Below are 57,671 nucleotides of genomic sequence, written 5' to 3' on the forward strand. Positions count from 1 at the left end.
GCCCTCCCCACAAGGGGGAGGGCTTAACCCAGCCTCACCGCCAGCGTTCACAGGTGAAATGGGCGGCTGCCGCGATTTTTCTCCCCCCTTGTGGGGGAGATGGCCGGCAGGCCAGAGGGGGACTTCGCCATCCGCAAAAGGCTCACGGCAACAAGAGATATCAAGACCACCAAACCCAACGAAAGGAGACCCCGAAATGACGATCCAGGCACCCATCAAGACCCATGTAAAAGAACGGGCGGAGGAGCAGGCAAGCGCCATGACCGCCGATCAGCAGGCAGCGATCCGCTCGCTTGCCAATGACCTGCACCGGCTGAACCATGCCGTCATGAAAGCAGTCGAGGCCGGCGTTTCGGTCGAGCTGATCCGTTCGGCGCGGCATCACGGCGGCGACGGCCACTGGGGCGACCTTATGGTTCCCGTCGTCATGACCAACAGGCTTCAGTAGCGGCGGGTGCAAGATTGCCGGGTCGGACCGCACCGTCCCGCAATTTGTCGCAAATTCAGCAGTCAGAGTTTCACACTTGTGCTGGAATTGCCTCAAACACCGGCCGGACAAGAGCCGGGCCGATGGAGCCATTAGGGAGCCTCTTGGGAGCCCTTCGGCCACCATACCTTTTCATCTCCCTGCCAACAGAAAGGGCGGCCTCAAGCCGCCCTTTCTTACATCTGGTTGCCGATCTTCAAGAGACGCCGTTCAGGCGGCCTTGCTGTAGCGATAAGAAGACTGCGTGCCCGTGGCGGCCGCATCGATGCGGAACTGCTGCAGCAGGTCGAACAGGGCTTCGGTCTCTGCCGCCAGGCGCTGGCTTGCCTCACTGGTTTCGGCCACCATTGCGCCGTTCTGCTGGGTCATCTGATCCATCTGGTTGACGGACTGATTGATGTTGGACAGCGCTGCCGACTGGTCGCGGCTGGCGGTGGCGATGGTTTCGACATGCTGGCTGATGACGACGATCTCGCTGCTGATCGTGGCGAGTACTTCGCCGGCCTGCTGGACGAGCGAGACACCGGAACCGACCTCGTTGGTCGCCTGATTGACCAAGCCTTTGATTTCCTTGGCCGCATCGGCTGAGCGCTGCGCCAGTTCACGCACTTCCTGCGCGACAACCGCAAACCCCTTGCCGGCTTCACCCGCGCGGGCCGCCTCGATACCGGCATTCAGAGCGAGAAGGTTGGTCTGGAAGGCGATGTCGTCAATCACCTCGATGATCAGTTCGATCTTCTGCGACGCGTCTTCGATACGCCCCATGGCCTCGACAGCATTCTTGACGACGGTGCCGGAATTGTCGGCATTCTTCTTCGTGTGACCAACGGCCTCGTTCGCCTCGCGGGCACGATCGGCGGAAGAGCGCACGGTTGCCGTGATTTCCTCGACAGCAGCCGCGGTCTCCTCCAGCGAAGCCGCCTGGCTTTCGGTGCGGCGAGACAGATCAGCGGACGAATGGCTGAGATCGGCGCTGCTCTTCTGGATTGCCATCGTGCTCTGACGAATGTGGGACAGCGTGTCGCGCAGCTTGAGGATCGAACCGTTGAAATCGGTGCGCAGCGGTTCCAGCTTGCCGGAGAAAGGCTGGTCAATAGTGACCGAGAGATCCCCCTGCGACAGGCGCGACAGGGCCGTGCCGAGTGCTGCGACAGCCTGATCAATCTGGCTGTCGACCATGCGCTTGTCACTGTCGTTGCGTTCGCGTTCGGCTTCGGCCTCTGCCCGTTCCATGGCACTCTGATGCTCGATGCGCAGTTTTTCGAGCGCGTTGTCGCGGAAGACCTGCAGGGCGCGGGCAATGTTGCCGAACTCGTCAGAGCGTGCGGTGTAAGGGATCTCGGACTTGTTGTCGCCATCGGCAATCGCCCGGACGGAGCCGGTCAGGACGCCGAGCGGGCTGACGAGTCTGCGAATGACGAAATAGCTGGCAACGGCAATGAAGAGAAGCGCAAGCAGCGAGGAGACCATCAAGGCCGTGCCGGCAGAGGCGATATGGGCGAAATAGACCTCCATCGGGATGCCGATGAAGAGTACGCCGCTGACAGCGCCGGAGGCGTTCACAACGGGATAATAGGCGGTCATGAAATCGCGGCCGAAAAGAACGGCCGGGCCATAATAGGCCTCGCCTTTGGCCAGAGCCTTCTGTGCCGGGTGATCGGCGACGAGCTTGGTGCCGACGGCACGTTCGCCCTTCTCGTTCTTCACGTTAGTGGAGATGCGGACATAATCGCCGCCCTGCTTCTCGAACACCGTCGCTACGCCACCGATGGAGCCGGCGGTACGATCGACAAGATCATGGCCCTGAAGTGCCCCCTCGCCGGCAGTAACCTTGGCGAGCTTTCCGTCAGAAAGTGCTGTTTTTGCACTCACCACAGCCGTCTCATAGATTAACGCCATCGTCCGGATGGACTTGTGCGTATCCTCCACAGCCGTTTCCATGATGTCCTTGCGAAACGTGTTGTAGGCAAGGCCGGAAACGGCGGAGACTGCAACCACGATAAGAAAGAGACAAAGAAATACAATTTTAGTGACGACCGAAGAAGGTACGATCTTTTTCATGGGGAGCCTTTGTGGGTGTAAATTTCCCACACACACTCGCCGACATAGGTGAAATTTTTGCTAAACTTGACAAACGTCAAGAATTTGGAGGCGGCCGCGCAAAGCAAACCAGCCCAAAGCCACTGAAAAACCGATTAAATTAGCGTACCGCTTAAAACAGTACCGGTACGGCCAAAAGTGCAGCCGTGGTTCCAGCGGCAATCATCAGCATGCTGAAACGAAAGAGTTTTGCGCGGTCATCCGCCTTGGCAATTGCAATGGCGCGGGTACGGCGAGCATTCGGCATGGATTGGAACTCCGAGACGATAATCAAACCTATAGTGGCAGCCTTTTTCGATCTTGAACATCAAAATAAGCTGGGATTATGGCAGGATCAGTTCGTTACATTAAGAAGTGCTGAACGATAACACCACAACCGGAGCCATGCGGGCGTGAATGCCAGGATCAAAGCGCTTCTCCGCAGACATGGCCCGACGACCACGCCCATTGAAAATTGTAGCCGCCGAGCCAACCAGTGACGTCGACGCATTCGCCGATGAAGTATAGGCCGGGAACAGACTTTGCCTGCATCGTCTTGGAATCGAGTTCCGAAGTATCGATGCCACCGAGCGTGACTTCGGCCGTGCGATAACCTTCGGAGCCTGCCGGACGGATTCGCCAGTCCTGGATCGAAGCGGCGACAGCGTCGAAAACCTTGTCTGAACAGTCCGCAAGCTTCGTTGCCGCGGGATGTTTCTCGGCGAAGAACTGCGCAAGCCGCTTGGGCAGGATATCGGAAAGCGCCGTCTGCACCAACTGCTTGCCGTTGGCCTTGCGGGCAGCCTTCAGGTCGTCGGCGATCCGGCGATCCGGTTCGATCACGAGCGTGATCTCGTCACCTTCACGCCAATAGGACGAGATCTGCAGGATCGCGGGACCGCTCAAGCCGCGATGGGTGAAAAGCAGAGCCTCGCGGAAGCTGGTCTTGCCATGGCGGATTTCGGCGGGTGCGGCGATGCCCGAAAGCGGCGCGAGCTTTTCCAGAAGCCCCGGATCGAGCGTCAGCGGCACGAGGCCAGGGCGGGTTTCGACGAGCTTCAGATCGAACTGCCTGGCGATGTCATAAGCGAGACCGGTCGCGCCCATTTTCGGGATCGACTTGCCGCCGGTGGCAACGACGACGGAGCCGGCTTCGATCGTCTCGCCGGTGGAGGTGACGATGCGAAAACCGTCAGCGCTCCCTTCCACCGAGGTGACGCCGGTCTGGAGTTCGAGCTTGGCCCTTACCGCTTCCATCTCTGACAGCAACATGCGGATGATGTCCTTGGCGCTTTCATCGCAGAAGAGCTGACCCAGTGTCTTTTCGTGGAAGGCGATGCCGTGGCGGTTCACCAGATCGATAAAATCCTGCGCCGAATACCGGGCGAGTGCTGATTTGACGAAATGCGGGTTGGAAGAGAGATAATTCTTCGGGCCGGCATGAATATTGGTGAAGTTGCAGCGACCGCCACCGGAAATGCGGATCTTCTCGCCCGGAGCCTTGGCGTGGTCGAGAACCAGAACGGAACGCCCACGCGCACCGGCGCGGATCGCGCACATCATGCCGGCGGCACCGGCGCCGAGGATCACCACATCGAATTTACGGGCCAATCATCACTCCATTGGTTGCCGCTTTCGCTGTTCGACATAGTTCACCCAAAGTCAACGCCTCCCCCTCGCCAATTGCCGATCGGTGGCTATGATGGGAACATTCGATCAACCTCACCCGGTGTGTCATGCCAACCAAAAAAGCCAATCCCGCTGCAGTTGAAGTCGGTACGGTCGCCAAGGCCGCCGTCGCCCAACCAACGTTGACCTCGCTTCGCGGCGTGGCAGACTGGCAGGAGGCCGCGGCATGGCTGCGCGCGCGAGGGATCGAAGATATCGAATGCATCACGCCCGACCTTGCCGGCGTGCCGCGCGGCAAGATGATGCCGTCGTCGAAATTCACCTCCAACACATCGCTGGCGCTGCCATCGGCGCTCTACAGGCACACGATTTCCGGCGAATATCCGGAAGAGACCGAGAGCTTCCGCTACGAGCCGCGCGACAGCGATCTCAAGCTGATGCCGGATCTTTCGACGCTCTCGGTCGTGCCGTGGGAAACCGATCCGACAGCGCAGGTGATCTGCGACATCGTCAACACGGAAGGCAACGCTGTCGCCTATACGCCGCGCAACGTGCTGAAGAACGTTGTGCGACTCTACACAGAGCGTGGCTGGAAGCCGGTCGTGGCTCCGGAAATCGAATTTTATCTGGTCGCCAAGAACGACGACCCGGATTATCCGCTGCATCCGCCGAAGGGCCGTTCCGGCCGCGCGATTCTCGGTGGACAGGGTTATTCGATTGCCGGCATCAACGAGTTTGACGAGTTGATCGACGATATCTACCACTTCTCCGAAAAGCAGGGACTGGAGATCGATACGCTGATCCACGAAGAAGGACCGGCGCAGCTCGAAATCAACCTGCGTCACGGCGATCCGGTGGAACTGGCCGACCAGGTATTCATGTTCAAGCGGACGATCCGCGAAGCGGCGATGAAACACGGCATCTACGCGACCTTCATGGCCAAGCCGATGCAGGGCCAGGCGGGGTCGGCCATGCACATCCACCAATCCGTCGTCGATATCGATACGGGCAAGAACATCTTCTCGCAGAAGGACGGCAAACCTTCGAAGGAATTCTTCCAGTTCATCGGCGGGATGCAGACCTATATTCCGAAGGCGCTGGTGATGATGGCGCCTTACGTGAACTCCTACCGCCGCCTGACGCCGGACATGGCGGCGCCGGTCAATACCGCCTGGGGTTACGACAACCGCACGACGGCTTTCCGCGTGCCGGTTTCCGATCCGGTGGCAAGGCGCGTCGAAAACCGGCTGCCGAGTTCGGATGCCAATCCGTATCTGGCACTCGCTGCGTCGCTCGGTTGCGGTTTGCTCGGCATCATGAACAAGATCGATCCGACACCGCCGACGGACGAATCCGCCAACGAAGGCGCGATCGACCTGCCGCGCGATCTCCTGAAAGCTGTCTCGCTGCTGGAAGAGGAGCCGGCGCTGGCGGAGGTGTTCAGCAAGGAGTTCATCGGTATCTATGCAGGCGTCAAACGCGGGGAATTCGAGACCTTCATGCAGGTGATCAGCCCGTGGGAGCGCGAGTTCCTGCTTCTCAACGTTTAAGGTGAGCAGCATGGATACATGGCAGAGCCCGATCGCGCCGGGTCTTTCCTGGTATCAGGCGAGCGTCGAGGAACGCCCCACCTATCCCACACTCGACGGCTCGCAGGCGGTGGATGTAACGATCATCGGCGGCGGCTATACCGGATTGCAGGCAGCCTGTAATCTGGCGGCTTCCGGCGTCTCCGTGGCGCTGATCGAAGGCGGGCACTTCGGCGATGGCGGCTCCGGCCGCAATGGCGGGCAGCTCGGCACCGGGCAGCGCTGGTGGCCGGAAGAGGCCGAGAAGGAACTGGGCTACGAACGCTCCAAGCTTTTGTTCGAAATGGCAGAAAACGCCAAGCGGCATCTCCACGATTTTGCGACACTGCATGGCATAGACATGGATTACATGCCGGGCCAGCTCAACGTGTCACACAAACCGGGATATGAGCGCGATTACCGCGCCAATGCGGAGATCGCCGCTGAACGCTATGACTATCCGTACATGACATTCATGGACAAGGCGGAGACGGAAGAGCGGGTCGGCACCAAGGATTATTATTGCGGCGTGCGTGATATCGGCACCGGCCATATCCACCCACTGAAATTCCTGATCGGTCTGGCGAAAGTGGCCAAGGCCGCAGGCGCCGGCATTTACGAGAATACCAGAGCGACGGCGATCCGCCGCGAGGGTACCAAGATCAGGGTCGAGACGCCGAAAGGCACGCTGACATCCGACCGGGTGCTGATCGCCACCAATGCCTATATCGGCGATCTCGAACCGGTCACCTCAGCGCATGTGATGCCGATCGGCTCGTTCATCGCGGCAACCGAGCCGCTCGATGCTTTCCCGCATGTCATTCCGGGCATGGAGGCTGTCTGCGACAGCCGCTTCGTGGTGCGCTATTTCCGCAAGTCGAAGGATAACCGGCTGCTGTTCGGCGGCCGTGAGGTCTATAGTTCGAAAAACCCGAGCGATACGGCGGAAGCGATACGGCAGCAGATCGTCACCACCTATCCGGCCTTGAAGGACGTGCGGATAACCCATGCCTGGGGCGGCAATGTGGGGATCACTCTGCCGCGAAGGCCTTTCGTTCGCCAGGTCATGCCAGGCGTTACCTCCATCGGTGGATATTCCGGCCATGGCGTGATGCTGTCAAATTATTGTGGCAAGCTTTATGCTGAAATGGTCGCTGGAGGCAAAAGCGAGCTCGACGTGCTGGCCGATCTTAACATACCTGCCTTTCCGGGAGGACATGCAATGCGTAAACCACTGCTTTTCCTTGCATTAACCTGGTTTGCGCTAAGAGACCGTATTTGAGGCCGACATTCGGGCTAGCCTTTTTAAATCGATTAGCATAAGACACACCCCAACCACACATGACGAAAGTTGAGCGATGAGCAGCCAGATCATTCCAGTGGAACCATTCGATTGCATCGTCTTCGGCGCGACCGGCGACCTTGCTGAGCGCAAGCTTCTTCCGGCTCTGTATCACCGGCAGATCGAAGGTCAGTTCACGGAGCCGACGCGGATCATCGGCGCGTCCCGTAGCGCGCTTTCCAATGAAGAATACCGCAAGTTCGCCGAGGATGCGCTCAAGGAGCATCTGAAGAAGGGCGAATATGACGAAGCCCAGGTCAAGGCCTTCTGCGAGCGCATCTTCTACATTTCCGTCGATGCCAAGTCCGATCAGGGCTGGGACAAGCTGAAGAAGATTCTCGACGAAGGCACCGGCAAGGAGCGCATTCGCGCTTTCTATCTGGCCGTTGCGCCGGCGATTTTCGGCGCGATTTCGGAAAAGATTCGCGACCACAAGCTGATCACCAAGTCGACGCGCATCGTCGTCGAGAAGCCGATCGGCCGCGACCTCGCCTCGGCGCTGGAACTGAACGACACGATCGGCAAGGTGTTCAAGGAAGAACAGATCTACCGTATCGACCACTATCTGGGCAAAGAGACGGTCCAGAACCTGATGGCGCTGCGTTTTGCCAATGCGCTCTATGAGCCGCTGTGGAACGCCAACTATATCGACCATGTGCAGATCACTGTCGCCGAAGCTGTCGGCCTCGAAGGTCGCGCCGGTTATTATGACACGGCCGGCGCACTGCGCGACATGGTGCAGAACCATATCATGCAGCTGCTTTGCCTTGTTGCGATGGAAACCCCGTCTTCGATGAATTCGGAAGCGGTGCGTGACGAGAAGCTCAAGGTGCTGCGGGCGCTGAAGCCGATCACCGCCGACAATTGCGAAGTGATGACGGTGCGCGGCCAGTACCGCGCCGGTGCCTCCGCGGGCGGCCCGGTCAAGGGTTATCTCGAAGAGCTGGAAGGTGGCGTTTCCAACACCGAAACCTTCGTCGCCATCAAGGCCGAGATCGGCAACTGGCGCTGGGCCGGCGTTCCCTTCTACATCCGCACGGGCAAGCGCCTTGCGAGCCGCGTTTCGGAAATCGTGATTTCCTTCAAGCCTGTGCCGCACAACATTTTCGACACGGCAGCGGGCCGGATTTCGGCCAACCAGCTGATCATCCGCCTGCAGCCGGACGAAGGCGTCAAGCAGTCGCTGATGATCAAGGACCCAGGTCCGGGCGGCATGCGCCTGCGCAATGTCTCGCTCGACATGAGCTTTGCGGAAGCCTTCAACGCCCGCAGCCCGGACGCCTACGAGCGCCTGCTGATGGACACGATCCGTGCCAACCAGACGCTGTTCATGCGTCGCGACGAAGTGGAAGCGGCATGGGAATGGGTCGATCCTATCCTCAAGGGCTGGGAAGAAACCGGACAGGTGGCGCAGGGTTACACGGCCGGCACCTGGGGTCCGAGCCAGGCGATTGCACTGATCGAGCGTGACGGCCGCACCTGGCACGAAGGCTGAAGACCATGGCATCGACTTTTCATGAGTTTGCCAATGGAGCCGATCTCGCCGAAGCGCTAGCCGACAAGGTTGCCAAGCAGCTTTCCGCAGCGATCTCGAAAAAGGGAGCGGCGTCCATCGCCGTTTCCGGCGGGTCGACGCCGAAACGCTTCTTCGAGGCGCTTTCGGGCAAGGATCTCGACTGGACGAAGGTTTCGGTGACGCTGGTCGACGAACGTTTCGTGCCGGCCGACAGCCCACGCTCCAATCATCTTCTGGTCGCAACGCATCTGCTCAAGGACAAGGCTGCGGCCACGACCTTCATCCCGCTCTATCACGAAGCGGCAACGATCGATACAGCCGCGGAAATTGCCACCGGAAAGACGGCTTCGATCTGCAATCCGTTCGATGTCGCGATCCTCGGCATGGGCGGCGACGGACATACTGCATCGTTCTTTCCACGTGGCAATCATCTTGCCAAAGCGCTCAATCTTTCGACGCCACGCGGCGTGATGACCATGGCGGCGGAAGGTGCCGGCGAAGAGCGGCTGACCTTCACTTTCTCAAGTCTCTCCGACGCACCGCTGCTGGTGCTGCATATCGAGGGCCAGGAGAAGAAGGACGTGCTGGCGAAGGCTGAAGCCGGATCGGACGAGAAGAACATGCCGATCCGCGCCGTACTCACCAGAGCGGTTTCACCGCTCGAGATCTACTGGGCGCCCTGAGGCACCTATCGTCCGCCTGGCGCTCGTCAGGCGGCAACACATTGACGAGACATGCAATCCCGGTGGCTTTGGCCTCTCCCAAGCCGGGATTGCCCGAAGGAGGTTTTGACATGGCGGCGCATTCCAGCATTCAGGCGATCACGGCAAGGATCATCGAGCGATCCAAACCGCATCGCGAGGCCTATCTCGACCGATTGCAACGAGCGGTCGCCAAGGGGCCGCACCGGGCGGTTCTTTCCTGCGGGAACCTGGCACATGGATTTGCCGTCTGTTCCCCCGCCGAGAAGGACGCGCTGTCCGGAGACGTCGTTCCGAACCTCGGCATCATCACCGCCTATAACGACATGCTTTCGGCGCATCAGCCCTATGAGACATTTCCGCCGATCATCCGCGAAGCTGCCCGTGAAGCGGGCGGCATTGCACAGGTGGCAGGTGCGGTTCCGGCGATGTGCGACGGCGTCACGCAGGGCCAGCCGGGCATGGAACTGTCGCTGTTCTCGCGCGATACGATCGCCATGGCGGCCGGTATCGGCCTTTCCCACAACATGTTCGACGCTTCCGTCTATCTCGGCATCTGCGACAAGATCGTGCCGGGCCTGGTGATTGCCGCGCTTTCCTTTGGGCACCTGCCGGCCGTGTTCATTCCGGCCGGTCCGATGACCTCGGGCCTGCCCAACGACGAGAAGTCGCGCATTCGCCAGCTCTATGCGGAAGGCAAGGTCGGTCGCACCGAGCTTCTGGAAGCCGAATCCAAGTCCTATCATGGTCCCGGCACCTGCACCTTCTATGGCACGGCCAATTCCAACCAGATGCTGATGGAGATCATGGGCTTCCATATGCCCGGCGCCTCCTTCGTCAATCCCGGCACGCCGCTGCGCGAAGCCCTGACCCGCGAAGCTGCGAAACGGGCACTCGCCATCACCGCCATGGGCAATGAATTTACACCGGCCGGCGAGATGATCGACGAGCGCTCGATCGTCAACGGCGTCGTCGGCTTGCATGCGACGGGCGGATCGACCAATCACACGATGCATTTGGTCGCAATGGCGCGGGCTGCAGGCATTCACCTGACCTGGCAGGATATTTCCGAGCTTTCGGATACCGTACCGCTTCTCGCGCGCGTCTATCCGAATGGGCTTGCCGACGTGAACCATTTCCACGCTGCCGGCGGCATGGGTTTCCTGATCAAGCAGCTTCTTCGCGGCGGTTATGTGCATGACGACGTGCGCACCGTCTTCGGTCACGGGCTGGAAGCCTATACGGTCGAAGCCAAGCTCGGCGCAGACGGACAGGTGACGCGTGAAAGCGTGCCGGAGGTCAGCGGTGACCCGAAGGTCCTGACAACCGTCGACCAGCCGTTCCAGAAGACCGGTGGCCTGAAGATGCTTTCCGGCAATATCGGCCATGGCGTCATCAAGATTTCGGCCGTCAAGCCGGAGCGCCATGTGATCGAGGCACCGGCCGTGATCTTCCACGACCAGCAGGGCCTGCAGGATGCGTTCAAGCGCGGCGAGCTGAACCGTGACTTCATTGCCGTCGTCCGCTTCCAGGGACCGAAGGCGAACGGCATGCCGGAACTTCACCGCCTGACGCCCCCGCTCGGCGTGTTGCAGGACCGCGGCTTCAAGGTCGCCCTCGTCACCGACGGCCGCATGTCGGGCGCATCCGGCAAGGTGCCGGCAGCAATCCACATGACGCCGGAAGCTTCTGACGGCGGCGCGATCGCGAAAATCCGCGAAGGCGACATGATCCGTCTCGACGCGGTTGCCGGAACGCTGGAAGTGCTGGTGGACGCAGCGGAATTCGATGCACGCACGCCGGCCGAAGCCGATCTTTCCGAAAACGAATTCGGTATGGGCCGCGAGCTGTTCTCCGCCTTCCGCCGCAATGTCGGCAGGGCTGATCAGGGCGCAAGCGTTTTTGCCTGAGGCACAGGCTGCGGATCAAACAGCAAAAAGGCGGCCCGGTGGCCGCCTTTTTTGTGTCTATCGATCTATCTTACCAGGTGCGGATATCCATCTTGTGGTCCCGGTGCCTTGGATGGGTGGAGAAGACGAAGATGCGGTTGAGTTCCTTATCGCTCAGCAGGCGCAGGAAGCGGACTTCGATCGTGTTGTTCATGTTGACGCGCATCAGGACACAGCCGACCTTGTTGATGCGGGCATCGGGGATATCGAGATAGAACTGTTCGGGAAGATTATACTGCGTCAGCAGGCCAAGGACCGCGCCGCTCTGGGAAATCTGCACCACATCGCAACGGCGCTGCGCCATGTTGAGTACGGCCTTTTCGGTATATTCGATGCGGCCCGCATTCATCGTGTCTTCCATCTTGAACCGCTGTTCGCGGTCATACATGAATGACTCTTCCTTGTTCAGATAATGATTTTTGTTAATTGGCGCCGCACCCACGACTTTACTCCTATACTTACAGGCGGAGACTAGGTCGTGAAGTTTAACAACGGGTTGGCGAGTCCCGTTTCAGCACAGGACAAATGGACGCTTCACGAAATGTGGTGAACTCACCCTTACCGACGAGGGCATTGCGCCTCTCTTCGAAACGCGAAAACGAGCAAGCTAATTCCGCCAGCGCAAATCGGGACGCAGAAACGGCCTTCTCGTTTCACAGGGCCTTCATCAGACCCGATATGTCCTGCCTTCTGCATTAAAAAGATGCAGCTTTTGAGGAGCAGCCTTGAGGCGAACGATATCGCCCTTCGAGACATCGGACTTGCCGGGCAATTTGACGATGACCGGCTCTTCGCCGGCTCCGCCTTCGAGATAAAGCAGGGTCACCTCGCCCAGCGCTTCCACCAGCAAAACGCGGCCCTCAAAGAGGTAGTCGTCATTTATGCAAATCTCCAGATCTTCTGGACGAACGCCGAGACTTGCCTTCGCGCCCCTGTCGGTAGCGGGTACCGTGATCGGTACGCTCGTTGACTGGGCACCCTTGAGAGTGACCAAGGTTTCGGCGCCGGGTTCGCCGATCGTCACCGGCAGGATGTTCATTGCCGGCGAGCCTATGAAACGCGCAACGAAAAGATTGGCCGGGCGCTCGTAAAGCTCCAGCGGCGGCCCGACCTGCTCGATCTTTCCAGCGGACAGAACGACGATGCGATCCGCCAGCGTCATGGCCTCGACCTGATCGTGGGTGACGTAGATCATCGTCGTGTCGGAAAGCTTGTCCTTGAGCTTGGCGATCTCGATGCGGGTCGCGACACGCAGCGCCGCATCGAGGTTCGACAGGGGCTCGTCGAACAGGAAGACCTTAGGATTGCGGCAGATGGCGCGACCGATCGCGACACGCTGGCGCTGGCCACCGGAGAGCGCTTTGGGCAGACGTTCGAGATAGGGCGTGAGCTGCAGGATATCGGCCGCCGCGCGAACGCGGCGATCGATCTCGGTTTTGCTTTCGCGGGCGATCCGCATGCCAAAAGCCATGTTGTCGTAAACAGTCATATGCGGATAGAGCGCATAGGACTGGAAGACCATGGCGATGCCGCGGCGCGAGGGAGGGACTTCATTGACAACCTCGCCATCGATGGACATCTCACCGGAAGTCACGGTTTCGAGCCCGGCGATCATCCGAAGCAGAGTCGATTTTCCGCAGCCGGACGGACCGACGAAGACGATGAATTCGCCCTGTTCTATCGTGAGGTCGATGCCATGCAGCACCTTGACCTGACCATAGGACTTGCGGATTTCCTTGAGCGTTACGCCGGTCATGACCGTCCTCCCCTGTTCCCTATCTCACACGTGCCGTGCGAAGAACGCGCCCCACGCCGGCAGCTCGATCTGGCGGCCTTCAAATGGAGTCTCAAACCCATGCCCTTCCAGCACTTCCCAATTCCCGTCCGGCAATGCTGTCGATGAGGAATTAGGGCTCATGTTGAACATGCACAGGATGGTCTCGTTGCCATATTGCCTTTCATAGGCAAGCAGCGGTTCCTCGGTGGCCAGGAACGAGATCTCGCCCTTCGACAAAGCCGGATTTGTCTTTCTAAAGGCGAGGAAGCGACGATACTGTTCCAGCACCGAAGCCGGGTCGCCATATTGGGCGCTGACAGCCTTCAACTGATGCTCGACCGGGATGGGCAGCCATGTGCGTTCCGCAGTCGAAAAACCCGCCTGCAGCGCCTGCGCATCCCACGGCATAGGTGTGCGGCAGCCGTCGCGGCCCTTGAATTCTGGCCAGAACTGGATGCCGTAAGGATCCTGCAGATCGGCATAAGCGATATCTGCTTCCGTCAGGCCCAGTTCCTCTCCCTGATAGATGCAGACCGAGCCGCGCTGGGACAGAAGGATGGCGGAGAGCATCTTGGCGTAGCCGTCGCGATCAAGGACCTCCTGGCCCCAGCGGCTGACATGACGCACCACATCGTGGTTTGAAAAGGCCCAGCAGACCCAGCCTTCCGGCGCTGCGGCCGCAAACGCATGCTGGGTTTCCTCCACGCGTGCTGGCGTCAACACATCTGGCGCCAGGAATTCGAAGGCGTAGCACATATGCATCTTGTCGCCGCCGGACGTGTATTCGCCGACGATCTCCAGCCCGCGCTGGCTATCGCCGACCTCGCCGACGGCGGCGATGGCGGGGAACTCGTTCAACACGGCACGGAAACGCTTGAGGAAGTCGATGTTTTCCGGGCGGCTCTTGTCGTAGAGATGCTCCTGGAAGTTATAGGGATTGACCGCAGGCGCGGTGGAGGCGTTACGGCGCGAAGGGTCGAGCGCCGGATTGTCGCGCAGCTCCTTGTCGTGGAAATAGAAGTTGATCGTGTCGAGACGAAAACCATCGACACCACGCTTCAGCCAGAAGCGGGTCAGATCGAGCAGCGCATCCTGCACCTCGGCATTATGCAGGTTCAGGTCCGGCTGGGAGGTAAGGAAATTGTGCATGTAATATTGCATGCGCGTCGGATCCCAGTGCCAAGCGGATCCGCCGAAAATCGACAGCCAGTTATTGGGCGGTGAACCATCCGGCTTGGCATCCGACCAGACATACCAGTCGGCCTTGGGGTTGAAGCGAGAAGACCGGCTTTCGATGAACCAGGGATGCTGGTCGGACGAATGGGACATCACGAGGTCGATCATCACCTTGATACCGAGGCGATGGGCTTCGGCGATCAGGCCGTCGAAATCTGACAGCGTGCCGAACATCGGATCGACATCGATGTAATTCGAGACATCGTAACCGAAATCCTTCATCGGCGACGGAAAGAAGGGCGAGATCCATACGGCGTCGGCACCAAGCGCTGCGATATGCGGAAGGCGGGCGGTAATGCCCTTGAGGTCACCGATGCCGTCACCGTTGGAATCCTGAAAGGAGCGCGGGTAAATCTGATAGATCACGGCACCGCGCCACCAATCCCGGTCCGGGGCATTGCTGGGCGTCGCTGCGGCTTCTGCGGAAATGCTCATTCAATATCCTTGTTGGTTCTGGTGATCGTCCGCGGCCTCAGCCGCCCTTGACGGAGCCTGCCAGCAGGCCGCGAACGAGATAACGCTGCAGTGCAAAAAAGACGATAATCGGGACGATAATGGTGATGAAGGCGGAAGCGGTGAGGATTTCCCACTTTCCACCCATGGAACCGAGCAGCGCATTGAGTGCGCCTGTCAGCACCAGCTGGTCCTTGCCGGTGCCGAGGAAAACCATGGCAACGAGAAGGTCGTTCCAGGTCCAGAGGAACTGGAAGATGGAGAAAGAAGCCAGTGCCGGGAAAGACAAAGGCAGCACGATGCGGACGAAGATCTCGAAGTCGCTGGCGCCATCGACACGGGCGGATTCGATCACTTCCTTCGGCAGACCGGCGATGTAATTGCGCAGGAGATAGATGGCGAGCGGCATGCCGAAGGCGGCATGCGCCAACCAGATGCCAACATAGCTGCGCGACGCAATGCCGAAGAAGGCACCGATCTCGTTATACATCTTCAGCAGCGGGATAAGCGACATCTGCAGCGGCACGACGATCAGGCCGACAACGACGGCGATGATGATCGCGCGGCCGGGGAACTGCATCCATGACAGCGCGTAGGCCGCAAAAGCCGATATCAGGATGGGGATGATCGTTGCCGGGATGGCGACGGTCAACGAATTGATGAAGGCCTGACCGATGCCTTGAGAGGTCAGAACCGTGCGGTAATTATCGAGCGTGAAGGACGGCGGCTGCGCGACGGAAAGATAGACACGCTTGCCGCGCTTGTCCGTGAAGGGCGCGTTCTTGGAATAGACATAAGTGCCGTCCTCATTGACGGTCAGCGTCTCGCCGTCGCCAAGATCAGCAGCTTCACCGGCTGTAAATTCCGTCGGAGCGGCGACTTTGGTGCCGAAGGCGCGGACGCTGCCTTTCGGGCCGGTATCGGCGCCATCGAAGACCGAACCGGAAATCACGTAGTTGGGGCCGTCCTGTCTTGCGGTCGAAGGCTCGCCGAGTCGGGCCGCACTGGTTTCGGCTGCTCCGCTGAAGGCCGTCCACCAGCCGGATGAGGCGATCTGGCCCGGCTCTCGCAAGGACGTCACGAGAATGCCGATCGTCGGGATGAGCCAGAGGATGCAGATGACCAGAACGGAGAAGTGAACGATCAGGCGAGGCAAGCCGATACGGCGGAGATTTATCGCTGCGTTCATGTCAGTGCCCTCCCCGGTCTTCGCTGGCCTGGCGGATGTTCCAGATCATGATCGGTGTGACAGCCGCCATGATGACGAGCGCGATGACGGCGCTTCGACCGCTGTCACCACCGCCGCGGAACATCCAGTCGAACATCAGGTTCGCCAGCACCATCGTGTTCCACTGGCCGTTGGTCATGGTCAACACGATGTCGAAAACCTTCAGGACGAGGATGGTGATCGTCGTCCAGACGACCGCGATGGTGCCCCAGATCTGCGGCACCATGATCTTCCAGAAAATCTGCCAGCCATTGGCGCCGTCGATGACCGCTGCTTCGATCGTCTCTTCGGGGATGCCACGGAGTGCGGCTGACAGGATGACCATGGCGAAACCGGTCTGGATCCAGATCAGGATCGCCATGAGGAAAAAGTTGTTCCAGATCGGTATGGCGATCCAGACCTGCGGATCGCCGCCAAAGAACTGCACGATGGCGTTGAGGAGGCCGATCTGGGTGCCGTCTGCGCCGCGATATTCGTAGATGAATTTCCAGATCACGGAAGCACCGACGAAGGAGATCGCCATCGGCATGAAGATCAGGCTTTTTGCGATATTGCCCCACCATATGCGGTCGGTGAGCACCGCGATGACCAGGCCAAAGAAGGTGCAGGCGGCAGGCACGACGGCAAGCCAGAGGATGTTGTTGAAGATCGACTGGCGGAACTGTGCGTCGGTCGCCGCCCACCAGTAATTGGCCAGCCCGACAAAATTGCCGCCTGACCTGTCATAGAAAGACAGGATGAAGGTCGCGATGACGGGATAGACGAGGTAGACGATCATCAAGAGCAGCGCGGGACCGAGGAACAGCCAGGGCCGGATCGCCGCGTGGGTCTTCAGATTGGCCGAGATCCTCTGCACGTCACCCGAGCGCACCGGCAGGATGATCTGCAGCAGCTTGTCGGATAGCCAGTAATAGAGCGCACAGGCAAACACGCCGGCGATTACCGCGCCGAAGGCCGATACGATCTGCGATGCCATGCTGCCCCTCCCAATCTGTGGCTTAAGCGCAGACATTCGTCTGCTTGGCCCCTCACCCTAGAACGTGCCCTGCGCAAAGGCCGAGATTATCGAGACGTTGCGCCTTGCTTCCTTCTCCCCGCATGCGGGGAGAAGGTGCCGGCAGGCGGATGAGGGGCCGCCGACATAATCGAGAGAAGAAGTTTCTACTTCAACCCGTCCCAGGCTTTCTGGATTTCACCTGCGGCCGTCTTTGCATCCTTGCCGCCGACATAGTCGATCATGCCGGTCCAGAAGGCGCCTGCGCCGATCTTGCCGGGCATCTGGTCGGAGGCGTCGAAGCGGAAGGTGGTTGCCTTTGTCAGTAACTCGCCCTGTTTCTTGAGGACTTCGTTGGCATAAGCATCGAGATTGACGCCCTTATATGGCGTCAGGAACGAGGCCTGCGCCATCCACACTTCATGGGCGATCGGCGTTTTCAGGAATTCGATAAAGGCCTTGGCGGCAGGACTAGCCTTGGTGACGGCGAAGAATGTGCCGGCGCCCAAAACCGGCGTGCCAAGTTCAGGCTTGGAGGCATAGGTCGGCATGTAGAAGAAATCGGCATCGACACCGAGTTCCTTGTCCGGCGGGAAGAAGGACGGGACGAAGGATGCCTGGTGATGCAGGTAGCATTTCGGCGGAATGTCGAAGAGGCCGTTGGGGCTGTCGCGGAAGTCGGTCGAGGCAACCGCTGCCACGCCGCCGGCGACATATTTCTCGTTCTTGGCGAACTTGCCGAATTCCTCGATCGCGCCTACCACAGCCGGATCGTCGAACTTCACTTCGTTCGATACCCACTTGTCATAGGTTTCCGGCGTCTGGGTGCGCAGCATCATGTCCTCGACCCAGTCTGTCGCCGGCCAGCCAGTCGCACCGCCGGAACCGAGACCGATGCACCATGGCACCCCGCCATCCTCGACGATCTGGTCGGTCAACGCGATCAGATCCTCCATGGTCTTGGGGATTTCATACCCGGCTTCCTCAAAATTTTCCGGTACGTACCAGACCATGGACTTGAGGTCGGCCTTGAAGGGGAAGCCGAAGTAACCTTCCTTGCCATCCTTGCCCTTGTAGGTGCCGTAGCGAACCCAGTCTTCGCCGGAGCCGTAATTGGTCTTGACCCAGTCGGCGTTTTCCTGGCCAAGCGAGGTGAGAAAACCCTTGGTGGAAAGATCGGCCAGAAGGCCCGGCTGCGGGATGATGGCGATGTTGGGCGGTGACCCTGCCTGGGTATCGATGACGATCTGCTGCTCGTAGTTTTCGGAGGAGGAGTATTTACCGTTGATGCCGGTGGCAGCGTTGAAATAGGCAAGCACGCTGTTGAACAGCACCTCGTCCTCGCCGCGCCACGGACCGAAAAGGGTCAGGCTCTGGCCCTTGAGGTCGGCATGCGCCGCCTTGAAATCCTCATAGCTCTTCCAGTTGAACTTGGCATCCTGACCCGGCGGAAACTTCAGTTCCTGCGCATGTGCCATGCCTGCGATCAAGGCCACCACAGCGGTGCCGATCCAAACAGAAGTCCTCATCAAATCCTCCTCCCTCTCAAAATCGTTTAAGTCGACCTGAAAGATTGCCACATGCGACGACGTGGCAACCGGAGTGATGATTTAACGCTCCCGCTGAGGAATCAAGGGGCTATCGCGCAACCACGGCGCGACAAATGTGCAAATTTTAGAACTTCGGCACGGGTAGGCTGCAGGCGCGGTGTGCGGCGATGACCGTGTTGGCCATCAGCATGGCAATCGTCATCGGCCCGACGCCGCCCGGAACGGGCGTAATCGAGGCAGCAACCTCCGAGGCTTCGGCAAAAGCGACGTCGCCGACGAGCTTGGTCTTGCCCTCACCCTTTTCGGGAGCCGGCACGCGGTTGATGCCGACATCGATAACGGTTGCGCCCGGCTTGACCCAGTCGCGCTTGACCATTTCGGCCCGCCCGACGGCTGCGACAAGAATATCGGCATTGCGGCAGACGGAAGCGAGATCCCTGGTGCGCGAATGCGCCATGGTGACGGTGGCATTGGCCGCGAGAAGAAGCAGGCCCATCGGCTTGCCGAACAGGTTGGAACGGCCGATGACGACGGCATTGAGACCCGAAAGGTCTTCACCATGGACGCGCTTGACGAGCAGCATCGAGCCGGCCGGAGTGCAGGAGATGAGGCCGGTATCGAGGTCGCCCGTGGCAATCTTGCCGGCATTGGCGATGTTCAGGCCATCGACGTCCTTTTCCGGCAGGATGGACTGGATGATGGCATCGCTGTCGAAATGTTTCGGCAGCGGCAGCTGGACGAGAATGCCGTGAACTGCCGGATCGGCGTTGAGCGTGTCGACCAGCGCCTGCAGTTCTTCCTGCGTCGTCTCTTCCGGCAGCGTGTGCTGGATGGAGTTGAAGCCGCATTGCTTGGCCATCTTGCCCTTGGAATTGACATAGGCGTGGCTTGCCGGATCTTCGCCGACGATGACGACCGCGAGGCCCGGCTTGATACCGGTTTTGCCTTCCAGCGATACGGATGCTTCGGTTACGGCGGAAATCACGGAAGCGGCTGCTTCCTTGCCATCGATCACAAATGCCACGGTGAACTCCTCGCTTCTCAGCGTCAAATTAGGGGATCGGCGGAGGGCCGATTGCCCGTGCACGCCCTATGCTGTCCAGATCAGGCAAATGCAAGGAGTTTATGCCGGGTGACACTGGATCAGCCCGTCGCCTTCAGCTGACGGGCAGCGTGTTCGGCCACCAGTTCGCGAAGCTCGGCGAGTTCGCGCTGCAACGTGAGCAACTCTTCCTGATCATAGTCAACGGCGTCATCCCAACGCTGCCAGCTCTCCTCGCCGCGACGTGTCCGGGACTCATCGACCAGGGCTGCAACATGCGGCGGCAAATCCGTCTCTTGCAAAGTCATCCGGTTTTCGATGAGCAAGGAACGCACCCGATCGCCAAAAGCGGTATCGTTTGCAGCCAGCCGTTCCTCGACCGGATCGTCATCGGGAAGGCGCTCATTATGGCCATTTTCATAAAGCAATGCGCTTTCATCAATGGCGTGCGCCGCGGCAGGCTCCGCCTGCAGATCGTGCTCGAGCAAGTCCAGTTGAACGGGCATATCTTCGAATTCGGTCGCAAGCTGCGACTGACGCCGATAACGCAGCGCCGATAACAGGAGACCGGCAAGAAGCCCGAGGAGCGCCCCAAGACCTGAAAGCCTGATCAGGTCGGGACCGAGACGCTCCGCTGAAGCGGGCGATGCAGCGCGCAGAACAGGCGGGAGCGAAACGGCCACGGGCCTGGATGAATTGGATGCCGCTTCGATCTTATCGAGGTTATGGCGGGCCTCTTCGGCTGAAGCATGAAGCGATGAAAGCTGTGCGGCCGTGTCGTTCAACGGCCTGTCCGCATCGAGAGCCGCCTTGCGATCCTTAAGCTCGGCAAGGGCCTTCGTCGTTGTAGCAAGATCATCCTTGAGCGAGGCCACAACCTGGCGCAATGCGCTGCCGATATCCCGTTTGGCACCGTCGAGAGCGCCTTGAGCCGCCACCAGCCGTGGATGAAGCGGACCAAGATTGACCGCGAGCTGCTGGACGGCAAGCTCCGCCTGCACATAACGCTGCCGTTCGTATTCAAGGCCCGTAAATTCCAGGCTGTCGGGAAGCGGCTTGGCAAGCACATCGGCGAGCTTCATCGACGACGCCATCTGCTGCTTTTCAGCCACTTCCGCAAGATGCCGTTCGGTATCGGAGATATCGGTCTCAAGCTTGCGATGCTCGTCCTGCAACGACTGCAGTTTTGCGCGCGTGCCTTCATCCAGCTTGCCGACAAAACCTGTGAGCGCGGATTCGGCCCTGGCGGCCGCCTTGCGCATCGCATCCACCTGCGGACTTGGCGTTTCACCAATATTAGCAACAAGCGAGCGCCGGAGTTCGCTTGCCAGCTGATTGGCGATAACAGCGGCTGTATGGGGATCATCTGCCTTGGCACCGAGCACTATTCTGGCGCCGGCAGCGTCGTAAGAAACGGACATTGCATCGCGTAATTTCTGGCGGGCGACTTCCTCCACCTGCGAAACCGTCGTCACCTCACCCGAAACAACTTCGGAGACAACACGGGCTATGCTGGGGCGGTTTTCCTCTACGCTTGCAAGGTTGAGGGCGCGAATGACATTGTCCAGCACCGTCTTGGAACCCAGCTCTTCGATGGCGGAATGGATCGCTTCGCCGCGCTGGGTGGTGACTGCTACCTGCGTCTCGGCTTTAAATTGGACGCCTTGGAGCTGCATGGCGACGAAAGGTATGGTGATGCCGAAAGCCGCTGTCATTGCCAGCGCCGGACTAAATGTCAGGAAAGCTGAATGGAGCCGGCGAAAGATCGACGGCGTCCCATCGGGCGCTTGCCTGTCCTTTGCATCGGCATACATTGCTCACCACCTCTGCGCGCAGCGGAGCCGCCATTGCCCGCATTGATTAAGGCAGTCTAAATTTTCGTGGCAAACAAAAGGTTAACCGTCAGGCGAAAGACGGCTTGGAAACTGAAGATTGAAGGCCAGAGGAAACGGGAGGCGTTTTAGAGAACCGGCGAAGCCCCCTGCCCGCCAACACGACGAGCCCGATATCGGCGCCACGCAAACCACCCACAATATGCTCATATACATGCGGGTCTGTCGCATCGACGATCACCAGATCCAACCGGCCCGACAGGTTCGCGTCAGACGGGATGGCGACGAAATCGTGCCACGGGGTATGACGGGCAAAATGTGTGCAAAGCAGCTCCGTGCGGCTCTTGTCATCGCCGATGAGGCCGACACGGCATGGTTCTGCAAAATAGGTAAGCAGAGCAGGAATAAAGCTGTCGGGAGAAAACCTGGCGTCGAACGCCGGTCTACGATGGAAAAACTTCATCAGAATGTGCTGAAAGGCCCCACCGACCGGCAGAAACATATGTCGCTTCAATATCTTGCCGCGAGAAAACCCTAACAGCGCGCCCAGGAGCTGTGCATCGTCGAGGAAGGCGATAGTTTTGGGATGCCCCTTTGCCAGAGCAAGCTCTTCCGCATGGGCGAGAGCCGCATTCCAATCCAGGGCCGATACCGGCAGACCGCAAAATGTGCGGGATACAGGACCAGTTGAAGAATTCATGCTTTTGCTCATTACCGACTCGATCAGACAGCGTCACCTGTCCGATCGTGTAACAGCGTGTCCTCAAGCGACATTTAAGTAAAAGGCTAAAATGCAACCGTTGCGTGATTATGCGGCATCACCCAGGTATCAGGTTAGCGCAGCGGCCAGACTTCTGTGAATCCGATGGGGACACATATTTGCGCAGCCTTGCCGATGGTTGATGCAACGCGATAAGACCTCAGGGGTCGGCATGATGCCGGCGCATGTCCAGGCAAGGCCGGCGACGATATTGCCTACATCATAAATTGCAGAACTTTATGGATGCCAAGGTCGACAAGATGAGCTTATCTCCCAACGCCCCGCTCGCCGAAATTCTGGAACTTGCGCGCACCCAGCGGCTCGCCTTCACCGATCTCTTCACCGTTGCGGAAAGTCGAAGTGCTGCCGGGCAGAAGGCAGAGGCGGCGGAAATATACAAGGCCTGGATCGCCTTCAACGATGGCAATCCATTCCTGCATCTCGTCTATTTCAATTATTCGGTCACGCTCAGGCAATTGAACGACCTTGCCGGGACGATCAACGCATTGCGCGCCTGCCTGAAGCTCGATCCAGCTTTTGGTGCTGCCCATATCAATCTCGGTCGCGCGCTTGAAGACGGTGGTCTTGCCGTTCAGGCCATCCAGCAGTGGCAGGCTTATACCGCGCTCACCGCCGAAAGTACCGCCGACCGGGTCAGCCACCGGCTGATGACGCTGCAGCATATCGGCCGCGTGATGGAAAATGCCGGTCTTCTGGAGGAAGCCGAAACTGCACTGTGGCAGGCGATCGAACTGCGCCCCGACAAGCCGGAGGCCGGACAGCACTGGAGCGCGCTTCGGCAGCGCCAATGCAAATGGCCGGTGCTGACACCATCGACCCATGCCACGCAGCGGCAGATGATTGATGCCATGTCGCCACTGACGCTTGCCTGCTATTCGGACGATCCGATGTTCCAGCTTGCCAAGGCCTACCGCTACAACAGGTCGCTGGTCGGGCGCGTCGAGACGAAGGAGTTGCAGCGCCGCATCCCGAAGCAGAAGACCGGAACGGGTGAGCGGTTGCGGATCGGTTACGTTTCCTCCGACCTGCGCGACCATGCCGTCGGCTTCGCGCTCCGGGAAGTGCTCGAACTGCACGACAAGGAAAGCGTCGAGATCTACGCCTATTATTGCGGCGATCCGGTGCTGCGGGACGAAACCCAGACGCGGATGAAGGCGGTTGTTGATTGCTGGCGTGATATCGCGACGATGAGCGATGCAGAGGCTGCCAAGCTGATCGGCGACGACGAGATCGACATCCTCGTCGACGTCAACGGTTACACCAAACATGCGCGGACAAAGATATTCGCCTATCGTCCGGCACCGGTGATCGTCAATTTCTGCGGTTATCCAGGCTCGATGGGCAGCCCGTTCCATCAATATATGATCGCCGACGAGCATATCGTTCCGGCGGATAACGAGATCTATTATTCCGAAAAGGTCTTCCGCATCGCCTGCAACCAGCCGATCGACCGGAAGCGTGCCATCGCGGACAAACCGACACGCGCGGATGCCGGGCTGCCGAAGGACAAGTTCGTCTTCGCCTGCTTCAACGGCATGCAGAAGATCACCGAAACCACGTTCGGCCACTGGATGCAAATCCTGCGAGAAGCTCCAGACAGCGTGCTCTGGCTTTTGACCGGCGGCGACAAGGTGGACCAGCGGCTGCGTGAAAGTGCGGAGAAGGCCGGGATCAACAGCGACCGGATCATATTTGCACCGAAGGCGCCGAATGCGCAGCATCTGGCGCGTATCGCTGCTGCCGACCTGTTCCTCGATACGTTCCCTTATGGCGCCCACTCCACCGGGGCCGATGCCCTGACGATGGGTCTGCCGGTGCTGACTTTCCCGGGCCGCAGCTTTGCCGCCCGTTTCTGCCACAGTATCGTCCATGCCGCGGGCGTGCCGGAACTGCTGTGCAGCGATCCGGAAGATTATGTGGCGAAGGCAATCGGCTATGCGAAGAACCCGGCCAGCCTGAAGGCAATCCGGGACCAGCTTGCGGCACGACGCGAAAGCAGCGTGCTTCGCGACATTCCCGGCCTCGCCCGCAGACTGGAAGAGATCTTCTGGGAAATGCAGGGGGAGTGCGAACGCGGCGAGACGCCGGTGCCGGACCTGCGCAACATGGAAATCTATTACGAGATCGGCGCGGATCTCGTTCAGGCCCATGTCGAATACTGTGACGATAGCGACTATCGGCGACATTATCGCGAAAGGCTTGCCGATTGGGACGACCAGTCGCCGATAGAGGCTGACAACCGTCTCTGGGCCAGAGCAGACCGATAGAAAGAAACAAACCACCGCTCTCAATGAGCGGTGGTTTTTGTTTAGATCGATGCTCCCGGCAGCGTACTTATGCCGCCAGATAAAGCGAGATGATCGCGGAGACCTGAGCAGGGCTCAGCGCTGCCATATGGGTCTCGATCAGCGTGTCACGCTGTGCGCTCGACATGGCCACGATGCTTTCCGTCGACAGGCCGGGGAGAGCGGCGCTGTTGAAGGCGGCAATATCCTCGGTCGAGAACGTGGCCAATCCATCATTGGACAGGGCGGCGAGCTGCGACGAGGTCAGGGAGTTGACCTGGGTCGGGGTCAGGGCTTCTGCCTGCGCCGTGGTGAGCGACGAAATGACCGACGAGGTCAGACCGGAGATCGCCCCGGTGTTCAGCGCGGCAATCTCGCCCGTCGTGAAGACAGCGATATCGTCAGTACCCAGCGCTGCTGCCTGCAGCGCGTTGAGCGCGCCGATTTGGGCTGTAGTCAGCTCTGCGACCTGGGCGGTGGAGAGAGCGACGATCTGATTGTAGTTCAGACCACCGACCTGGCTGGCAGAGAGTGCGCCGATCTGCTCCGTCGTCAACGATGCGATGATCGCGGTGGACAGGCCCTTGATTGCGGCGGTGCCAATGGCTGCGAGATCCGCAGTCGAGAATGCGGCCATGTCCTCGGTGGTGAGGCCGGAAAGGCCTGCCGAGCTGAAGGCCGCAATCTGCGCCGTCGACAGCGAGTCGAGATGTTCTGCCGTCAATGCATCGACCTGGGCGCTGGTCAGACCGGAGATACCGGCGGTCCCGAGCGCCGCGAGCTCCTGCGTTGAAAGAGCCGCGATGAAGCTCGTCGATAGGCCGGCAATCGCTGTGGACGAGATTGCGGCAAGCTTTTCGGTCGAGAAGGATTCCAGATCCTCCGCGGTCAGTCCCGATATGGCTGTCGATGTCAGCGCCGCGATCTGCGTCGTCGACAGCGCGGAAATCTGGTCCAGTGTCAATGCACTGGCCTGTCCGCTCGTCAGACCTGCGATGCCGGATGTGCTGAGTGCCGCGATCTGCGCCGTTGTCAGAGCCGCGATTTCGACAGTTGTCAGCACGGCCACCTGGCTCGACGAGAGAACGCCGATCTGAGCCGTTGATAGGGTCTCGAGCTGGTTCAGGCTCAGTGCGGCGATCTGGCCGGTTGTGAGACCAGCGATAGCTGCCGTTCCGAGGGCCGCGATCTGCTCCGTCGTCAGCGCGGCAACGGTGCTGGTCGACAGACCCGAGATGGCCATAGAACTGATGGCTGCAATCTCGTCGGTCGTGAAGGTCGCAAGATCGTCAAGGCCGAGTGCGGATATCTGCCTGGAGTTGAGCGCTGCGATCTGAGTCGTCGTCAACGCTTCCGCCTGAACCGTCGTAAGCGCGGTAATCTGGCTGCTGGTGAGACCGGCAATGCCCGCAGCGCTCAGATGCGCGATCTGTTCAGTCGAGAGCGCAGCAAGAACAGTGGTCGTCAATCCCGCCACGCCGCTGGAACTCAGGGCAGCAATATCGGCAGTCGAGAAGACTTCAAGGTCGTCGGTGCCGAAAGCCGCCACCTGGGCCGAATTAAGTGCGCCGATCTGCGTCGACGTCAGGGCTTCGACCTGGCTGGTGGTAAGCGCCGCGATCTGGGCAGCCGTCAGCCCCGCAATACCGGCCGTGCCAAACGCTGCAATCTGATCGGTCGAGAGGCCTGCGATTGCATCGGTACCGAGGACCGCGATCTGCTTGGAACCGAGGGCACCGAACTGGGCCGTTGTCAGGGCATCGATCTGCGCGGTGCTCAACGCCGCGACCTGGCTGGTGGTAAGCTGACCGATTGCGGCAGAGCTCAGCGACGCGATCTGCTCGGTCGAGAGTGCTGCAAGCACAGCGGTGGACAGGCCGGCAATGGCGCTTGAGCCGAGAACCGCAAGTTCCTTTGTCGAGAAGACTGCCAGATCGTCGGTGCCGAGGGCCGCGACCTGCGCCGAGGTCAGAACCGCAACTTGCGTGCTCGTCAGTGCCTCGACCTGGCTGGTCGACATCGCATTCACCTGGGCCGAGGTCAGGCCGGCCAGTCCAGCCGTTGCCATGGCGGCGATCTGACCGGTGGAGAGCACCGATATGCCTGCCGCACCGAGCGCGCCGATCTGCCTCGATGACAGATGGCCGATCTGAGCGGTTGTGAGGGCCTCCAACTGTTTGCTGCCGAGAGCTGCCACCTGGGCGGTGGAAAGCGCTGCAATATTCGAAAAGCTGAGCGCCTCGATCCTGTCAGTCGATAGGGATGCAAGGACGTCTGTCGAGAGGCCGGCAATCGCGCTCGCGCTTAGCGAAGCAATCTCCCGGGTCGTGAAAAGGGCCAGGTCGTCACTGCCAAGCGCGGCGATCTGGTTGGAATTCAGGACAGCAATCTGTGAACTCGTCAGCGCTTCGGCCTGCGCGGTCGAAAGCGTGGCGATCTGCGCAGTCGAAAGGCCGGCAATGACTGCCGTGCTGAGAGCCGCAATCTCCTCCGTCGAGAGGGAGGCGATATAGCTCGTCCCCAGCGCTTCAAGCTGTTTCGAATTCAGTGCACTGACCTGACTGCTCGTCATCGCCGCAAGCTGCGTTGTCGAAAATGCAGCCATCTGGCTCGTCGACAGACTGGTAATTGCAGCCGTGCTGAAGGCGGCAACGAGATCATTGGAGAGAGATGCAAGTGTCGCGGAGGACAATCCGGCAACGGCGCTGGAACTCAGGGCAGCGATTTCCCTGGTCGCAAACAATGCAAGATCATCGGCGCCAAGTGCCGCGACCTGTTTGGAGGTCATTGAGGCCACTTGCGTGGCGGTCAGCGCTTCTGTCTGGGCAGTCGTCAGCGCCTCTATCTGACCCGAGGAAAGCCCCGAAATACCTGCGGTGCTCAAGGCCGCGATCTGGCCGGTCGTCAAAGCTGCAAGGTCGTCGCTCGACAGCGCTGCCGCTTGGTAAGAGTTCAAAGCTCCCATCTGGCGCGTCGTCAGCGCGCCGATCTGGTCGGTACTCAGTGTCGCAATCTGTCTGGTGGTGAGACCAGCGATCGCCGAGGTGCCGAGGCCGGCAATCATTTCGTTCGACAGCGATGCCAGCGTATCGGTAGACAGGCCTCCTATCGCAGCGGAGCTGATTGCCGAGAGGGCCGAGCTGGAGAGTGCCTCGAGATCGTCCGCACCAAGAGCCGCTATCTGTTGTGACGTCAGAGCGCCGACCTGCTTGCTCGATAGGGCGGCGATCTGCCCCGTGCTGAGCGCTGCAACCTGCTTCGTCGTCAGCGACGCGATCGCGCTGGTGGTCAAGGATGCAATCTGGCCCGTAGAAAGCGTTGCGATGACAGCCGTCGTCAGGCTGGAAATCGCATCCGTATGAATGGCTGAAACATCAGACGTGGAGAAACTCTTGATGTTTTCCGTTCCGATAACCGCGACCTGGGCGGAACTCAATGCCGCAACCTGAACGCTGGTCAAGGCTCCCGCCTGCGCAGTTGAAAGCGCTGCAACCTGTTTCGTCGTCAGGCCGGAAATACCCGCCGTGCTGAAAGACGAGACCTGGGCAGTGGACATGGCTGCGATGTCATCCGTGCCAAGGGCGGCCGCCTGGGTGGCGCTCAGCGACGCAATCTGTTTCGTCGTCAGTGACGAGACCTGGCTCGAGAGCAGAGCCGAGATTTGCCCGGTAGTCAAACCGGTAATGCCGCTGGCACTGAGCGCCGCGATCTGGGCGGTAGACAAGGAAGCCAAGGCCGATGTCGACAACCCCGAAATGGCGGCTGAGCTGATTGCGGCCATCTCTTTCGTCGAGAAGGTCGCGATATCGGCCGGATCAAGAACCTCGATCTGGTCGATGCTCAATACAGCAATCTGAGTGGCGGTCAGGGCATCGACCTGCGCCGTCGACAAGGCTGCGACCTGTCTTGTCGACAAACCAGTAATGCCAGCCGTGCTCAGTGCCGCGACCTGCGCCGTGGAAAGTGAGGCAATATCATCCGTGCCGAAAGCCGCGATCTGCATCGAACTCAGCGTCGACATCTGGAGAGTCGACAGAGCCGAGATTTGTGCGGCCGTCAGGGCTGCGATGTGATCTTCGCTCAAGCCTTTCATGCCGGCCGTGCTCAGCGCCGAAATCTGCGCGGAGCTGAAATGCCCGATTGCGGTCGCACTCAACGCCGCCACCTGTGCCGAGGTCAGGGCGGCGACCTGCTTGGTCGACAGGGCGTCGATCTGGGCCGAGCTGAGCGCTTCGATCTGGTCGCTCGTCAGATTGGCGATCGCCGTTACACCGAGCGCACCGAGCTGATCGCTCGTCAATGAAGCAAGCGCGCTACTGCTCAGGCCCGCTATCGCCTTCGCACCGATCGCCGCGATATCGGCTTTCGAGAAGGTCGCGAGGTCTGCAGTGCTCAATGCTGCGAGCTGTGATGACTTCAGAACGCCTATCTGCAGCGTCGACAACGCATCCACTTGCGCCGTCGACAGAGCAGCGATCTGGTCTGTCGTAAGGCTGGCGATACCCGCGGTGCTGAGAGCGGCGACCTGTGCCGTGGAAAGGGCCGCGATCACGTCCGTGGACAAGGCGGCGACGGCACCTGAGTTAAGCACGGAAAGCCGGGCTGCAGAGAAGGCCGCGATAGCCTCCGACGAAAGTGCGCCGACCTGGAGCGAAGTCAGAGCCGCGACTTGGGCCGTGGAAAGAGCTGCAAGCTGAAGCGACGTCAGAGAAGCGATCTGATCGGTCGAGAGAGCGGCAAACGCAGCCGTGTTCAACGATGCGATCTGACCGCTGGAAAGCGATACCAGCGTTTCGGTCGGCAATGCCCCGATCTGCTTTGAAGTCAGCGCTTTGACCTGTGTGGTGGTCAAAGCCGATGCCTGACCGCTGGACAGGACTGCGACCTGGGCTGTCGACATGGCGGCGACTGCCGATGTGCTCAGCGCGGCGATCTGGGCCGTGGACAAGGCTGCGACCGTATCGGTCGAAAGACCTGCCATAGCCGCAGAGGTAATTGCCGCGAAGGACTTGGCAGACAAACCAAGCAGGCTTTCCGTGTCGATCGCCCCGAGCTGCGAGGAGGACAAGGCTCCCACTTGAGCGGTGGTCAATGCCGCAAGCTGAATGCCGCTCAAGGCGGCCATCTGCTCGGTCGTCATTTTGGCGACGGCAACGGTCGTGAGGGCGGCAATCTGTGCAGTCGACAACGCCTGCAAGGTCGCGGTACTCAACCCTGGAATTGTACCCGTGGTGAGCGCGGCTATCTCCGCAGTCGAGAAGGTGGCCAGATCCTCGGGATCCAGCGCGGCAACCTGGGCGGAAGTAAGCGCCTTAACCTGTGCCGTGGTGAGGGCTTCGGCCTGGCTTGAACTCAAGGCGGCGACTTGGGCGACAGTCAGACGAGACACCGCAGCGGCGGACAAGGCTGCAATCTGTGCAGTGGACAAAGCCGCCACGCCTTCCGATCCAATCGCGGCGATCTGCGAGGTCCTGAGCGCGCCAATCTGGTCAGTGCTCATCGCCTTAATCTGTGCCAGCGACAGGCTGTCGAGCTGTTCGGTCGTCAGTCCACCGACAGAGCTTGCGGTCAGTGCAGCGATCTGAGCGGTGGAGAGCGACGCGATAACGTCTGCCTTCAAACCGGAAATTGCAGCGCTCGAGATCGCTGCCATGTCACCGGTCGAGAATGTTGCAAGCTGCTGCGGCGTCAGCATCGCCAGCTGAGCAGACGTCAGTACTTTTACCTGCGCGGAAGTAAGTGCTTCGGCCTGCGCTACCGAAAGAACTTCCATCTGATCAGACGAAAGCTTTCCTACCGCGGCCGCGCTCAAGGCCGCTACCTGTGCGGTCGACAAGGATGCCATGACGCTGGTGCTGAGACCCGAAATGCTGCGGCTGGTAAGAGCTGCAATATTGGCGGTCGAGAAGGCCGCAAAGTCTGCCGAATTCAACACGGCAAGCTGGGCCGATGTCAGCACGGCAACCTGCAGGTTCGTCAGGGCCGCGATCTGGGCGGTGTTCAATGCGTCAAACTGATCCGTAGACAAAGCGGCCACGGCGCTGGTGCTTAGCGATGCGACCTGAGCGGGCGCCAGCGATGCCATGACTGCGGTCGAGAGGCCGGCCACAGCCTTGTTGCTGAGTGCCGCCATTTCATCGGTAGAGAAGGTTGCAATATCATCCGCACCGAGAGCCGACACCTGATCCGATGACAGGACCCTGATCTGGGTCGAAGTCAGTGCCTGAACCTGGCTGGTGGATAGTGCCGCAACCTGATCCGCCGTCAAACCGAGAATGGACTTCGTGCCTAAGGCCGCAATCTGCGCTGTCGTCAGGCCTGCCATGTCACCCGTCGAAAAGGCAACGATCTGCGTTGCCTTGAACGCCGACATCTGCGCCGTCGTCAATGCTGCAATCTGTGTCGCCGACAGCGCATTGATCTGGTCAGTGCTCAGACTGGAAACGCTTCCGGTGCTGAGGGAGGCGATCTGCATCGTTGTGAGAGCACCGACCATCGCTGTGCTAAGCGCCGCAACCTGCAGCACTTTCAACGCGCCAATCTGAGCTGACGTCAAGGCCGCGACCTGAGCCGTAGACAGTGCCGAGATCTGCGTCGATGTCAGGCTTGCAATGAGCGCCGTGTTGGCGGCGGCGAGCTGCGCCGATGAGAGGGCCGAGATCTGGGCCGACGACAGGCCGGGAGCCGCGCCGTTGCTGAGTGCTGCGACGCTTTCGGTCGACAGCGCGGCGATATCGTTGGTTCCAAGAACCGCGACCTGCTGGGACTTGAGAGCCCCGACCTGTGCAGTCGTCAAAGCCGCAACCTGTCCTGTAGACAAGGCCACGATCTGGTCGGTCGTCAGTCTGGAGATCGAGCCGGTGGAAAGCGCAGCAACCTGCGCCGTTGACAACGACGCCATGACTTTGGTTGTAAGGCCTCCGATCGCGGCCGGATTGATGGCTGCCATGTCGGCCGTCGAGAAGGTCGCGAGATCGGCCGGCGTCAAGGCCGCAAGCTGTGCCGACGTCAATGAACCGACTTGCGACGACGTCAGTGCTTCGGCCTGATCCGTAGACAGCGCCAGCAGCTGCGCCGTGGTGAGCGCTGCAACCTGTCCTGTGCTCAAGCTTTCGATAGCGACCTTGCTGAGCACCGCAAGCTGATCCATCGTCAGGCCAACGATCGCGTTTGTCGCGATGGCGCTCAACTGACGGGAATCCATCGTTTCGATGTCTTCCGTATCCATCGCCGAAATCTGTTCAGAAGATAGGGCCTTGATCTGGGCCGTGGACAGCGACGCCACGTCCTCCGTCGTCCACGCCGCAACTGCCGCCGTCGAAAGCGACCTGATCTGGGTAACGCTGAGCGAGGAAATGGTCGTAGTCATGTGTGGAGCCTTGACGCTGGATCAAATGCCTAAAACAAACCCGGGAATGGCTTCCGCGGTATGGCGAACAATGCGAGGAAACAAATTCTCGCCGCCCCCTCCTCCCTGGAATGGCGAGCTGCAACCAGCTTTTCATGCTGGTCATATCAGAAGCTGTAGGGGGGCCGACTTGTGCGAAGCTGAAGTATTGCTACAGCCACAGAGAAATATGATTGAGTATCCACTTTTCAGCCCAACGTGCCGGCACGATGCAGCCACAGCAAACCCGGTCCGAATTGCGAACCTCACGGGCGCGATGCAGCGCCACAGACAAGACGTTAAGATGACCGTCGAAAAAAGGAAGACAGATAAGGTGCAAGCCTGCAGGCTTCAAAAACCGCTTTGTACGCGTGAGAAAACCAGATCCGCAAACAAGGCAATCTGTGCGCCCATAAAAGACGCCGAAAGGCCGATAACGACCATGACGGCAACGATCTTGGGCACGAAGGTGAGCGTCATTTCCTGCACCTGAGTCAAGGCCTGGATCAGGGCGATGGTCACGCCTACAATCATGCCTGCAAGAACAGCCGGTCCTGCAGCGACCAGGATCGTCCAGATGGCGTTGCGCATAATGTCGAGCGCATCGGCCTCATTCATGACATTCTACCCTTCATAGGCGCCTGGACGGCCGCACGGTCGTCGCAAATCGACCGTCCCAGCTCTAAGGGATTCGTGCGCTTAGTTTAAGCGGAAGTTTCGGTTGTCGTCGTGGTTTTCGCGGTGGAGATCGTTATGCCCTCTCCAATGCTGATTTCCTTGCCATCCGTCGTCTTGGCCGTGAGACCATCGGACGTCACTTCGACCGAAGCGACAACGCCTGTGGTCTTGCCATCTGCGCTGGTGATCGTCTTGCCGATATAGTTCGACGCGTTCGACAGGTTGGACTGGCTGATCAGGCTCTCCAGATTGGAGTTCGTCTTGATCGTCTGCTCAACCTGCGAGAATGTCGCGAGCTGGGAAACCTGCTCGGTCGCATCCATGGGATCGGTCGGATCCTGGTTCTGCATCTGCGTGATCAGCAGCTTGAGAAAGCTGTTGTAATCCAGCGATGCCGCGGCCGAAGCCGTGGCCGAGGCAGATGTCGAGGTGGACGCCGTCGATGTCGTCGACGTTGCGGAAGTAACGGTCACCATAGCGCAATTTCCTTTCGCAGTTCCATAACGGCTGCGGGCGTGATCTCGTTCTTGTTGAGAATGGCTTCCTCGACAGGATAAAGGGCACGGATGGCCTTCAGTGCGTCAAAGGGACGACCCGAGGATACCATGGTGTCGATCCGCTTCAATTCAGCACGAACTTCCTCGTTCTGGAAGCAGGCCACCAGCATGGTAATCGACTTGCGGAAGAGCGCCATGGAGTGCTCTTTGCCTTCCGGGTTGATCAGCATCATCTGGGCGATGAAGTAAAGCTGCCGAAGTGGCGTCGTGGTCTGCTCGGGCTGAAGAACATGGTTTTCCAGCAAGAACGTCACGTCGTTGAGGAATTCGATCGAAACCTTCCGGTCCACCCGCAGGACGGCACCGTTGACGAAGATCTTTTCCCCGGATTTCAGCGAAAGGCGTAGCGTACTTTTCATTTAAGTCCATCCCGAATGATGATGGTTATGTCGATGATACCCTGGTAGTTGGTAGACGTTCGTCGGCGAATGTTTTCCAACTCCTTCAGTATCCATATTGCGATCGATATTAGATTGGCTCTGACTTCCACACTAAGCTGATTGTCGGCGCTCCGCAGATCCTCGATCAACCTGATCCATACCCGTCTCGTGTAGTAGACAGCTTCGATCGAATCCTTGTCGTATTTGGCGCTCTGCTTGGCCACTTCCAAAAGTTCGATCGATCTTGTCAGGATCTGGCGTTCTCGTTCGCGGGCGACAGTGAGATCATCCTCCATGATCTCCGCGTATGAAAACTGAAACATTCAATTACCCTTCATGGTAGAGCGGGCATCGGACATACATGCCGATGACTAGAGATAATCAGCGAGGCTCATGCCCAGGATTCGAGATGTGATCGAGTAAGAGGTTTCAACCTGGTTCAGCAGTGTCGACAACCGCACAGAGGCCTCCTCCGTATCCACACCCACCAAGCCCGTCAGCTGCGTATCGATGATCTTGATCTGGTTGCTCATATAAGTGTTCGCTTTGTCGATACGCTCTTGCGACAAACCAAGTGCTGACTGCTGAGCAGTCACGCCGGAGATTGCGGTGCCGGCATATTGCGTTGCCTTCTGGCTAACCACGGACAAGGCTCCGCTTCCGAGGCCGGCGTTCGATAGCTGCGACGCTACCACAGAAGCGAGGACAAGGTTCTTGAAACCTTCGGAATTGGCGCTGGTTGATGTCGCTACGGTTTCCGAAGAACTTATGCGCGTCGTCATTACGGTGTCAGACGCGTTGGTCCAGGACGCCCAGTTGAAAGATGTCTCATAATCGGACAGAAACTGGGTCATCTGGCCGGCGGTCACATCACCGGCCGAGGCGATGCCGTTTGCCGTTCTGAAGTTGGTGAACGCCGTATTGAAGTCATCCGTCACGTTGGCGATGAAATCATCGTCGAAAGTCTGCACATCCGTCGATATGCCGGAAAAGAGGTATTCGCCGTTAACTGCAGTGTTCGCGTAGCTGACGAAATTCTCCAGCACCGACATTGCGCTGTCGGCGGAAACCTTGAGGCTGTTTACATCGGAATTGCCACTGAGCGCCGTCAAGGCATCCAGCAGTGTCTGCCCTGCATCCGAGATGTTGGTCAGCGCAAGCTGCGACCCTTCCATTCTCGTCTCGGCGAAGGAGTTCGCATCGATGACCGACTGGAGGCGGCTGCTTTCACGCGAATAATCCAGGCTTGTCGAGGTACGGGTTCCAAGTTCCAGCCCGACATCGGAATAGGTACCGGTAACCGCCTCATCCTGCAGCTTTGTAATCTCCGTCATCGCAGTGGAGACGGTCGATTGCATAGACTGACTAATGGCGAGAGATGAGATAGACGTTGTTTTCATGACTAGCTAGCCGCCTGCATTAGTGAGCTGAGCATTTCGTCAATCGTCGAAAGCAGCTTCGTGGCCGCCTTGTAGGACTGCTCGATGTCCAACAGGAGAATAAGCTCCTCGTCGAGGTTGACGCCTGTGGCATTGGCATAGGCTTCCTTCGCCCGCATCTGCATGGCAGAGGTGCTTTCTGCAGCCGAGCTGGCGTTGCTTCGATATTCCTGAACCCAGCCGACGGAATCGGTCGAATAAGCCAGAAGCGTGGCACGGGTTGTGGTTCCGGCATCGCCGTCGAAATCGACGGTCTCTTCGAATCCTGCGAGATAGCCGTAAAGGAGCTTCGAAAAGCCTGCGGCATTCTCGGTATTCTGCTTTACGCCGGAAATATTGCCGTCCCTCAACTTAGTCGGATCGGCTTGCGCGTCACTATCGACCGTGATCAGCCCCGCCAGACCGGAGACGATATCCGGGTTATTGAAATCGATAGTCGATCCGTCCTTGGTGGTGAAGAGGCCGGCGATTTCATCACCTGCACCGTCCAACTCGGCAAAGACCGACATCGTAACGCGGGCAATCTCGTCCAACTGATCCTGATAGGTCGGGTAGACTTCGTCGCGCAACTGCAGCAGCGCCTGAAGCGAGCCGCTGGCGCTGGTGCTACTGCCCTTGCCCGGAGCAAGCGAGACACCATCGATATAGACGGCGTTGCCTGGCGGTCCGTCCGCAGACAAAACCGCACTGGCATCGAAGGTTACCTCGCGTGGCACCGTCTCGAACAGGGTGATGCCGCCGCTGGTATAAAGCACCATGTCGTTGCCATCACGGACGGTGCTCGTGACGCCGACGATCTCGGATATCTGCTTTACAAGGCCTTCGCGGGTGTCGAGTGCATCGTTGGCATCCTCGCCCCTCGAGATCTTTTCCTTGACCTTGTCGTTGACCTTCTCGAAATCCTTCAAGAGTTGGTTCAACTTATCAACGGTCGTCGAAATCTCCGAATCCGCCTGGACGCGAAGCCCCTGAACGGCTGATGTCTGCTGATTAAGGGAGTTGGCAAGATCGCCAGCCGCCGCTACTGCGGCCGCTGCCAATGTTACGTCGCTCGGTGACGTAGCATAAGTATCAAGCGACTCGACAAGAGCCGCCAGATATTGCGAAGGCGTCGCCGAAGATTCGCTTCCGCCCATCGCCGCATCGAGCGATACGAGACCCTTCAACAAAGCCTGCTGACCTGCATCGTCTGCAATTGCCGACAATGTCTGCTTCAGAAGGGCCGCGTCCTCGGTACGCTCCAGCTTGACCGTAGTCGCACCGGAATAGGGGTTCGTCGTCGTGACCGCAGTACGACGATTGTAATCCTCAGTGTTCGTATTGGACGTGTTGGTCGACACCGTGGCCGTCTGGGTCGCGGTGTTGCTCAGGATCGATTTCGTCGTATTGATTGCGGATGCGATGGACATTCAGCTGGCTCCTACGCCTTAACGGGCGAGATTGATGAGAACATCCATCAGGTCAGAGCCGGTCTGGAATACCTTGGAATTCGCCGTGTAGCTACGCTGCGATTCGATCATTTCCGTCAGTTCGCTTGCGAGGTCGACGTTGGATGTTTCCAGGGCACCGGAAACGATTTCGCCGAAGCCGGTGGTGCCGGCAAAGCCGATGGTGACGACACCTGAGTCTGCGGTCGGCTTATATACGTTGCCCGAGAAGAGCTTGAGATTGTCCGGGCTCTGAACCGTCGCCATCGCAATCTGGTAGAGGGCTTTCGGATCGCTCTTGGCGTAGGTCGCGTAAACCGTGCCATCCGAATCGATCTCGATACCGGTCATAGACTCGGCCGGGCTACCGTTGGCGCTACCCTTGGAGATTACCGATGCGCTGGAAAGCTGGTTCATGCCGGAAAGGTCGAAGTCAATGCCGCCAACGGTGATCGACAGCGGCGAGGTCGCGCCGTCAACGCTGACGAGACCCTTCGAATCAAACACCAGATCGGCGGTCACGGCCGTGCCGGAATACGGGAAGCTGCCGCTGCCGGTCGTGCTCTTATCGGCAGCATTGTAAACTGCGACTTCCCAAGAGTTATCGGCCGTCTTGGTGAAGTAGAAATCGTAGGTTACAGCTGCGCCGTACTCGTCATAGGTCGTTACCGAGGTCTTCAGCATGCTGTCCATGTCGACATCGGTGGTAGCACCGTTATCACTTGCCCAGCTGCCCGCAGCGACAGGATCCGCCGACTTGTTGAGGTTGCCGGTGAGCGAGCCGTTGGTCGTTGCGACAGCCGTGATGCTCGAGTTGGAAGCCTTAACCGGCACCAGCCCGTCATAGGAATTGACGACGGTGGTCGGCGTGCCTCCATCGGCGTCGTAACCGAGAAGCATGTAGCCGGCGTCGTTCACGAGATAGCCGTTTTCATCGGGAGTAAACGAACCCGCACGCGTCAGGAAGATGTTTCCAGCGGTATCCTGGACGATGAAGAAACCTTCACCCTGGATCGCGAGATCAGATCCGGACGTGGTGTATTCCAAGGCACCCTGTTCCGAAACGGAGTAGGAAACTTTCGTCTCCACGCCGCCGGAGTTGTAGTTGCCGGAAGTGGATGGAAGAACCAGTGACGAAAACGAGGTCGAAGCGCCCTTGTAGGCTGTCGTGCTCGAGTTCGCGATATTGTCACCGACCGTCCCCAGGCGGTTAGCCTGAGCATTCATGCCCGAAACGGCGGTCTTCATGGTTCCAAAAATGCTCATTTCGAATCCTCGCTGTGATAGTTGCTCCACATTAGGTGCCGGTCCTTGCGTGAAGCTGTCTGAAAAGGATGGATGGAAAATTTGAAAAACATTTTTCGACGGCGGGATGCCCAACGGGTCGATGGAAAACCGGCAGTCGAAACAATCGGAAAAGGCCGAACAATCATTGCCGGCCGGAAAACAAAAAAGGGGCGATCCTGATCGCCCCTTACATTTTTCAATTCCAGTCGATGCAATACCCGAGGAAGCGCTTTGAATCGATCGGGTCGATTCCGAGCTTCTTGCGGAGCTTCTTGCGCAATTTGCTGATATGGCTCTCGACGACGTTTTCCTCGACGTCCTCGTCGAAGATGCCGTAGATGGCCGAGAAGATCTGCGCCTTGGAAACACGTCGGCCGCGATTGGCGACCAGATATTCGAGAATGCGGCGCTCGCGGCGCGGCAGCGGAAAGACTTCCCCACCAATCTCAGGATCGCGACCGTCGGAATAGACGCGGATCGAACCGATATCGGTGTAGTTGGCGATGGCGGTCAGGCGGCGACGGATGGCAGCGGCGCGCGCCAGGATCTCGCGCGGATGAACCGGCTTGCGGACGACGTCGTCGACGCCGGCATCGAACAGCGCCAGCGTCGCATCGAGCGACGGCTGATCGGAAACGGCGATGACCGGTGCGGTGGAACGATCGCGGATGGCGCGCGGCAGATCGCAGGCGTTCTTGGTCTGGCCGATGAGGAAGGCTTCGATGGCGCGGATATCGGCATCGGCTGCGGAGTTGACCCACTCGCCGAACTCGACGGGATCGAAGCCTGCCGAGGGGATGCCCTCGCGGCCGAACAGGGATGTGTAACCTTCCGTTACGAGCTCTCGCTCATCAACCACGACGATCATTCACCCATCTCCGAATCAGCAGCGTTCATGTGCTGAGGCATGAGTACGAATCGTGAGAGTCAGCCACAATTATAGGAACTTGTGGGGACTAATTAATAATTGATTAACCACACCTCTCCGATTTGCACTAGATGTAGTGGCTCAAACCAAAACAGGCACAATTTTTTCGGTGGATATCGTACTAGAATGATTGATGCTAACGAGACTCCGTTTGACACGCCTCATTATCGCCGGACTCGTGATGGAAAAAAACCGCGATCAAAAATCTACTTTTAGTTGCGGATATGTTTGTTACTCATCCACCCCGACACGGTAAAGAGGCACCATTTCTACGGCTCGATATTGAACGCGGGGAGTGGTAAGCCGTCCGCGAATGCGCGGATACAGGATCGGGCGGTATCAAGCGCCTCACGGATCGTCACATCCATATCGAGATAACGGTATGTGCCGAGGCGGCCGACAAAGGTGACGCCTTGCTCGAAGCGAGCACGCGCCACGTATTGCGCCAGCAGCGCCTGCTCGCCACTCAGCCTTATCGGATAATATGGCTCATCATCCGGACCGCATGCCCGCGAATACTCCCGGTAACATACGCTCCGTTCGTGGCTTTCCCAGGGAGAGAAGTGCTTATGCTCGGTAACCCGTGTGTAACGGACATCGGCATCTGCGTAATTCATCACCGCGCAACCCTGATAATCACCGTCGTATTGAAACTCCTCGAAATCAAGGGTGCGGTATCCAAGCCGGCCGAGCTCGTAGTCGAAGTAACCGTCGAGCGGCCCGGAATAAAACACGTGTGAGAAATCGCCGGCATCGCTGCGGACGAAATTCCGCTCCAGTTCTATGGAGATGTTGTCGTGCGACAAGATACGCGCGACCATCTCGGTATAACCGTGCTCCGGCATGCCCTGATAGAGATGCGAAAAGTAGTTGTCGTCGTAGCTGAACCGCACCGGCAGTCGTTTGAGGATGCTGGCAGGCAGATCCGCAGGCGAGCATCCCCACTGCTTGCGCGTGTATCCTTCAAAAAACGCTTCGTAGAGTTCGCGTCCGACGAATTTGAGTGCCTGATCCTCGAATGTCACCGGTTCACCGATCGACGGGTCAGACTGTGACTGAATGAAGTCGCGCGCCTCATCCGGCCTGAAGGTCCTGTCAAAGAACTGGTTGATCGTGTGCAGGTTGACGGGCAGCGAATAGACCTGCCCTGCGCTCGTCGTCTTCACCCTGTTCACATAGGGCATGAACGTCATGTGCCGGTTGACGTAACGCCACACCTCATCATCATTGGTGTGGAAGATATGCGGCCCGTAGACATGGACCATCACGCCGGACGCTTCGTCCCGCGCAGTGTGACAATTGCCAGCGATGTGGGAACGCCGATCGATGATGTGGACGACGTGACCGGCCTCTGCCAGCTCGCGGCCGATGACGGCACCGGACAGACCGGCGCCGACGATCAGAACTGGTTTCGGCACTGTGCCCCCCTAAATTCCCGAACCCGCCCGAGCATGTCTCTCGAAGTGATCCCGGAATTTGCGGGAAAGACATGCCTGGAAACAAGAAACCAAAGTGCGGTGCGCTCTAGTGCGATTGCGCCGGCGCAGCCGCACTGCCGGCTGTGCCGGCAGGAGCAGGCTCTGGCGCAATGATTTTCTTGGAAGCCATCTTCTGGTTCGACTTCCCGGCAAGGTCCGCCTTGGAGAGGTAATCGAGCTGTTCGAAAATCACCGCGGTCACCAATGCATCCCCGGCTCGCGCGTTGAGGTCGTCCTTGATCTTGGCTCTCAGGCCCTCGACATTCAGGTCACCCACCTTCGGCAGGTCGATCATCTTGTTACCCACCAGGACGGTGTAGAGCTCATCCGTGATGTAGGGCGCGATCGGGATATGCGTGTTAGCAGCCTTCTCCTGATCGATCATCACCGAGACCTTGGTGAGGAAGTAACCGGTCACAGCTCCTTCCGTCACCACGGGTATGCTCAGGGTTTCACCTGCCACATAAGCCGGGGGAATGACGGGTTTGGCAACTTCTACGCCGGATTTCGCCGACAAGGTCACAGCCGCATATACCCCGCCAAGCGAGATTATGCATACCCAGACGCCGATCAGGACAATCTTGATCATCTATCGGCCCGAACGAGGAACTGTTCCTGGGAATAGGTGCCGTCGTCGTCTGCACTGCGAACGGCATTCTTCAGAAGTTCGGCAACGGCGCGTACAGCACGCATATGAGCTTCCACGCGGCGTTCGTTCAACTTCAGTTTGGCCTTGAGCGCATGCAGCTGCTCCAGATGGGCCGCCGTGATGTCATTTCGCTCGCTGTTGCGGAAAAGCATGGTCAATTCGTAAAGGCAGCGGCTCTTGTGTGCATTCGAGAGCTTGAAATCGAACTCGGGATCGGTGCCGATCCGCTGGTTTTCGTTTTCGATGATCACGTCAAGACGACCGAGAACCGCCTTGATGCGGTACTCGCTGTTCAGCACTTCCATGGAATCGTTCTCCCTCGGCATTTCAATCAAGCCGCGTCGTTATCAGTTTTTTTGATGGCGCCCGGCGACAGCAGCGTACGGCGTTCGAAATCCGTAATCATGCTGACAGCCTTGGCCTTGTCGTTTCCGTCTGTCGTGTTGTTGGGCACTTCAAGACGCTGCTTGTTCAGCGCCTGCGCGAAGACCTGTTCCGCGATGCCAATGCCGCCTCGCTTGGAAACCGAATCCGCCATCTGTTCGGCCATCATGCTCTTCCAGAACTCGCCGGCAGAGCCCTTGCCGTAAACGGCTTCGCTTTCGGAAGGCATCATGTCCTTGAGGAAGGTCGTCAGGACGCTCGATTCGAACTTCCGGTAAACTTCAGGAATCTGCTCCTTGCCGGTAGCGTGCTGAATATTGCCGATGCCCGCCTTGGATGCATCGCTTGCACCGGCGCCCAGCACAGATGCAAAACCGGCATTGCTGGCCGTCAGCACGGATGCCTGATGTTCAGCACTTACAGAACGCAGCTTTTCGCGCGCTGCCAACATGCTGTTCGGATCGGCTGCCTTGACTACGTCGAGGACAAGATCGCTGGAAGGAGATATGGCCACGTCGTTTCCCTCTTGCTTGCGCGCCGACCGAAAATCGACTTCGATTTCCGGGCTTGCGATGCGCAGACCTCAGTGTCACAGCGTCTTGCCTGAACCGATGAATGGCGCACGACGCTGTAAAATCGAGGGGAATGTTGCCACCTTAACCTTGCTGGAAGCTGGTGTCCTTCAATGTGATCATCATCTCAAGCAAGTTGATGACGGCATCGTCCTCGCGAGCACGCTGCTCCTGCTCCAGGGCCTCCTTGCGGCGCTCATCAAGCCGGTCTCCCTTGCTGCGCTCCTTTGCCAGGCGCGCTTCCTGAGAGCGGCGGGCCGCCATAAGCTGCTTTTCTTCCGTTGCCAGCCGTGAGAAACGGCCCAGATAATGGCGCGAAAGACCGCGATGGATCGGGTCGAGCGAGGTCATGACATTCGCTGTCAATTCCATTGCTGTGTTCACTTCCTCGCGCTGGCGAACGATAACCGAAAGCTCGTTTTCGATCATCTTCTCCATATGCCGCTGGACGCTGACGAGACGCTTGAGCTTCTTGGATCTGTCCATATCCGCCATTATCCGCTCCTATAGATTGCCGAAGATGACGAAGAAGCCATCGGCAAACTGATCGAGAATTGCCGCTATGCCGAAATAAATCAGCAGGATACCGCCTGCCAGCGCGAAAGGCGTGGAAATGAAATAGAGAGGGATTTGCGGTGCCAGCTTGTTGATGAGGCCAACGACCACGTTGAACAGCAGACCATAGAGGATGAAGGGGCTCGCCAGCCTCAGCATGATCATGAAAGACGCGGAGAGCGTGTCCGTCAGGCTGACCAGCGAGCGTTGCGAACCGATCAACGAGCCCACCGGAATGCTCTGATAGGATTCGGCCAGCTCCTTGATCATGTAATGGTGGAAATCCAAAACAAAAAGGATGAGAAGCGCGCCCGTTGCCAGAAGACTGGTCAGCGAGTTGTCGGAACTGTCTTCGAATATGTCTCCTGAAGGCGTGGCATTGAACGAAATGGCCATGCCGATTATCGCACCCGCAAACTGGATGCCGAGAACATAGATCCGCGCGACGAGGCCGAAGATGACGCCCGTCATCGTCTCGGAGAAGATCGTCACGATGAAGACTTCGGGGGCGGCCGAGGCGGGCGGATAGAGGATATCCCAGAACAAAGGCAAAAGCGCCAGCGATAACGCCAGCGCCAGAAAAAGCCTGATCTGCATCGGCAGACGCGCCGACGAGAACCCTGGCATAACCATCACGCATCCACCTATTCGGCAGAATGCCAGGAAAAGCGCCATTATGGCGCCCTGGGGATCGGGGATCATGAAATCGAACCGAGTATCTTGATTTCCGTGCCTTTTGCCAACTCGACATGGGAGAGCACCGGAAGCGTCGAGAACAGGCGTTCGGTGATCATGCGGACATAGGAGCGCGTTTCGGGCAGGGTCACAAGTACAAAAGGCAGTCCCTCGTCCATGAATTCACGGATAACCTTGCTTGCCTCGTTGCTGAACTCTTCCAGATGGCGCGGATCGATATCGAATTCGATCACTTCACCCTTGGCGTCGCGCTTGAGCGCCTGCTGGAAGATCAAGTCCCACTTGGTACCGATGCGGACGACACGCAGCACGCCGTTGTCGGAAAGATCGCCGCAAATCTGCTGCGCCATGCGGACACGCACATGCTCGACGATCTGCTCGGCCTTCTTCAGATGCGGTGCGAGTTCGGCCACCGCTTCGAGAATGAGATGCAGGTTGCGGATCGAAACGCGCTCGGCCAGCAACAGTTTCAAGATGGCCTGCAGGCCGGAATAGGACATGTGAGACGAGCAGATTTCGTCGGCAAGCTTCTTGTATTCCGGGTCCAGCCGGTCGATCAGAATCTTCACGTCCTTGAACGAGAGGAGCGACGGAAGATTGTTGCGGATCACCTCGCTCACGTGCGTCAGCAGCGCAGAGATGTTGTCGATCGGGTGGAAGCCCTCGCGCTTCAGATCTTCGACGAAATGCTCCAGAACGGAGACCGCCGGCATGCCGAAGGCGGGTTCGCGAACCTCGTCGCCAGGAACCGACGGCTTGTGGCGCTTGCCGGTAATGACGAGCACTTCACCGACACGCAGTGTGCTTGCGGCGACCGTCGTGCCATGGATGCGGATCTGGTAGGACTTGTCGGGGATGGCGATATCGTCGCTGACCTTGATCTCGGGTACGACGAAACCGTACTGTACGGCAAACTTCTTGCGCATCTTGCTGACGCGGAAGGCAAGTTCCTGATGGGCTCCCAGCAGGCGCGGCGAAACGAGCTTGCCGAGCGCCAGCTCGATCTCGGTGGTCTTGAGGACGTTCTTGACCGTGTCCTTTTCGACCTCCTGCTTCTGGACGGCCTTCTTTTCCTCCTCCTCGCGCAGGAGCTTGTTCTGCGCCTCGATCTGGCGGGGAACGAGCCATGCGCCAGCGGCCAGAAGACCACCAAGGGCGGTGAACGGCAGGAGGGGCAGGCCCGGAATGAGCGCGAGAACGAACATCAAGCCCGCAGCGACCGACATGGCCTTGGGATAGCTGCTCAACTGGCCGATAACGGCCGTATCGGTGGAGCCCTTGGTGCCGCCGCGCGTTACGATGAGGCCGGCTGCGAGCGAGACAATGAGAGCCGGAATCTGGGTTACGATACCGTCACCGACAGAAAGCTTGACGAAGACATCGGCTGCTTCGCCGATTTCCATACCGTGACGGAAATAGCCGATGATGATGCCGCCGAAAATGTTGATCGCGGTGATCAACAGGCCTGCGACCGCATCGCCGCGAACGAATTTCGAGGCACCGTCCATCGCGCCGTAGAAGGAGCTTTCCTCTTCGAGTTCACTACGGCGGCGCTGGGCTTCCTTCTCGTCGATCGTGCCGGCGGACAGGTCCGCATCGATCGACATCTGCTTGCCGGGAATGGCATCGAGGGTGAAGCGGGCTCCGACTTCCGCGATACGGGTGGCACCCTTGGTGATAACGATGAAGTTGACGACGATCAGGATCAGAAAGACGATCAGACCGATAACGAAGTCGCCGGACATGACCAGACTGGAGAAGCCGGCGATGACACCGCCAGCCGCATCATGTCCCTCATGTCCATGGGAGAGGATGACGCGCGTTGTCGCAATGTTGAGCGCCAGACGAATCATGGTGGCGATCAGAAGGATCGTCGGGAAGGACGAAAAATCCAGAGGGCGCTGAATCCAGAGCGAAACCATCAGGATGAGGACGGCGAAGGCGATGGAGAAGGCCAGCCCCACGTCGATCATGAAGACCGGGATCGGCAGGAAGAGAATGCAAAGGATCGTGACTATGCCGACGGCAAAACCGATGTCACGGCCCTTCGGCGCGACCTTCGGCAACGGCAGGATACTCTGAGGGGTGGCCATTTCTGCTCCGTCTCGTCATGAGATGCGGAAACCGCCTGAGGCGCTTTCGCTTCCAAAGTCCTTGAATTCGGACAGCCGTCGCAACATCGGACAGCCAGCCGGTTTGGGTAAAATCTAGAAAGCGAAGCTTGCGTGAGAGTGACGGCGCGTTAAGCCATTCCCGGAATTGATGGCCGGACGGGGATGACACAAGAGCATTTTTCAGCTACGTTCATCACGAATTAAGTCCCGAGGGCAAGGATGCCCGGTGGACGTGTGCGCGATGGAAGCGCAAGTCTGGGCCATGATATCGGCCATTGCAGCAAGCAAAAGGCTTCCATCCGCATGGTTTCAAGCGCATTCTCCACATATACGAGCTATCTTGTCCTCAACAGGGACATCAATTCCTCGTTGTCGCGCGTTGCAAGCCAGGGTGATGTTGCAAGCAACACGGACTATTACGAAGAAAATATCGGCAAAGTCACCACAGCCGAGGAATTCGTCAACGATTACAGGTTGTTTTCCTATGCAATGAAGGCCTACGGCCTCGAGGAGATGACCTATGCCAAGGCCTTCATGAAGAAGGTGCTGGAAAGCGATCCGAACGACGATTCCAGCTTCGCCAATTCACTCACCGACACCCGATACGCGGATTTCGCCAAGGCCTACAATTTCTCGGGCGATTTGGCGAAGGCACAGACATCGGCCCAGACCGAGAACCTCGTTACGGCCTACCAGGATTCCTTTACCCAGGAAGAAACGGACATCAAGTCCGAGGTGTCCTATTTCCAGAGCAAGATCGGTAGCATCGATCATGTCAACGACATTATCGGCAATGACAGGCTGCGCACCTACGTGCTGGAATCATTCGGGCTCGACGCGAAATACACCTCCAAGAACTATCTATCGCAGGTCCTGACAAGCGATCTGAACGATCCCGATAGCGTTGCCAATCAGGCGAGCAACGATGCCTGGCGCGAACTGGCTGCGGCTTTCAATTTCAGCTCCGATGGCACAGTCGCTGCAGGCGAGACCGCGCAGAGCGCTGAACAGACATCGGATCTGCGGCTCGACTACATTTACAACAAGTCGACCTATCCCTCCGACCTGCTCCTGGACGCAAACCAGTCCTACTGGGAAAAACACGTTGCCGAGGCCGGAAGCGCCTCCGAAATCACTTCGGACGCGCGGCTTCTGGAGTATGTCAAAACTGCTTTCGGACTGCGCGACACGATGATGGCATCGAGCGTTGCCAGTATGATGTACAGCCGGACATTCGCCGAGACGATCGGCAATACTGAGCTACTGGATTATTTCAGTTTCCAGACCGACGGAACGGTTGCGGCCGGTGGTTCGGCCCAGACCAGCGAACAGGCGACCAATCTCGAGGCCAAGTACAAGACCGCGTTCCAGGCCAGCCAGGCCGATGCGGTGGAAAATGCTGTCTCCAATTTCGAGACCCGCATCGCCGACGTCAAAAGCATTGATGACTTCTTCAAGTCGAATGCAGATGACGACGATGCGAACAACGACGACGTTACCGAAATATGGGATGTCGCGTTGCGCGCCTTCGGCATCGACCCAAGTGAGGTCAAAATGACGGCCCTGCGCAAGATCCTTTCCAGCAATCTCGAAGACAAGGACAGCTACGCCAATCAGCTGGATGACGAGCGGTATGTGGCCCTCGTCAAAGCGTTCAATTTCGATACGAAGGGCGACGTCGACACCCCACTTCTGGCACAGTCGGAAAACGTAACTCAGGACTTTACCGCGGATTACCTCAGCCTCAAGACACGCTTCCTGAAGGGCGATGAGAGGGAAAAAGCGGGCGAAACCGCCACTGACGAGATCGAGTATTTCGAAAAGAAGATGGAATCGATTTCGACTGTCGATGAACTTCTATCGGACAGCAGGCTCGTCAACTTCCTGCTCGAGAGCCAGGAAATTGATCCGAAGAGCGTCACAAAAGACGAGCTGCAGCAGATGTTCGCTTCGGATCTCGACGATCCGAAGAGCTACGTCAACCAGTTGGACAACAAGAGCTTCGCCAAGATCGTCGCTTCCTTCAATTTCGACACCGAAGGTAACCTGACATCCGATACGCTTGGCACGGTCCAGCAGAGGGGCGACGTTTTCCAGACTGTCAGTAACTACTATCGGCAGACACTGGAAGAAGAGCAGGGCGATTCCAACGAGGGCGTTCGACTTGCTCTCTATTTCGAGCGCAAGGCCTCGTCGATCACCAGTGCCTACGACATCCTTGGGGATTCAGCGCTGCTCAACTTTTTCAAGACAGCCTACAATCTGTCGACCTATTTCTCCAGCCAGGAGCTTGAGAAGCAGGCAGCGACCGTCGAGAAATTCGTCGAGCTCGATAAATTGTCCGATCCGGATTACGTGCAGAAGGTCATTCAACGCTTCACCGCACTTTACGACAGCCAGAACGGCGCAACGGACTCGGCTGCCCTTTCCATTCTTCAGGGCAGCTCCTCCTCGATCAGCGCTGACACGCTGCTGGCCGTGGCCCAGCTTTCGGCACGCTAACGAAGAGCTTCATCCATCTTTTCTGTCATCTCAAATAGAAACACCGCCCAAAGCGATCGGGCGGTGTTTTTGCGTTGAACAGGACAGCACCATGCTGTGCCGTCATCAATTCCAGTCGATGCAATACCCGAGGAAGCGCTTTGAATCGATCGGGTCGGTTCCGAGCTTCTTGCGGAGCTTCTTGCGCAATTTGCTAATATGGCTCTCGACGACGTTTTCCTCGACGTCCTCGTCGAAGATGCCGTAGATGGCCGAGAAGATCTGCGCCTTGGAAACACGTCGGCCGCGATTGGCGACCAGATATTCGAGAATGCGGCGCTCGCGGCGCGGCAGCGGGAAGACTTCACCACCAATCTCAGGATCGCGACCGTCGGAATAGACGCGGATCGAACCGATATCGGTGTAGTTGGCGATGGCGGTCAGGCGGCGACGGATGGCAGCGGCGCGCGCCAGAATCTCGCGCGGATGAACCGGCTTGCGGACGACGTCGTCGACGCCGGCATCAAACAGCGCCAGCGTCGCATCGAGCGACGGCTGATCGGAAACGGCGATGACCGGTGCGGTGGAGCGATCGCGGATGGCGCGTGGCAGATCGCAGGCGTTCTTGGTCTGGCCGATGAGGAAGGCTTCGATGGCGCGGATATCGGCATCGGCTGCGGAGTTGACCCACTCGCCGAACTCGACGGGATCGAAGCCTGCCGAGGGGATGCCCTCGCGGCCGAACAGGGATGTGTAACCTTCCGTTACGAGCTCTCGCTCATCAACCACGACGATCATTCACCCATCTCCGAATCAGCAGCGTTCATGTGCTGAGGCATGAGTACGAATCGTGAGAGTCAGCCACAATTATAGGAACTTGTGGGGACTAATTAATAATTGATTAACCACACCTCTCCGATTTGCACTAGATATAGTGGTAAAAACCAAAACAGCCACAATTTTTTCGGTGGATTTTGACAGATTCATAACAGGATTCGGCATGCCCCTGTTTGACACGCCTCATTGCTGCCAGATCAAAGGCGCGATGTAAATTGGAAAGGCAATCTACTTCCAGTTGCCGCCAGCGCAAAAATTCGTCGCTCCTGCGGTCCACTGCCCATATCCCGAAGCGACCAGATTTGCGATCACGCGACATACGTATCGCTGCTGCGCCGGGTCATTGTTCGGCCCGGCATGGTAACGGGCAACAGCCATCGTCCAGGTCTCGTGCCGATCATACAGCTGCCGCAGAAAACGTGCGGCATAGGCAACGTTCTGAGCCGGATCGAACATATCCTGCAAGGAGGCAAATTCCGCGCCGTGATACATGAGGTTGATCTGCATGCAGCCGATGTCGATCAGCTTTGCCCCCTGCCCCCGAGATGCAGCAACCTGAGTAAAGGCTTCCTGCAGCGAACCGGGAAAGAATGCCTTGCCTTCGACATTCAAGGCAAAGGGACTGAGCGAGCCTTTTCGCCCTGTCTCGGTGAGGCCGACAGAATAGAGTATGCCTTCCGGAATGCCATATTGTGCAGCAGCGCGCTGTATCTGCCGTTCGCAAGCGAGGCTGGCGCCGACCGCCGCTTCCCCCCTATCAGAGATAAACGGTGTCGGGACGAGCACCAGCGCCGCCAGAACCCGCGCCTTGAGCCGAACCTTCATCCTTACCTCCGGAAGAGCTGATACGCGTACCGATGTCCGACGTATCCGTCAGACCGCCACTCGTATTGCCGCCCTGGCGGCCGTTCTGCTGCTGTTGCTGCTGCGCCTGTCCCATATCGGAAGACTGCCGGCTGTTGGCGAATGTATCGCTGCCCTTGTCGGACGAAGTCGAACTACTTCCACTCGCAATGCTGACCGTGATCTGGTCGACGCTGTAACCTTGTGACTTCAGGTTATCGAGCATCGTGGAACTGTCGTGCATGAGCTGCCGATAGGCCTTGCTGCTTTCGACGGTGAGATGAATGTTCAGCTCTTCGCCGACCATGCGCATCGTTGCCGTCACATGCCCGAGGTCATTGGGGTTGAGCTCGATCTTGAGCGTATTCACCACCTTGCCCGTGCTGGCATAAAGCGCCTCGTTGGACAGCTTTGCGCTCGGGTTCATGGCAGCCGACCAATCCGGATCCTGACCAAATGCGGTTGCCAGTGAGACCGCGTTGGAGCTCGGTGCCATGCCGATGTATCGACGGTTCTCGGTGACCTGGACAGCGGGCGTCTCCATGTCGACCGAAAGCTCGCTGTCATGCTCCAGCGCATCGTGAACCGCCGGGGCAACATCGGCGGCAGTCGCAGCTGGACGCTGGCTAGTTTTTGTATCCGTCGCCACGGTGTTCGTGGCCGTTCCTGCCGCTGCGTCCTTCAAGGACAGAGCAGCATTGCCGGCCTGTGCTGTTACCGTGTCTACGTCGATTTCAGCGGATTCCGTCTGTACCGGCAGCTGATCGCCGGCAATGTCCGACTGCACAGTCTGGGCAGACGCCGTTTCCGGAAGCGACTGGAGCAATGCCAGCGCGTCGTCCGCAGCATCCGGGTCTGCGGCATCGGTGTCCGTATTGTCTGTCTTGGCCTGATCGGCGGCGGTGTTGCGAACCGGGCTGCTCGAACCCTTCGTATTGGCCGGCATTGCCGCCTGCAGGTCGGCCAAAAGGTCTGCCGCCGTATCGAGATCGGCAACGTCGACAGGCACTTGCGGCTCCGCGTCCTGCCCCTCGACCGGCATTTCAACGACGGCCTCCGGAGTGATCGCATCCGAGGCCTGAACAACGGCCTTTGAAAGCATCGTTTCGACGGTCATCGCGAACGGACGAGCGCTTGCAGTCGCCTTCGGCTCGGCGGCGACGTCCGTATCAGGCTGGTCCTGTCCGGCTTGTGTCTCGGTTGCCGCGCCATCGTCATTCGCCGCGGCGGCTTTTTCGCGCTGGCCCTGGCCGTCGCCATAGGAGTTGAGCGTCTTGGCGAAACCGTCGTCCTTGGAAGTCCGCGTACCCTTGTTGGACGCAGAGGAAGCTGCGGTTGAAACATCCGCGCTCGCCGGCAAGGCATTGTTCACTACATTCATCATCGACCCCCAATCTCCTTCGCAAGGAGCGAATCTATCTCACCCAGCTTGTTTCGGCCTTGCGTGACGAAGTCGTCAACGGCCGCATTTGTCGCGGTCGCGGCATTCGGCACGACTGAGCCTGCAGTCGTCGGATCAGGCTTGGCATCGGCAGTCCGGGTGTTGCCATCGGGCGTAGGGGTGTCTTCGCCGCTGCCGCTGATATCCACAGGCCTGACAATCTCCTCGCCGACGCGTTGCGCAGCATCGAGAAGTGCTCGGTCGCGATCCGAAAGACCTTCGCGGGGAATCGATGAAAGCTGGTCGACAACCTGCGAAACATTTGAAGACGGAACCTTGGCAATATGCTCGTAAAGGCCGGGGAGTAGCGTACGTCCCTTGCCGCTAAGCACATCGTTCAATTTGCGTGCCTCTTCAGCCGTATAGCTCGCCAGATCATATTTACCCTTCAGCGTCGCCAGTCGTGATATGCGCAGGTAAAGCTCCTGGGCGCGGTCCGGATCCATGAGGTCGGCCACTTCCGAAACCCGGTCGTGTCCAAGCCCCGGCGCGCTGGTTACCGCGAGGTCGACGAAGAGGTCAGCGAACTGGCTGGCATAAGGCGAATGAAGAAAACGCCGCGCATACCGCACGGAATAGCCGAAAGCCCGATCGACATCCTTCAGACTTGCGCTTGCGACGATGGAGCGGCGCAGCGCCGCCTCTTCCAGGATCGTGCCCGGTGCATCGATGCGGGTGCGATCGTAAAAGATCAGTGCGGCGGTCGGATCAGTCGGATAATTGACGTTGCCGGCGACAAGATTGAGATAGGGACCGATCGGTGAGCCCTTATATTCCTGGGAGAGAGAGGCAATCGAGCTTGCAACCTGCCCGCCGCGGCCGTCGAGATATTTCTGCAGGACGTTGACGACACGCGCGTCGAGATATCCCTGAGTGTCGCGGGATGCCAGGAAGTTCAAGGTGGCGGGATTACCGCCACTCATCACGTAAACGAAGACTGCGTCTGCATTGCGCGTATCCGCAAGCGTTCCGTTGTCCGCAGATCGCAGCCTCTTGTCGAGAGAATCGAGCAGGTAGCGCTGGAGATCGGAGGCGGAGTGATCTCCGAGTACCAGCGAATCCTGGACGAACTGGAGGGACCTCAAGATCTTATAGGCATCGAGCGACTGGTCCTGGGCGCGCGTCTCGGCGGCTCCTGCAGCCAGCGCGGCCGCAAGAAGCGTGGAGCGAACAATCCAGTATCTGCGAGCGAACATCAGCGCTTACCTTCAACCATCGGCAATCAGGATTTCTATGCGGCGATTGGCTCCGTCCTCGGGATTGTCGGTAACCTGCGGTCGGCGATCGGCGAAACCGGAAAGCTGCTTTACGCGGGTATCTTCAAGGCCGCCACGCAGAAGCATGAAATAGGCGGCATGGGCGCGGTCCATCGAAAGCGTCCAGTTGTCGGCGTTGCCACCTCGATAAGGCCGGCTGTCAGTGTGGCCGCGGATGACGATCGAGCCAGCCTTCGCCTTCAAGACTGCGGCAACCTTCTCCATCGCCAGGACAGTCTCCCTGCGAGGAACGGCCGATCCGAGATCGAACATCGGCGTTGCGGCCTGGTCTGAAATGGTAACGAGCATACCGCCCTCGGACGGAGTGACGACGATGCCCTCGGCAAGTTTGCCCGGAACGCCGGTCAAAGCCTTGACGAGTTCTTCCCGCAACTCCTCGGCCTTCTCGGTTTGCTTCTCCGTCGGCTTGGACGTTGTCTGAGGCCTGTCAGGCTCGGGAGAGCCATCATAAGGCTCCTCTTCCTTCGGCTGACCACTGCCGTCGACAGCGCCTTTGGGTGATTGCAGCGCGGCAATCTGTTGCTGGGCCGCATCGGTGCTGGTCGACGCTTGCGCGTCAGATGGCGACTGTCTCTGGGTGTCAGTGCGTGGATGCGCCTGTGCGGCGGCTGTCTCGACCGGCTTGGCATCGGGAACCGGTGGCAGCTTGCTGTCCTGCGACACGGCAACGGCACCGTTCTGGCCGTTCTGTGGAGCGGAAACCTGCTTACTCCAGAAGTCGGGATCGAACGGATCGCGATAGGCCTCGCCGCCGGAAGCGCCGGTCGAAGGGCCGGAATTTGCAGCGCCACCCTCGCCCTTCACGCTGACATTGGCCTGCTGGCCAACTTCCTGAGCGATCTCAGCCAGCACCGCGTAAGGATTTTCGAAAAATGCCTCTTCGGAAAAGCTGGTGTTCTCGCCGGAAGAAGCCGTCAGATCCTCGCCGGAAGCTGCGGCGGAACCGTCCTGTGTCTTATCGGCTGCAACGTCCGACTTCTGACCGTTCTGTTCGCCTTGTGCGTCCTTTGCCGGTTCTTTGACGCCGTCAGAGCTGGGCTGCTCATCCGTCAGCTTGATCGGATTGAAGTAGCTTGCAATCGAGGCCTTCGTTTCTTCGTTGGAGGCGTTGACGAGCCACATGACCAAGAAGAATGCCATCATTGCCGTCATGAAGTCCGCATAGGCGATCTTCCAGGCGCCGCCATGGGCTCCGTCATGATCACCCTTGTGGCGTTTGACGACAATAATTTCGTTCTTGCCGTGATGATGACTTTCACTCATCTATCTGCTCTTCCATCGCTTCGACAAAAGTCTTCAGACGCGTCACGAGAATCGAGTCACCGACTTCCAGCGTCATGTCGATTTCCGACGATTCTTCGTATTCGACTTCAGTCACGAGCGGATCGAGCCGCTTGCGCATCATTTCGATAAATGTTTCTGAACCTCTCACCGAGAGTTTCACCGTCCTGCCCTGCCCGATCTCTTCAGCGACATCGGCTGCGAATTTTGCGCCAGCAGCGCGAGCGACCTCTTCCTGGACAAAGGGTTGCAGGACACGCGCCACCGAAGTGTCTACGGCATCCGAGACTGATGCCTTCATCTCCTTGAGGAAGGCTTCAACGCGTTCGGCAACGACAGCGTCGTATTTCGCCGTCAGCGCCTCGATTTCCTCGCGATGCCTTGCGGTGATCTGCGCCACCTGCTCCTCATGGCGTTCCGTCATTTCGACCACGGCAGCCTCATGGCCTTCGGCGCGCGCCTTGCTTTTTTCCTCTTCGATATCGACGGCAGGCTCTGACGCCACGTCCGGGAGATCGAAGTTGTTCTCGGGAAAATCGAAATCGGAAACGAACTCCGATGGCTGCGGCTGCGGTTGCGGAGCGCCAAAATCCTTCAGGTAACGAGCAAGCGGCATACTCATGGAGATATCCCTACCTAGCCGACATGCGGAGAATGAAAAGGCTTACCTCAAAACTGAACAAGTGGACCATTCCTTCGTGCGTTTGGCAGGCTCGCTTCGAGGCGATCGGCGCGATGCATCCGGGAATGAACGCATTATCACCTGAAACCAGCTACGATGCCAAACTTGTGCGAAGATGAAGACCCGCCAACGGCGCTAGCTAAAAAGAACGCGTGTGCTCTGCTGATGACCATTGAGCAGGGAGAGGAGCTGTGACGACAGCGACTGCTGGGTTTGGTAAGCCGCCAGCTTGGTGGATTCTTCTTCCATATCCGCATCGACCAGGCGGCCAACGCCCTTGTCGAGAATATCCTGGAGAGACTTCACGAAGCCGGTCTGCTGATCGACACGGGCGGAGACGGTGCCCAGCGAACTTGCCAGCTGATTGAGCCTGTCGGTCAAATGGCCAACGACGGCAATCATATCGTCCAGCTCGGCCGAGGTCGTGGCGTCGGAAACGGCAATCGACGTGCCGGTCGTCGCAATGGTCGAATCCACGTCAAGCAGGTAGTAGTTGCGGGAGGTCGCGGTTCCGTCGGAATTCAATGTATTGGCGTCGATCGCGCCGGTCAGAAGGCCGCGATTGGCATCGGCCGAATCGATCAGCGTCGTATCCGCGGTATCGACGGAAACATAGCTGAGCGATACCGCCCCCGAAACGCTACGCTGGAAAGACGTCGGAATGGTTTTCGATGCGCCGAGAATTTCATCCGAATTGTAGAGCCAGTTGTCGCCGGAGAACGTCGCTGCCTGGAGGACAGAGTTCAGATTTTCCTTGAGCGAGCTAATTCGGCCGTTGAGTGCATCTCTATCCGTACCCTCCTCGTAGGCGGTCACCAGCTGACTGGTGATCTCGTCCATGATGTTAATGGAGGAGGTCACGGCCTCATAGGCCGTATCGAGCTTAGACGCACCGAGGTTGAGCGCATCTCCGATACTACCGAGAACACTCTGGTCAGAGGTCATGTTGGTTGCGGCCGACCAGTAACCGGCATTGTCTGCCGCAGATTCAACCGCCAGGCCGGATGCTGTGCGCTTCTGGGTTTCTTCGAGATTGTCGCTCGCGAAAAGAAGGGTCTGTAGCGCGCTCTGCACGTAACCGACGGTCATGATCTTCGACATGTTCTAACCACCTATGTTCGGAATCAGGACATGCCGTTTGTGATCCGGCCGCGACGCATCGACTTCATGCTGCTTGCCATGTGGCAAGCGCGTCACGTTTATGGCTCTTTGGCCAATACACGAAGGTTAATGAAAACCTACGATTCGGACAAGACGCAAACAACCTTGCGCCAGCATATCGTCTCTGATTCCAGCTACCGTCATTCGGCATAAGCCGTTGATTTTTCTTAATACGTATCGGGCCGCGTCGTGGAAACGCGGCCCGTTTTTTGTCATCGAAATCAAGTGATCCCGAACCTTTAGCCCTGGAAGAGCGAAAGAATGTTCTGCGAAGAAGAGTTGGCGATCGACAGCGACTGGATCGCAAGCTGCTGCTGCGTCTGAAGCGCCGAAAGCTTGGCTGATTCCTCCTCCATGTCCGCGTCGACCAGTCGGCTTACACCGGTTTCAATTGCGTCCGACAGAGTCGCTGCGTATTCATCCTGCAGATCGATGCGGGTGATCAAAGCACCAAGGGCGGCACCCGAATCCGTCAGGCTGGAAAGTGCGGCTTCGACCTGGTCGAGGAAGGCCTGAATGTCGCCGGTCGTGGATGCCGAGGTCAGAGCGATGCTCATGACGCTACCGAGGATCCCGTCTTCGCCGACGCCGTTATTGATGGTGCCGAACATTGCGTAAGAGGCGACCTGGAACTCAGCGGTCGTAACCTTGACCGTGCCGTCCTCATTGCGGATGAAGCCATCCACGACCACCGTGTTGGAGGCGTTGTCGGCTGCAACCATCCAGTTTTCACCGGAGAACGAAGCTGCCTGCGCAATCGCGCTCAACTGTTCCTGCAGCTTTTCCACTTCGAGCTGGATCTGGTCCTTGTCGGTGGACTCTTCCGTTGCGGTAACCAGCTTGGCCTTGATTTCGTCGACAACGTCGATGGCGCTTTCCATCGCAGCGTAAGCGGTATCGACCTTGGCGGCACCAACGCCAAGAGCGTCGGAAGCGGCGTTAATCGCCTTGTTGTCGGAATTCATGGTCGTGGAGATCGACCAGTAGGCGACGTTATCGGCGGCTTCGCTGACGCGGTAACCGGAAGAGACGCGATCCTGCGTGTCTGCAAGGCTGCTGCCGATAGCACGAAGCGTCTGCAGTGCGGACATTGCGGAAGTATTTGTCAAAATGCTCGTCATCTCAAATTGCCCCTTGGCTCACGGTTGGGAGGGACATTCCGGCGTGGACCGGTAAACGCGATCAGCTTCATGCCTGGCCGGTGGACGTTGCGTGTTCGCTGCTGCCCGGCCCGCTGTTTCAATGACGAGGAGAAAAACCGATCAGGGTTAACAGAGAGTTAACGCCTGCTTGCGGCTGTTAACACGAATGAACAGAAAGCTAACAGCCTCTGATTGCGGAAATACAAAATTAACAAATAAAAACAAGACGTAAAAAAGGGCCGCACCATGGTGCGACCCTATTATCCGAGAGCGGATTTTTTTTAGCCGCGGAACAGCGTCATGATGTTCTGCGAAGAAGAGTTGGCGATCGACAGCGACTGGACGGCCAGCTGCTGCTGGGTCTGGAGTGCCGAAAGCTTTGCTGATTCTTCTTCCATGTCGGCGTCGACGAGGCGGCTTACGCCCGATTCGATCGCGTCGGAAAGGCTGGCTGCAAAGTTGTCCTGCAGGTCGATACGGGTGGTCAGAGCGCCGAGAGCAGCGCCGGCATCCGTCAGGCTCGACAGTGCGGTTTCAACCGTGTTCATGAAGCCATCGATGTCGCCCTGGGTCGAACCCGAGGTCAGAGCGATGGTCATGACAGCGCCCAGAATGCCGCCGGAACCGACGTCGCTGGACAGGGTCTCGAACATTGCGTAGCTGGACAGATTGAAGCTTGCGGTGGTGATCTTGACCGAGCTGTTGTCTTCGCGGATGAAGCCGTCAACGACCGTGGCCGTCGTCGAGGTGTTGGAGCCGGAAATCTGCCAGTTTTCACCGGAGAAGGATGCTGCCTGGGCAACGGCCGTCAGCTGCTGCTGAAGCTTTTCGACTTCAAGGTTGATCTGCTCCTTGTCGGTCGAGCTTTCCGAAGCGGTAACCAGCTTGGCCTTGATTTCGTTGACGATGTCGATAGCGCTTTCGGTTGCAGCGTAAGCTGTGTCAACCTTGGCAGCGCCGACGCCGAGTGCGTCCTTGGCGGCGTTGAGAGCCTTGTTGTCCGAATTCATGGTCGTGGAGATCGACCAGTAGGCAACGTTGTCTTCAGCTGCGCCGACGCGATAACCGGACGAAACGCGATCCTGTGTGGAAGCGAGATCAGTGTTGATGTTCCGCAGCGTTGCGAGAGCAGACATGGCGGAGGTGTTGGTCAGAATGCTGGTCATGAAAGTTGCCCCTTTGGCACTATGATTTGAAGGGACATTCCGGATTTCGCCGGGAACGACAGTCAGCTTCATGCTTGCCGGAAACCGTTAATTTCGGCCCGTCGTTTTGATGAGCCGAGTAGACACCGTTAAGGTTAACAAGTTCCAAACAAAGAAACAAAAAAACGCTTTAATTTCATTTACTTCCCGTTAATTTTTAAGCATTTACTTCCTGTTAATATCTACGATTGGCAGCAGCGTTTCCGCTGGATTTCAAGGCGCCCAAAACGAAAAAGGCCGCACCTGGAAGGTGCGGCCCCAATTTCGGAACGATGCCAGTGATTACTGGAACAGACGCAGGATGTTCTGGCCCGAGGAGTTGGCGATCGACAGCGACTGAA

At 58.5% G+C, this 57,671-nt stretch carries 47 protein-coding genes (1 of these 47 running past the window's edge); 9 read left to right on the top strand and 38 right to left on the bottom strand.

The annotated features are described in order from the left end of the window. The first annotated feature begins 196 nt into the window (after positions 1–196). On the top strand, positions 197–448 hold the full coding sequence (locus tag ACI3K0_RS09955) for a hypothetical protein (protein ID WP_148148117.1): 252 nt from the start codon (positions 197–199) through the stop codon (positions 446–448). Positions 449–697: 249 nt separating this feature from the next. Here the strand turns inward: ACI3K0_RS09955 and ACI3K0_RS09960 are convergent, their stop codons facing one another. The 3 genes from ACI3K0_RS09960 to ACI3K0_RS09970 all read right to left on the bottom strand — a co-directional run bounded on the left by ACI3K0_RS09960 (position 698) and on the right by ACI3K0_RS09970 (position 4,177). After that, positions 698–2,548, bottom strand: coding sequence for a methyl-accepting chemotaxis protein (locus tag ACI3K0_RS09960; protein WP_183823252.1), 1,851 nt, complete (start codon positions 2,546–2,548; stop codon positions 698–700). A gap of 151 nt (positions 2,549–2,699) precedes the next feature. Further along, complete coding sequence (locus ACI3K0_RS09965; protein WP_280518264.1) at positions 2,700–2,834, bottom strand: hypothetical protein; 135 nt, start codon at positions 2,832–2,834, stop codon at positions 2,700–2,702. A gap of 158 nt (positions 2,835–2,992) precedes the next feature. After that, positions 2,993–4,177: an NAD(P)/FAD-dependent oxidoreductase gene (locus ACI3K0_RS09970; protein ID WP_183823254.1), complete on the bottom strand. Its 1,185-nt coding sequence runs from the start codon at positions 4,175–4,177 to the stop codon at positions 2,993–2,995. 125 nt (positions 4,178–4,302) lie between these two features. On the opposite strand from ACI3K0_RS09970, the gene ACI3K0_RS09975 reads away from it, so the two are divergent. From ACI3K0_RS09975 to edd, 5 genes are all read left to right on the top strand, one after another. Next, positions 4,303–5,745 (top strand): glutamine synthetase family protein, encoded by a 1,443-nt coding sequence (locus tag ACI3K0_RS09975; protein ID WP_148148120.1) that lies wholly within the window; start codon positions 4,303–4,305, stop codon positions 5,743–5,745. Between the two features lies 1 nt (position 5,746). Continuing rightward, positions 5,747–7,045, top strand: a complete 1,299-nt coding sequence (locus tag ACI3K0_RS09980; protein ID WP_404945296.1) for an NAD(P)/FAD-dependent oxidoreductase — start codon at positions 5,747–5,749, stop codon at positions 7,043–7,045. A gap of 76 nt (positions 7,046–7,121) precedes the next feature. Then, a complete protein-coding gene (gene zwf, locus ACI3K0_RS09985) occupies positions 7,122–8,600 on the top strand; it encodes a glucose-6-phosphate dehydrogenase (RefSeq protein WP_148148122.1) in 1,479 nt (492 codons plus the stop codon). 5 nt (positions 8,601–8,605) lie between these two features. Continuing rightward, positions 8,606–9,304: a 6-phosphogluconolactonase gene (gene pgl, locus ACI3K0_RS09990; protein ID WP_183823258.1), complete on the top strand. Its 699-nt coding sequence runs from the start codon at positions 8,606–8,608 to the stop codon at positions 9,302–9,304. A 110-nt stretch (positions 9,305–9,414) separates the two neighbouring features. Then, positions 9,415–11,232: a phosphogluconate dehydratase gene (gene edd, locus ACI3K0_RS09995; RefSeq protein WP_183823260.1), complete on the top strand. Its 1,818-nt coding sequence runs from the start codon at positions 9,415–9,417 to the stop codon at positions 11,230–11,232. Positions 11,233–11,302: 70 nt separating this feature from the next. On the opposite strand, the gene ACI3K0_RS10000 is transcribed toward edd, so the two are convergent. The 9 genes from ACI3K0_RS10000 to ACI3K0_RS10040 all read right to left on the bottom strand — a co-directional run bounded on the left by ACI3K0_RS10000 (position 11,303) and on the right by ACI3K0_RS10040 (position 22,095). Beyond that, positions 11,303–11,659, bottom strand: coding sequence for a hypothetical protein (locus tag ACI3K0_RS10000; RefSeq protein WP_183823262.1), 357 nt, complete (start codon positions 11,657–11,659; stop codon positions 11,303–11,305). A 279-nt stretch (positions 11,660–11,938) separates the two neighbouring features. After that, entirely contained in the window at positions 11,939–13,027 is a 1,089-nt protein-coding gene (locus tag ACI3K0_RS10005) for an ABC transporter ATP-binding protein (protein ID WP_183823264.1), read from the bottom strand. 24 nt (positions 13,028–13,051) lie between these two features. Next, positions 13,052–14,719, bottom strand: a complete 1,668-nt coding sequence (locus ACI3K0_RS10010) for an alpha-glucosidase family protein (protein ID WP_183823266.1) — start codon at positions 14,717–14,719, stop codon at positions 13,052–13,054. Positions 14,720–14,756: 37 nt separating this feature from the next. After that, entirely contained in the window at positions 14,757–15,926 is a 1,170-nt protein-coding gene (locus ACI3K0_RS10015) for a carbohydrate ABC transporter permease (protein WP_183823268.1), read from the bottom strand. 1 nt (position 15,927) lies between these two features. Continuing rightward, positions 15,928–16,941 (bottom strand): carbohydrate ABC transporter permease, encoded by a 1,014-nt coding sequence (locus tag ACI3K0_RS10020; protein ID WP_183823270.1) that lies wholly within the window; start codon positions 16,939–16,941, stop codon positions 15,928–15,930. A gap of 185 nt (positions 16,942–17,126) precedes the next feature. Further along, entirely contained in the window at positions 17,127–18,488 is a 1,362-nt protein-coding gene (locus ACI3K0_RS10025; protein WP_183823272.1) for an ABC transporter substrate-binding protein, read from the bottom strand. 145 nt (positions 18,489–18,633) lie between these two features. Further along, on the bottom strand, positions 18,634–19,533 hold the full coding sequence (gene folD, locus ACI3K0_RS10030) for a bifunctional methylenetetrahydrofolate dehydrogenase/methenyltetrahydrofolate cyclohydrolase FolD (RefSeq protein WP_183823275.1): 900 nt from the start codon (positions 19,531–19,533) through the stop codon (positions 18,634–18,636). A gap of 119 nt (positions 19,534–19,652) precedes the next feature. Next, complete coding sequence (locus tag ACI3K0_RS10035) at positions 19,653–21,365, bottom strand: hypothetical protein (protein WP_404945297.1); 1,713 nt, start codon at positions 21,363–21,365, stop codon at positions 19,653–19,655. Between the two features lie 88 nt (positions 21,366–21,453). Further along, entirely contained in the window at positions 21,454–22,095 is a 642-nt protein-coding gene (locus tag ACI3K0_RS10040; protein WP_183823279.1) for a hypothetical protein, read from the bottom strand. A gap of 287 nt (positions 22,096–22,382) precedes the next feature. On the opposite strand from ACI3K0_RS10040, the gene ACI3K0_RS10045 reads away from it, so the two are divergent. Further along, positions 22,383–24,431 (top strand): glycosyl transferase, encoded by a 2,049-nt coding sequence (locus ACI3K0_RS10045; RefSeq protein ID WP_183823281.1) that lies wholly within the window; start codon positions 22,383–22,385, stop codon positions 24,429–24,431. A gap of 67 nt (positions 24,432–24,498) precedes the next feature. Here the strand turns inward: ACI3K0_RS10045 and ACI3K0_RS10050 are convergent, their stop codons facing one another. The 16 genes from ACI3K0_RS10050 to flhA form a co-directional block, all read right to left on the bottom strand. After that, entirely contained in the window at positions 24,499–31,818 is a 7,320-nt protein-coding gene (locus ACI3K0_RS10050) for an S-layer family protein (protein WP_183823283.1), read from the bottom strand. Positions 31,819–32,187: 369 nt separating this feature from the next. Continuing rightward, entirely contained in the window at positions 32,188–32,454 is a 267-nt protein-coding gene (gene fliQ / locus ACI3K0_RS10055) for a flagellar biosynthesis protein FliQ (RefSeq protein ID WP_148148136.1), read from the bottom strand. An 86-nt stretch (positions 32,455–32,540) separates the two neighbouring features. Beyond that, complete coding sequence (flgD, locus tag ACI3K0_RS10060; protein ID WP_183823285.1) at positions 32,541–32,990, bottom strand: flagellar hook assembly protein FlgD; 450 nt, start codon at positions 32,988–32,990, stop codon at positions 32,541–32,543. After that, positions 32,984–33,430, bottom strand: a complete 447-nt coding sequence (gene flbT, locus ACI3K0_RS10065) for a flagellar biosynthesis repressor FlbT (RefSeq protein WP_148148137.1) — start codon at positions 33,428–33,430, stop codon at positions 32,984–32,986. Before flbT ends, flgD begins: the two co-directional genes overlap by 7 nt. Continuing rightward, positions 33,427–33,774 carry a flagellar biosynthesis regulator FlaF gene (flaF, locus tag ACI3K0_RS10070; protein ID WP_148148138.1) on the bottom strand — a complete coding sequence of 116 codons (348 nt, stop codon included), beginning with the start codon at positions 33,772–33,774 and terminating at the stop codon, positions 33,427–33,429. The genes flbT and flaF overlap by 4 nt, the downstream gene beginning before the upstream one ends. Before the next feature lie 48 nt (positions 33,775–33,822). After that, positions 33,823–34,851, bottom strand: coding sequence for a flagellar hook-associated family protein (locus tag ACI3K0_RS10075; protein ID WP_183823287.1), 1,029 nt, complete (start codon positions 34,849–34,851; stop codon positions 33,823–33,825). A gap of 2 nt (positions 34,852–34,853) precedes the next feature. Next, positions 34,854–36,299 carry a flagellar hook-associated protein FlgK gene (gene flgK, locus ACI3K0_RS10080; RefSeq protein ID WP_183823289.1) on the bottom strand — a complete coding sequence of 482 codons (1,446 nt, stop codon included), beginning with the start codon at positions 36,297–36,299 and terminating at the stop codon, positions 34,854–34,856. An 18-nt stretch (positions 36,300–36,317) separates the two neighbouring features. Beyond that, positions 36,318–37,583, bottom strand: a complete 1,266-nt coding sequence (locus tag ACI3K0_RS10085) for a flagellar hook protein FlgE (RefSeq protein ID WP_183823291.1) — start codon at positions 37,581–37,583, stop codon at positions 36,318–36,320. 217 nt (positions 37,584–37,800) lie between these two features. After that, positions 37,801–38,472 carry a transcriptional activator Rem gene (rem, locus tag ACI3K0_RS10090; protein ID WP_183823293.1) on the bottom strand — a complete coding sequence of 224 codons (672 nt, stop codon included), beginning with the start codon at positions 38,470–38,472 and terminating at the stop codon, positions 37,801–37,803. A 329-nt stretch (positions 38,473–38,801) separates the two neighbouring features. Continuing rightward, on the bottom strand, positions 38,802–39,950 hold the full coding sequence (glf, locus tag ACI3K0_RS10095) for a UDP-galactopyranose mutase (RefSeq protein WP_183823295.1): 1,149 nt from the start codon (positions 39,948–39,950) through the stop codon (positions 38,802–38,804). A gap of 106 nt (positions 39,951–40,056) precedes the next feature. Next, on the bottom strand, positions 40,057–40,599 hold the full coding sequence (locus ACI3K0_RS10100) for a hypothetical protein (protein WP_183823297.1): 543 nt from the start codon (positions 40,597–40,599) through the stop codon (positions 40,057–40,059). Continuing rightward, positions 40,596–40,964: a hypothetical protein gene (locus tag ACI3K0_RS10105; RefSeq protein ID WP_148148808.1), complete on the bottom strand. Its 369-nt coding sequence runs from the start codon at positions 40,962–40,964 to the stop codon at positions 40,596–40,598. Before ACI3K0_RS10105 ends, ACI3K0_RS10100 begins: the two co-directional genes overlap by 4 nt. A gap of 26 nt (positions 40,965–40,990) precedes the next feature. Beyond that, entirely contained in the window at positions 40,991–41,557 is a 567-nt protein-coding gene (locus ACI3K0_RS10110) for a rod-binding protein (protein ID WP_183823299.1), read from the bottom strand. Between the two features lie 142 nt (positions 41,558–41,699). Next, the gene (locus ACI3K0_RS10115) at positions 41,700–42,110 is read right to left on the bottom strand and encodes a hypothetical protein (protein ID WP_183823301.1); all 411 of its coding nucleotides are present in this window, start codon (positions 42,108–42,110) and stop codon (positions 41,700–41,702) included. A gap of 9 nt (positions 42,111–42,119) precedes the next feature. Beyond that, positions 42,120–42,872, bottom strand: coding sequence for a flagellar biosynthetic protein FliR (gene fliR, locus ACI3K0_RS10120; protein ID WP_148148805.1), 753 nt, complete (start codon positions 42,870–42,872; stop codon positions 42,120–42,122). After that, positions 42,869–44,959: a flagellar biosynthesis protein FlhA gene (gene flhA, locus ACI3K0_RS10125; RefSeq protein WP_148148804.1), complete on the bottom strand. Its 2,091-nt coding sequence runs from the start codon at positions 44,957–44,959 to the stop codon at positions 42,869–42,871. The genes fliR and flhA overlap by 4 nt, the downstream gene beginning before the upstream one ends. 240 nt (positions 44,960–45,199) lie before the next feature. On the opposite strand from flhA, the gene ACI3K0_RS10130 reads away from it, so the two are divergent. Continuing rightward, positions 45,200–47,482, top strand: coding sequence for a DUF1217 domain-containing protein (locus tag ACI3K0_RS10130; RefSeq protein ID WP_246435959.1), 2,283 nt, complete (start codon positions 45,200–45,202; stop codon positions 47,480–47,482). A 105-nt stretch (positions 47,483–47,587) separates the two neighbouring features. Here ACI3K0_RS10130 and rem (ACI3K0_RS10135) read toward each other — a convergent pair whose 3' ends face one another. The 7 genes from rem (ACI3K0_RS10135) to ACI3K0_RS10165 form a co-directional block, all read right to left on the bottom strand. After that, positions 47,588–48,259 carry a transcriptional activator Rem gene (gene rem / locus ACI3K0_RS10135; RefSeq protein ID WP_183684948.1) on the bottom strand — a complete coding sequence of 224 codons (672 nt, stop codon included), beginning with the start codon at positions 48,257–48,259 and terminating at the stop codon, positions 47,588–47,590. Between the two features lie 267 nt (positions 48,260–48,526). Continuing rightward, positions 48,527–49,096 (bottom strand): lytic transglycosylase domain-containing protein, encoded by a 570-nt coding sequence (locus ACI3K0_RS10140; protein WP_394353645.1) that lies wholly within the window; start codon positions 49,094–49,096, stop codon positions 48,527–48,529. Continuing rightward, positions 49,056–50,525 carry a flagellar hook-length control protein FliK gene (locus ACI3K0_RS10145; protein WP_183823305.1) on the bottom strand — a complete coding sequence of 490 codons (1,470 nt, stop codon included), beginning with the start codon at positions 50,523–50,525 and terminating at the stop codon, positions 49,056–49,058. Before ACI3K0_RS10145 ends, ACI3K0_RS10140 begins: the two co-directional genes overlap by 41 nt. Continuing rightward, positions 50,522–51,778: a chemotaxis protein gene (locus tag ACI3K0_RS10150; protein ID WP_183823307.1), complete on the bottom strand. Its 1,257-nt coding sequence runs from the start codon at positions 51,776–51,778 to the stop codon at positions 50,522–50,524. Before ACI3K0_RS10150 ends, ACI3K0_RS10145 begins: the two co-directional genes overlap by 4 nt. A gap of 12 nt (positions 51,779–51,790) precedes the next feature. Continuing rightward, the gene (locus ACI3K0_RS10155) at positions 51,791–53,122 is read right to left on the bottom strand and encodes a MotB family protein (RefSeq protein WP_183823309.1); all 1,332 of its coding nucleotides are present in this window, start codon (positions 53,120–53,122) and stop codon (positions 51,791–51,793) included. Next, entirely contained in the window at positions 53,115–53,762 is a 648-nt protein-coding gene (locus ACI3K0_RS10160) for a hypothetical protein (protein ID WP_183823311.1), read from the bottom strand. The genes ACI3K0_RS10155 and ACI3K0_RS10160 overlap by 8 nt, the downstream gene beginning before the upstream one ends. 195 nt (positions 53,763–53,957) lie before the next feature. Then, positions 53,958–54,923, bottom strand: coding sequence for a flagellin (locus ACI3K0_RS10165; protein ID WP_148144381.1), 966 nt, complete (start codon positions 54,921–54,923; stop codon positions 53,958–53,960). 30 nt (positions 54,924–54,953) lie between these two features. Here ACI3K0_RS10165 and ACI3K0_RS10170 point away from each other — a divergent pair, with 30 nt between their 5' ends. Then, complete coding sequence (locus tag ACI3K0_RS10170) at positions 54,954–55,136, top strand: hypothetical protein (RefSeq protein WP_404945298.1); 183 nt, start codon at positions 54,954–54,956, stop codon at positions 55,134–55,136. An 86-nt stretch (positions 55,137–55,222) separates the two neighbouring features. Here the strand turns inward: ACI3K0_RS10170 and ACI3K0_RS10175 are convergent, their stop codons facing one another. From ACI3K0_RS10175 to ACI3K0_RS10185, 3 genes are all read right to left on the bottom strand, one after another. Next, positions 55,223–56,104, bottom strand: coding sequence for a flagellin (locus ACI3K0_RS10175; protein WP_148144383.1), 882 nt, complete (start codon positions 56,102–56,104; stop codon positions 55,223–55,225). Between the two features lie 302 nt (positions 56,105–56,406). After that, positions 56,407–57,291 carry a flagellin gene (locus ACI3K0_RS10180; protein WP_148144384.1) on the bottom strand — a complete coding sequence of 295 codons (885 nt, stop codon included), beginning with the start codon at positions 57,289–57,291 and terminating at the stop codon, positions 56,407–56,409. A gap of 321 nt (positions 57,292–57,612) precedes the next feature. Then, positions 57,613–57,671: the final stretch of a flagellin gene (locus ACI3K0_RS10185; protein ID WP_183823315.1), read on the bottom strand. Its footprint extends 823 nt past the window's final position; only the last 59 of its 882 coding nucleotides appear in the window; the start codon falls outside the window, past its right edge — the gene reads right to left on this strand; the stop codon is at positions 57,613–57,615.

This window comes from Rhizobium sp. ZW T2_16, assembly GCF_044987325.1.
GTDB classification, from domain to species: Bacteria; Pseudomonadota; Alphaproteobacteria; order Rhizobiales; family Rhizobiaceae; genus Neorhizobium; species Neorhizobium cellulosilyticum.

What these genes read in the sequence shown, in the direction of transcription:
- ACI3K0_RS09955 (WP_148148117.1), top strand. Translation starts at nt 197, where the DNA reads ATGACGATCCAGGCACCCATCAAGACCCATGTAAAAGAACGGGCGGAG.
- ACI3K0_RS09960 (WP_183823252.1), bottom strand. Translation starts at nt 2,548, where the DNA reads ATGAAAAAGATCGTACCTTCTTCGGTCGTCACTAAAATTGTATTTCTT.
- ACI3K0_RS09965 (WP_280518264.1), bottom strand. Translation starts at nt 2,834, where the DNA reads ATGCCGAATGCTCGCCGTACCCGCGCCATTGCAATTGCCAAGGCGGAT.
- ACI3K0_RS09975 (WP_148148120.1), top strand. Translation starts at nt 4,303, where the DNA reads ATGCCAACCAAAAAAGCCAATCCCGCTGCAGTTGAAGTCGGTACGGTC.
- zwf (WP_148148122.1), top strand. Translation starts at nt 7,122, where the DNA reads ATGAGCAGCCAGATCATTCCAGTGGAACCATTCGATTGCATCGTCTTC.
- pgl (WP_183823258.1), top strand. Translation starts at nt 8,606, where the DNA reads ATGGCATCGACTTTTCATGAGTTTGCCAATGGAGCCGATCTCGCCGAA.
- edd (WP_183823260.1), top strand. Translation starts at nt 9,415, where the DNA reads ATGGCGGCGCATTCCAGCATTCAGGCGATCACGGCAAGGATCATCGAG.
- ACI3K0_RS10000 (WP_183823262.1), bottom strand. Translation starts at nt 11,659, where the DNA reads ATGTATGACCGCGAACAGCGGTTCAAGATGGAAGACACGATGAATGCG.
- ACI3K0_RS10005 (WP_183823264.1), bottom strand. Translation starts at nt 13,027, where the DNA reads ATGACCGGCGTAACGCTCAAGGAAATCCGCAAGTCCTATGGTCAGGTC.
- ACI3K0_RS10010 (WP_183823266.1), bottom strand. Translation starts at nt 14,719, where the DNA reads ATGAGCATTTCCGCAGAAGCCGCAGCGACGCCCAGCAATGCCCCGGAC.
- ACI3K0_RS10015 (WP_183823268.1), bottom strand. Translation starts at nt 15,926, where the DNA reads ATGAACGCAGCGATAAATCTCCGCCGTATCGGCTTGCCTCGCCTGATC.
- ACI3K0_RS10020 (WP_183823270.1), bottom strand. Translation starts at nt 16,941, where the DNA reads ATGGCATCGCAGATCGTATCGGCCTTCGGCGCGGTAATCGCCGGCGTG.
- ACI3K0_RS10025 (WP_183823272.1), bottom strand. Translation starts at nt 18,488, where the DNA reads ATGAGGACTTCTGTTTGGATCGGCACCGCTGTGGTGGCCTTGATCGCA.
- ACI3K0_RS10035 (WP_404945297.1), bottom strand. Translation starts at nt 21,365, where the DNA reads ATGTATGCCGATGCAAAGGACAGGCAAGCGCCCGATGGGACGCCGTCG.
- ACI3K0_RS10040 (WP_183823279.1), bottom strand. Translation starts at nt 22,095, where the DNA reads ATGAGCAAAAGCATGAATTCTTCAACTGGTCCTGTATCCCGCACATTT.
- ACI3K0_RS10045 (WP_183823281.1), top strand. Translation starts at nt 22,383, where the DNA reads ATGGATGCCAAGGTCGACAAGATGAGCTTATCTCCCAACGCCCCGCTC.
- ACI3K0_RS10050 (WP_183823283.1), bottom strand. Translation starts at nt 31,818, where the DNA reads ATGACTACGACCATTTCCTCGCTCAGCGTTACCCAGATCAGGTCGCTT.
- fliQ (WP_148148136.1), bottom strand. Translation starts at nt 32,454, where the DNA reads ATGAATGAGGCCGATGCGCTCGACATTATGCGCAACGCCATCTGGACG.
- flgD (WP_183823285.1), bottom strand. Translation starts at nt 32,990, where the DNA reads ATGGTGACCGTTACTTCCGCAACGTCGACGACATCGACGGCGTCCACC.
- flbT (WP_148148137.1), bottom strand. Translation starts at nt 33,430, where the DNA reads ATGAAAAGTACGCTACGCCTTTCGCTGAAATCCGGGGAAAAGATCTTC.
- flaF (WP_148148138.1), bottom strand. Translation starts at nt 33,774, where the DNA reads ATGTTTCAGTTTTCATACGCGGAGATCATGGAGGATGATCTCACTGTC.
- ACI3K0_RS10075 (WP_183823287.1), bottom strand. Translation starts at nt 34,851, where the DNA reads ATGAAAACAACGTCTATCTCATCTCTCGCCATTAGTCAGTCTATGCAA.
- flgK (WP_183823289.1), bottom strand. Translation starts at nt 36,299, where the DNA reads ATGTCCATCGCATCCGCAATCAATACGACGAAATCGATCCTGAGCAAC.
- ACI3K0_RS10085 (WP_183823291.1), bottom strand. Translation starts at nt 37,583, where the DNA reads ATGAGCATTTTTGGAACCATGAAGACCGCCGTTTCGGGCATGAATGCT.
- rem (WP_183823293.1), bottom strand. Translation starts at nt 38,472, where the DNA reads ATGATCGTCGTGGTTGATGAGCGAGAGCTCGTAACGGAAGGTTACACA.
- ACI3K0_RS10100 (WP_183823297.1), bottom strand. Translation starts at nt 40,599, where the DNA reads ATGATCAAGATTGTCCTGATCGGCGTCTGGGTATGCATAATCTCGCTT.
- ACI3K0_RS10105 (WP_148148808.1), bottom strand. Translation starts at nt 40,964, where the DNA reads ATGGAAGTGCTGAACAGCGAGTACCGCATCAAGGCGGTTCTCGGTCGT.
- ACI3K0_RS10115 (WP_183823301.1), bottom strand. Translation starts at nt 42,110, where the DNA reads ATGGCGGATATGGACAGATCCAAGAAGCTCAAGCGTCTCGTCAGCGTC.
- fliR (WP_148148805.1), bottom strand. Translation starts at nt 42,872, where the DNA reads ATGATCCCCGATCCCCAGGGCGCCATAATGGCGCTTTTCCTGGCATTC.
- flhA (WP_148148804.1), bottom strand. Translation starts at nt 44,959, where the DNA reads ATGGCCACCCCTCAGAGTATCCTGCCGTTGCCGAAGGTCGCGCCGAAG.
- ACI3K0_RS10130 (WP_246435959.1), top strand. Translation starts at nt 45,200, where the DNA reads ATGCCCGGTGGACGTGTGCGCGATGGAAGCGCAAGTCTGGGCCATGAT.
- rem (WP_183684948.1), bottom strand. Translation starts at nt 48,259, where the DNA reads ATGATCGTCGTGGTTGATGAGCGAGAGCTCGTAACGGAAGGTTACACA.
- ACI3K0_RS10145 (WP_183823305.1), bottom strand. Translation starts at nt 50,525, where the DNA reads ATGATGAATGTAGTGAACAATGCCTTGCCGGCGAGCGCGGATGTTTCA.
- ACI3K0_RS10150 (WP_183823307.1), bottom strand. Translation starts at nt 51,778, where the DNA reads ATGTTCGCTCGCAGATACTGGATTGTTCGCTCCACGCTTCTTGCGGCC.
- ACI3K0_RS10155 (WP_183823309.1), bottom strand. Translation starts at nt 53,122, where the DNA reads ATGAGTGAAAGTCATCATCACGGCAAGAACGAAATTATTGTCGTCAAA.
- ACI3K0_RS10160 (WP_183823311.1), bottom strand. Translation starts at nt 53,762, where the DNA reads ATGAGTATGCCGCTTGCTCGTTACCTGAAGGATTTTGGCGCTCCGCAA.
- ACI3K0_RS10165 (WP_148144381.1), bottom strand. Translation starts at nt 54,923, where the DNA reads ATGTCGAAGATCATGACCGTCGGTTACGTGCAGAGCGCGCTACAGACC.
- ACI3K0_RS10170 (WP_404945298.1), top strand. Translation starts at nt 54,954, where the DNA reads ATGCCGTTTGTGATCCGGCCGCGACGCATCGACTTCATGCTGCTTGCC.
- ACI3K0_RS10175 (WP_148144383.1), bottom strand. Translation starts at nt 56,104, where the DNA reads ATGACGAGCATTTTGACAAATACTTCCGCAATGTCCGCACTGCAGACG.
- ACI3K0_RS10180 (WP_148144384.1), bottom strand. Translation starts at nt 57,291, where the DNA reads ATGACCAGCATTCTGACCAACACCTCCGCCATGTCTGCTCTCGCAACG.